Genomic DNA, 57,671 nt, shown 5'->3' with positions numbered 1-57,671 from the left:
GGGGGTCGCGGGCGCGCTCACGGCGGGGGCCGCCGTGACGGCCGTACGACTGCGCGGGCGGCGTGCCGGCCGGGTGGCCGAACCCCTGTCCATGGACGTCGAGTTGACGGGAGCAGCGAGGTGAGGGTGCGTGCGGTCCCGAGACCGGTCCCGGTGCTGGCGGCACTGACGGCGCTGGCGGCGGTGTTCTCGCTGCTCCTCGTGCCCATGGCGGCAGCCGCCGACGGGCCGGCCGTCAAGGTGTCCGAGTCCCAGGCCGGCACCGGTGGTTCGGTCACCGTCAGCGGCACCGGCTGGCGGCCGCACACCCTGCTGATGATGCTGGTCTGCGGCCAGTCCAGCCCGTCCCGGGGCGTGATCGGCGGCACCAACTCCTGTGCCAACGCCGACGGGCGGGCGGTCACCACCGACGCGAACGGCGGCTTCAGCAAGCAGCTCCCGGTCGCCGAACCGCCGGTTCCCTGCCCCTGCGTGGTGCACGTGGCCACCGTGACCGGCAGCAGCGCCGACGCGGACGTCGCCTTCCAGGTCGCCGGACACCCCGTCAAGGCGCTGCCCGCCGAGTCCACCGGCGGCCGCCTCTCGATGCTCACCGACACCCGCCTGGACGGCTCCTCGGGCCTGCTGACCTGGTTCGGCGCACCCCCGTCCCGCACCCTCGTCTTCACCATCGGCAACGCGGGCACCTCCACCCTGAAGGACCCCGTCTTCCAGGTCGGCACCGCGCACGGCGTGTTCGCCCCCCAGTGGGACGAGCAGCAGTGGCACGGCACCCTCGCACCCGGCAAGAAGGCGCAGGTCAAGTTGCCCGTCGAACTCTCCGCCGGGGCGCACGGCGACTACACCGTCTCCCTCAGGTACGACGCCAAGGTCCTCGCCGAACAGCCCTGGGGCGTCGGCCGCCCCTGGGGCGTGACCCTCTTCTGGCTCCTGCTCTGCGTGGTCGTACCGGCGGCCGTCTTCCGCATCGGCATGGCGGTGGTGGATCGGGTACGGCCACCCCGCGCCGGCGGCATCCGGCACCGGGGAGTGCCCCGCCCGGTCTTCCGCGTGCCGCACCTGCACGCCCCGGAGCCCGCGCCCTCGACGACCCCCACCACCTCGACCCTGCCGTGGTTCACCCCGGACTCCGATCCGGGCACGACGGCCGGCCGGCTCTCCGCACCGCACGACGACAGCTCCACGAGTCCCACGACTCCGACCACGAAAGGACCGACGTGATCATGCGAAGGAGAGTGACACCGGTACCGGCCAGAGTGGGCGCGGCGGCGGCCGCCCTGGTCCTCGCCGGGGCGGGCGCCCTGCTCGGCGCGGCCGCGGGGACCGCCCAGGCGGCCGAGGTGTCGTACGCCACCCACTGCGTACCGCCCGCCGGGGTCGCCGACCCGATCGACGGGACCACCAAGGTCGAGATCACCGCGCCCGCCACGGCGAAGGTCGGCGACACCGTCGACATCACCTGGAAGTTCGTGCAGGCCGCGTCCAAGAACCCGGACATCATCGACCTGCCCGCGAACACGGTCCAGCCGTCCGGCACGGTCAAGGCGGCCGGCGTCCAGACCGCCGACATCGCCATGCAGGGGCCGCGCGAGAACCCGGCGATCCCCAAGGGCGGCGACATGGTGCTGTCCGACATGACGGGCTCGCTGAAACTGACGTCGCCCGGCGAGGTGACGCTCACGCCGGACGCGTACACCGTCAACGCGTACGGGACGAACACCGTGTGCACCCCGACGGGCACGGTGGAGAAGGCGGCCACGATCGAGGTGACCGGCAGCGGTTCGAGCAACTCGGCGAGCCCGACCGACACCAGCTCGGCCTCGGCGTCCCCGTCCGGCTCGGCATCCCCCTCCGACTCGGCGTCGGCGTCCGCCTCCGACGGCACGGGCAGCGACCAGACCGACTTCACGGGCAAGGAGGTCGACATCCCCTACGCCTGCAAGACCCCCATCGGCGACAAGAGCGCGACCTCGCCGGTGCAGATCAACGCCAAGAAGGACGGCGGCAGCTTCGACCTCACCGTGCAGTTCAACGGGTCGGTGATGGACAGCCCCGCCGACATCCCGGCGGACTCCGTGAAGCCGTCGATGGAGGTGGTCCTGGGCGGCGCCGACAAGGGCACGGTCCATGTGGAGGGCCCCACCAACTCCTCCGCGATCAAGTCCGGCGACCCGATCGAGATCCCGGACCTGACGGGCACGTACAAGCCGGGGGCGAGCGGTGAGTCGACCCTGTCGCCGGGCGTCCTGACGGTCGAGGCACTGGGCACGACCACGACGTGCACCCCGACGAAGACGGCGGTCTCGCTGACCCTGGACACGACCGAGCAGGCGAGCGGCGCGTCGGGTTCGTCGACGTCGGGCGGCTCGTCGAGCAGTTCGAGCAGCAGCGGCGGCCTGGCGGAGACAGGTGACAGCAGCAACGGCGCACTGAAGGCGCTGGGCCTGGTGGCAGGAACGACGATCCTGCTGGGAGGCGCTGTGTTCACGTTCATGCCTCGAAAGAGGATGCGTTGATCGCCCTGCTTTTAGGGGCGCGGGGCTGTATCTGATGTGCGGCTCCGCCGCGTGGGCGCGACCAGCCACACACAACGGATAGCCGAAAACGCAAGAGGGCCACCAGGATCCCAAAATCCCGGTGGCCCTCTGTCGAAGACGCTAGTGAACGTCCCCCATAAGCTCCCGAACCTTCTTCCGGTACATCCACACCGCCGCACCGGCGAGCACCGCCAGCGCCGCCTGGCACGCCACGATCCCCGTCTTGTTCAGGTCGACACCCGCGATGGACAGCAGACCGGTCGTCGCGTCACCCGCGGTGACCGCCAGGAACCACACACCCATCATCTGGGACGCGTACTTCGCCGGCGCCATCTTGGTCGTCACGGACAGACCCACCGGGGAGAGCATCAGCTCACCCACGGTCTGCACGAAGTAGATCCCGACCAGCCACATCGCGGCGGCCTTGTGACCGCCGTCGGCGATCGACAGCGGCGCGAGGAACAGGAAGAACGACGCACCGATCAGCACCAGACCACCGGCGAACTTCACGGCCGTGCTCGGCTCCTTGCCGCGCCGCGCCATCGCCAGCCACGCCCAGGCGAAGACCGGCGCGAACGCCATGATCATGACCGGGTTGACGGACTGGTACCAGGAGACCGGGAAGTTCCAGCCGAAGATGGTGTTCTTGGCGGACGCGTCGGCGAACAGGGAGACGGTCGAACCGCCCTGGTCGTAGATCATCCAGAAGACGGCCGCGGCCACGAAGAACCAGATGTACGCGCTCATCTTGGACTGCTCGGCGCGGTCCAGGTCCTTGTCGCGCTTGATGCGGGCGATGACGACGACCGGGATCAGCAGACCGGCGATCGTGATCGGGACCAGCAGCCAGTTCAGCGTGTAGACGCCGGAGACACCCACGACGACGTAGAAGACCGCGGCGACGGCGGCCCAGAAGCCGGCCTTCGTCAGCGTCGCCTTCTTCTCCGCGGCGGACAGCGGCGTCGGGACGATGTCCGAGCGCGAGCTCAGGTGGCGGGTGCCGAGCAGGAACTGGGCGAGACCCAGCGCCATGCCGACCGCGGCGAGCGCGAAGCCCAGGTGCCAGTTGTAGTTCTCGCCGACCGTGCCGATGACCAGCGGCGCGGCGAACGCGCCCACGTTGATGCCGATGTAGAAGAGCGTGAAGCCACCGTCACGGCGCGGGTCGTCCGGGCCCTCGTACAGGTGGCCGACCATCGTGGAGATGTTGGCCTTCAGCAGACCGGAACCTATGGCGACCAGCCCGAGGCCCGCGAAGAAGGTGCCGGCGCTGGGCAGCGCCAGCGTCAGGTGGCCGAGCATGATGATCGTGCCCGCGACGGCGACCGTCTTGCGGGGGCCGAGGACACGGTCGGCGAACCAGCCGCCCGGCAGGGCGAGCAGGTACACGAGCGACAGGTACACGGAGTAGATCGCCGTCGCCGTGGCCGCGGTCATGTGCAGGCCGCCGGGAGCGACCAGGTACAGCGGGAGCAGGGCCTTCATGCCGTAGTAGGAGAATCGCTCCCACATCTCGGTCATGAAGAGAGTGGCCAGTCCGCGGGGGTGGCCGAAGAAGGTCTTCTCGGAACCGGGGGTGCCCGGTCGGACCGAGTCCTTCGTCAGGCTGGACGCCATGGGTCGTTCCTTGCTGGTCGGGACGCGCGGTGGGGCTGTGCGCGCCCGTGGGGGGAGCGGCCGGCACCGGCGGGTCGGACCGCCCACCCCACGCCCAGGGAGAGTCCGCTCCGGATCACGGAGCGGCGGACGGCGACCACCGGGATCCACGCCCCGTGACGCTGTGTCGCGTCCGGAGCCCGGCCAGAGGTCATTCCTTTCAAGGCTGGCGGGCCAGCCCGCACACAAAAGAGACCTTCAGCGTCAAGATGCCCACCAAAGGTCCCCGGGTGTACTACAGGCGTTCACGTCACTGTACGTCAGGACACTGCCGGATATGGAAGGACTTGAGACACGGATCACAGGTGTCGGGGGAACCTCGCACCCGGTTTCGAAGGTCCCTTCTACGATCGCACCTCACGCACACAGGTTCGTACCACTGTGCCCCAAGGTAAGAATCCCTGGTGCCGATCACACTCCAGTACTGCGCGTAATCGGACTACCATCACCCCATGACCCGTGTACTGCTCGCCGAGGACGACGCGTCCATCTCGGAGCCGCTGGCCCGCGCACTGCGCCGGGAAGGTTACGAGGTCGAGGTGCGCGAGGACGGACCCACCGCGCTCGACGCCGGAATGCAGGGCGGCATCGACCTGGTCGTGCTGGACCTCGGGCTGCCCGGCATGGACGGCCTGGAGGTGGCGCGCCGACTGCGTGCCGAGGGCCACGCCGTGCCGATCCTCATCCTGACCGCGCGGGCCGACGAGGTGGACACCGTCGTCGGCCTCGACGCGGGCGCCGACGACTACGTCACCAAGCCGTTCCGCCTCGCCGAACTGCTCGCCCGGGTGCGGGCCCTGCTGCGGCGCGGTGCCGCGGAGCCGGCGCAGCCCCCGGCCACCCACGGGGTGCGGATCGACGTCGAGTCGCACCGGGCGTGGATGGGCGACGAGGAACTCCAGCTCACGGCCAAGGAGTTCGACCTGCTGCGGGTGCTGGTGCGGGACGCGGGGCGGGTCGTCACGCGGGACCAGCTGATGCGGGAGGTCTGGGACACCACGTGGTGGTCGTCGACCAAGACGCTCGACATGCACATCTCGTGGCTGCGCAAGAAGCTCGGCGACGATGCGGCGAACCCGCGGTACATCGCTACCGTGCGTGGTGTCGGGTTCCGTTTCGAAAAGAGCTAGGTCGGCTACGCGCGTCGCGCCGTGGTGGCTCGGGTAGGTGCGCGACCTGCCGTCGTGTGTGGCTGGTCGCGCCCACGCGGCGGAGCCGCACATGTCAGCGCCCCGCGCCCCTGAAGGGGCGCTGAAGTCGCCGTTTCTCGGAGAGTGCCGTGCGTCGTCGTCTGATTCAGTCCACCCTCGCCGTCGTACTCGTCGTCATTGCCGTGTTCGGCGTCTCCTTGGTGATCGTCGAGAGTCGCACCATCAGCAACAGCGCCCAGGAACGCGTCGACTCCGAGGCGCTCCGTCTCGCCAGCATCGTCGACAGCCGGATCCTCGGGGACGAGGACGTCACCGCCGAGATACTGCGGAGCCAGGTCGGCAGGGACCAGTACGCCGTCATCCTGATCCCGGGCAAGGCGCCGATCGAGCTCGGTGTGAAGCCCGAGGGCGATGTCATCCACTACACGGCCGACGGTGAGGAAGGCGAGACGGTCACCGTCCAGGAGCCGCGGTCGACCGTGACCCGGGAGGTCGGCCGTACGCTGCTGATCATCGGCGCGGTCGCGCTGCTCGCCGTGATCGCCGCCGTGCTGCTCGCCATCCGGCAGGCCAACCGGCTGGCCTCCCCGCTCACCGACCTCGCGGAGACCGCCGAGCGGCTGGGTTCCGGTGATCCGCGCCCGCGGCACAAGCGGTACGGCGTGCCCGAGCTGGACCGGGTCGCCGATGTGCTGGACTCCTCCGCCGAGCGGATCGGGCGGATGCTCACCGCCGAGCGGCGCCTCGCCGCCGACGCCTCCCACCAGCTGCGCACGCCCCTGACCGCGCTGTCCATGCGGCTCGAGGAGATCACCCTCACCGACGACCCGGACACCGTGAAGGAGGAGGCGAACGTGGCGCTCACGCAGGTGGAGCGGCTCACGGACGTCGTGGAGCGGCTGCTGACGAACTCCCGGGACCCGCGCACCGGCTCCGCCGTCTCCTTCGACCTGGACGAGGTCATCCAGCAGCAGCTCGCCGAGTGGCGGCCCGCCTACCGCGGCGTGGGCCGGGCGATCGTCAGTTCCGGCAAGCGGCACCTGCGCGCGGTCGGCACGCCGGGCGCGGTGGCGCAGGTGCTGGCCGCGCTGATCGAGAACTCCCTGATGCACGGGGGCGGCACCGTCGCCCTGCGGACCAGGGTGACCGGCAACCAGGCGGTGGTCGAGGTGACCGACGAGGGCGCCGGCGTCCCCGCCGACCTCGGCAACCGCATCTTCGAGCGGACCATCAGCGGCCGGAACTCCACCGGGATCGGGCTGGCCGTCGCGCGTGACCTCGCGGAGGCCGACGGGGGCCGGCTGGAACTGCTCCAGGCCCAGCCGCCGGTGTTCGGCCTGTTCCTGTCCCGCACCCCGCCGCCGCACAAGCCGGACGACGACCTGCCGATGGTCCGCTAGGACCTGCCCGGGATGGCCCGGGGCGCCCTACCGAACCCGCTGCGTGGGCTTCCCGGTGTCGGCGGCCCGCTCCAGGATGGCCTCCGCGTCGGCGACCGCCTCGCGCGCCGGCAGCGCCTTGAACACCCACGTGCGGTACGACCAGAAACGGAACAGCGTCGCCACGCCGATGCCGACGAACTTGAAGACGTTGCTCTGCAGCGGGCTGTCCCAGCCGAAGCCGTAGGTGGCCAGGTACAGCAGACCGTTCTCGATCACCAGGCCGACCGCGCTGAACAGCAGGAACAGGGTGAGTTCCTTGGTACGGCCGCTCTTCTCGCGGTCCCGGTACGTCCAGTAGCGGAAGCCGAGGTAATTGAAGATGATCGCGACGACCGTCGCTATGACGCTCGCCCGCACCACCGGCAGGTCGGTGACGTGCCGGACCAGGTTGAAGACGCCGAGATTGACGAGAATGCCGGCCCCGCCGACCGCGCCGAATTTGGCGACCTCGCGTACGAGCCGTTGCAGCCCCGAGGAACCACGTTCCATGGTTGTAAGGGCTCCCGTCCGTAGGTATTGCGACCCAGCCACTCTAACGACCCAGTATCTCCGATGCCTGTGGATGGCGACACAGGTCGGGAAAGGCTTGGGAAGAGCTCCGGAAAGGCGCGGGAAAAGCGGGGCAAGAGGCGCTGAAGCGGCGGGTAAGAGCCCAGGTCACGGCGGCGGAAACCGGCCACCCCGGCGCGGCCGATACCCTAGGGGCGTGACGTTCCCGGTAGTCGGCATGGTCGGCGGGGGTCAGCTCGCGCGTATGACGCACGAGGCAGGCATCCCGTTGGGCATCAGGTTCAAGCTCCTCAGTGACACCCCGCAGGATTCCGCGGCCCAGGTGGTGAGCGATGTCGTCATCGGCGACTACCGCGACCTGGAGACGCTGCGTGCGTTCGCGCGCGGCTGCGACGTGATCACCTTCGACCACGAGCACGTGCCGACCGAGCACCTGCGGGCCCTGGAGGCGGACGGCATCCCCGTGCGCCCCGGCCCGGACGCGCTGGTGCACGCCCAGGACAAGGGTGTGATGCGGGCGAAGCTCACGGAGATCGGCGTGCCCTGCCCGCGGCACCGGATCGTGACCGACCAGGAGGACGTGGTCCGGTTCGCGGCCGAGGGCGACGGCTTCCCCGTCGTCCTGAAGACCGTGCGCGGCGGCTACGACGGCAAGGGCGTGTGGGTCGTCGAGACCGCCGAGGAGGCCACCGACCCCTTCCGGGCCGGCGTGCCCGTCCTCGCCGAGGAGAAGGTCGACTACGTCCGCGAGCTCGCCGCCAACGTCGTACGCTCCCCGCACGGCCAGGCCGTCGCCTACCCGGTGGTCGAGTCCCAGCAGGTCAACGGCGTCTGCGACACCGTGATCGCGCCCGCCCCCGACCTCGACGAGTCCCTCGCCCTGCAGGCCGAGGAGATGGCCCTGCGGATCGCCAAGGAACTCGGCGTGGTCGGCCACCTGGCCGTCGAGCTGTTCCAGACCCGCGACGGCCGCATCCTCGTCAACGAACTGGCGATGCGCCCGCACAACTCCGGTCACTGGAGCCAGGACGGCGCGATCACCAGCCAGTTCGCCAACCATGTCCGGGCCGTTCTCGACCTGCCCCTGGGCGACCCGCGGCCCCGCGCCAGGTGGACGGTCATGGTCAACGTCCTGGGCGGCGACTACCCGGACATGTACTCCGCGTACCTGCACTGCATGGCCCGCGACCCCAAACTGAAGATCCACATGTACGGCAAGGACGTGAAGCCCGGCCGCAAGGTCGGTCACGTCAACACCTACGGCGACGACCTGGACGACGTTCTCGAGCGCGCACGTCACGCTGCCGGCTACCTGAGAGGCACGATCACCGAATGAGCCCCCTTGTTGGCATCGTCATGGGTTCGGACTCCGACTGGCCCGTCATGGAGGCCGCCGCCAAGGCCCTCGACGAGTTCGAGATCGCGTACGAGGTGGACGTCGTCTCCGCGCACCGCATGCCGCGCGAGATGGTGACGTACGGCGAGCAGGCCGCCGAGCGCGGCCTGAAGGTGATCATCGCGGGTGCGGGCGGCGCCGCCCACCTCCCGGGCATGCTCGCCTCCGTCACCCCCCTCCCGGTCATCGGCGTGCCCGTCCCGCTGAAGTACCTCGACGGCATGGACAGCCTCCTGTCCATCGTGCAGATGCCGGCCGGCGTCCCGGTCGCCACGGTCTCCGTCGCCGGCGCCCGCAACGCGGGTCTGCTGGCCGCCCGCATCCTCGCCGCCCACGACGAGGACCTGCTGCAGAAGATGCGCGAATTCCAGCAGGACCTCAACGACCAGGCCACCGAGAAGGGCAAGCGGCTGCGGGCCAAGGTCGAGGGGCCGAGCGGCTTCGGCTTCGGCAAGTAGGACTCCGGGAAGTAACACGCAATGACGTCCCTCGATGAAGCCCGGTCCCTGCTGCGCGAGTTCCCGGTCGTCGACGGCCACAACGACCTGCCGTACGCACTGCGCGAGCAGGTCCGCTACGACCTCGACGCCCGTGACATCGCCACCCACCAGAACACGCACCTGCACACCGACATCCCGCGGCTGCGGGAGGGCGGGGTCGGTGCGCAGTACTGGTCGGTGTACGTCCGCTCGGACCTGCCGGGCGCGGTCCCGGCGACCCTCGAACAGATCGACTGCGTACGGCAGCTGATCGCCCGTTACCCGGCCGACCTGCGGGCCGCGCTGACCGCCGCCGACATGGAGGCGGCGCGCGCCGAAGGCCGTATCGCCTCCCTGATGGGCGCGGAGGGCGGCCACTCCATCGACAACTCGCTGGGCACCCTGCGCGGTCTGTACGAGCTGGGCGTGCGCTACATGACGCTCACCCACAACGACAACAACGACTGGGCGGACTCGGCGACCGACGAGCCGAACGTGGGCGGTCTGTCGGCCTTCGGCCGCGAGGTCGTGCGCGAGATGAACCGGCTGGGCATGCTGGTCGACCTCTCCCACGTGGCGGCCACGACCATGCGCGCCGCCCTCGACACCACCGCCGCCCCGGTGATCTTCTCCCACTCCTCCTCCCGGGCCGTCTGCGACCACCCCCGCAACATCCCGGACGACGTCCTCGAACGCCTCTCCGGCAACGGCGGCATGGCGATGGTGACGTTCGTACCGAAGTTCGTGCTCCAGGCGGCGGTCGACTGGACGGCGGCGGCCGACGACAACATGCGCGCCCACGGCTTCCACCACCTCGACACCACCGAGGCGGCGATGAAGGTCCACCGGGCCTTCGAGGAGACCACCCCGCGCCCGATCGCCACCACCGCCACGGTCGCCGACCACCTCGACCACATGCGCGAGGTCGCCGGCGTCGACCACCTCGGCATCGGCGGCGACTACGACGGCACGGCCTTCACCCCCGACGGCCTGAACGACGTCTCCGGCTACCCCAACCTCGTCGCCGAGCTGCTGGACCGCGGCTGGTCCAGGTCCGACCTGGCGAAGCTGACCTGGCAGAACGCGGTCCGGGTGCTGGGCGCGGCGGAGGACGTGGCCCGCGGCCTTCAGGAGACGCGGGGGCCGTCCCACGCGACCATCTCCGAGCTCGACGGCTGAACGGAGGAGGGCGGCCCTCGAGTGCCGCGCGGAGAACGTGGGCGTTCGGGGCGTACCCCCGAACGCCCCATCCACCAGGAACCCTCCCGGGCGGCCGTGCGACGGTGAGCTACAGCCCCATCACGACGTAGCTCACGACGACGTACGGAGCCCTTCATGGCCGACCTCCAGCACGACATCCACACCACGACCGAGGTCGGCAGGGAGGACGTCTTCCCGGACGACCCGTTCCCCGTGCAGTCCGGTACCGCGTTCCTGGAACGGGCCCACGCGCTGCTGGAGGCGCATCCGGTCGCGGACGGCTACAGCGGGCTGCCCCGGGCGCTCGGGGCGCTGCCCTGGTACGACCTGGAGCTGGGCGAGACGGCCGTGGACACGGACGTGCCCCGGCTGCGCGAGGGGCACGTGGGCGCGCTGTTCTGGTCGCTGGACCTGCCGGCGCGGGAGTGGGGCGAGCGGGCCGTGGGGGCCACCCTGGAGCAGCTGGACCTGGTGCGCCGGGTGGTCGAGATGCACCCGGAGGGGCTCCGCCTGGTGCGCACCGCCGGGCAGGTCATCGACGCCCGCAACTGCGGCCGGGTCGCCGTCGTCCTCGGCCCTGCCTCCGCCGCCGCCCTCGGCGACTCCCTCGGCATCCTGCGGGTCCTGCAGTCCCTGGGCCTGCGCGTGCTCTCCCTGGCCGGTGCCGCCTGGGCGGGGGAGGAGGGGCTGACCCGGTTCGGCGAGGAGGTGGTCCGGGAGATGAACCGGCTCGGGGTGCTCGCCGACCTGTCCGGCGCCCCGGAGGCCACTCTCGCCCGGACGCTGGCGCTCTCCAAGACCCCGGTCCTGTGCACCCGCTCCGCCGCCGCGGCCCTGCGCCCGCACCCCGCCAACCTCTCCGACGAGCTGCTCGGGCAGCTGGGGGAGCACAAGGGCGTGTGCATGGTGCCGCTGGCCGCCGAGCAGAGCGGGCCGACCGTCCCGGACGTCGCCGACCACCTCGACCACGTCCGCGTGGTCGCGGGCCCCGAGTGCGTCGCCCTGTCCGGCACCTACGACTCCGGCGCCGCCCACCCCCGCGACCTCGACGACACCTCCGGCTACCCCCACCTGATCGCCGAGCTGCTCCGGCGCGGCTGGTCGGAGACCGAACTGTCGCTGTTGACCTGGGGAAACGTCCAGCGGGCCCTGCGCAGCGCCGACTTCACCGCCCGCGCGACCCAGCGCCGCAGGGAACCGACCCCGCCCCGCCCGGCCGACACCGAGGTCTGATCAGTCGATCCGGCACAGACAGAACGGATGGCCGGCCGGATCGGCGTACACCCGGAAGTCCTCCTCGACCGGGTCCTCCTCCCGCCGCAGCAGCCGCGCCCCGAGGGCCAGCACCTTCTTCTCCGCCACGTCGACGTCCTCCCAGGCCGGCCCCGCGTCGAAGTCGAGATGGAACTGCTGGGAGTCGTGGTCGGCGCGCGGCCACTCGGGCGGGGTGTACCCCTCCGCCAGCTGGAAGCACAGCCGCAGCCCGTCCGGCAGCCTCAGCACGACCCAGTCCTCCTCCTCGACCACCAGGGAACCGCCGGCGACAGCCGCGTAGAAGGCGGCCAGCGCGTGCGGGTCGGGACAGTCGATCACCACGTTGCGCAAGCGGGCGATGGACGCCATGAGCACTCCTCCTCTGTCTCCGTCTTCACCTTCTGCTGCTTCTTCTGCTCTTCCCTCAGCAGGCGCAGAGACAGAACGGATGCCCCGCAGGGTCGGCGTACACCCGGAAGGTGCGCTCCCGGTCCGCCGCGTCCAGCGGCTTCGCGCCCAGCTCCAGGACTCCCTGCTCGGCCGCGTCCAGGTCGTCCACCACCAGGTCCAGGTGGAACTGCTGCGAGCCGTCGGGCGCCGGCCACTGCGGCGCCACGAATCCGGGCGCCCTCTGGAACGCCAGCGCCTGCCCGCCGGGCACCGTCAGGTCCACCCAGTCCCCGTCCCCCTCGACACTGCCGCCCAGCACGCCGGCGTAGAAACCGGCCAGCGCGGACGGGTCGGGGCAGTCCAGGACGACGACACCGAGCTTGGCGAGAGCCATGACTTCCTCCTTGCAGTGGGAGCTACCTCTAGGACTTCCTCACCAAGTGGGAGGTTCCTCAGTCGTCGCCGGCACCCACCGATCGACCTCCCGCCCTGGGCGGCGTTCGGCACCGCAGCGGGCGATGTCTTCGTATTCCTGGTCGGGACTTCACCAATGGATCAGCACGCCCGATCCGAAGGGCGCCGTTCTGTCAGGAGTGGGGTTCCTGTTAATACGGCCGGTCTCGATGACCCGGCGGCGTGTTGGCTTCGATGACCCTGGGCTTCGTGTGGTTATATCGGCGCGGCGAATCTGCTATTCCGCCCCCCCGGCCCCCCGATGGGCATTCGTGGCAGGAAGGTGAAGTCACGGCCATTCGGGCGGGTTGGAAATTCGATGCCGGATGATGGCAGACATCTGTTCCACAGCGAGGGAATCATGACGGACGGCAACGAGAACGGGCCTGCGGGCGGACCTCGACAAGCCCTGAACAGGCGACGCCTTCTCCAGGGGACGGCGGGCACCTTCGGTGCCGCTCTGGCCTCTGTCGGCATCTACAAGATGATCGATGGGATGGTGGAACCGCCGGACCGCCCGACCGCCTCGGAGGGCCCGCCCGTGCAGGAGCAATATATCCTGCAGAACGAGCAGGTGGCCATGGTCGATGAATCGGCCGTGCACAGCAGCAGCGGTACGATCGCGGTCCGGGTGCCGGCCCTGCACGATCACGTCATTACCGCGAAGCTGAAGGTTCCGGCGAATGCCAAGGCGTTGCAGGAGGCGCAGCACCAGCTCGAGTCCGCGATCGTGGCTCTGGAACGCGAATATCCGCCCACTCCCACGGGCGTGGGCGTCACGGTGGCCTGGGGAATTCCGTATTTCCACCACTACGTCCCCACCCTGGGCAAGGGGTCGGGCTTTTTCAAGGCGGGAACACGTTACCCGTCCTATCTGCCGGTCGACCTGATGACCTCCAAGACGGAGGGCCGTACTGTCTATGCGGTGCAGGACGCCAGGACGTTCCCCAGCGACCAGCCTCCGCCCGGCTTCGGGCCGGTCCGCCTGGAACAGAATGACGTGGCGGTGCTGCTCCGCAGTGACACACTCGCCAATATCACGGCGGCCTCCAACGCGATCTTCGGAACCGGAAGCAACCAGGCGGGCAGCCTGTTCAAGGTGACGAGTATCCGCCAGGGTTTCTCCGGAGGCGGTTTCTTCGGGAAACAGGGCCTGCCGAGCAAGCTGGCGCTGGCGGCAAACATCCCCGGTGCGCAATCGATTCCTCGGCAGGCGCAAGGTTTCCTCGGCTTCGCCACCACCCTGGTGTCGAACATGGGACCTGACAACATCGCCAATCTTGAGACCCTGCCCGGTTTCACCGATCAGTGGCCCAACGGCTACTTCAAACAGGGCACCACCATGCATCTCTCGCACCTGTTCCAAAACCTGGAGGCCTGGTACGAAAAGAGCTACCCGCGGTACTCGGACCGCGTCCAGGCGATGCTCCTACCGGGCCTGAAGCCCGCCCCCGCGCCGGGTACGTACGCCCTCCAACCGCCGGGGCCGACCGTGGCCCAAGTGGCGGAAGGGGTCAAGCGGTACCACGCCTACGGCCACACCGGGAGCATGTCGGAGGTGGACAGCACCACAAAGCAGGAAACCAGCAACTACGGGAAGTCATATCCCTCGGGGACCACCATCCCGGTGCGCGGCGACTTCGATACGCTGGACAATCCGTTCCACTACACGTCCGATCCGACAGGAGACCACTACAGCCCGAAGCCGGCGGCCGGGCTGCACTTCATTCAGTTCCAGCCGACGATCGGAATCTTCAATATCGTTCGGCTCGCCATGGACGGCCACTATCCCGGCATGACGCTCCCCGTCTCACCGCGCAGCATCCACGCCGGCGTCAACTCGGTCCTGAACACGACTCACCGGCAGAACTACCTGGTTCCACCGCGTCGCCATCGCTCCTTCCCGCTCGCCGAGTTCCTGACCTGACGCGAGCGGCCCTCGCGAGCGGCCCTCCGGCGGACCGGAACGGGGCGTGCGCACTAGGGATGGGTGTATTCGACCGCCGCAGGTTCCGCGAAGGCGTCCAGTTCTGGCAGGTTCACCACGATGGGATCGACGCCGGAGCGCACCACGACCCAGACCGTCTCCGCCTCCGGGGAGGCGTTGATCTCCTGATGGCTGACGTGCCCGGGGATGAACACGAAGTCCCCGGGGCCCGCCTCGGCCACGTTCTCCAGCTTTTCGCCCCATCGGAAGCGGGACGTGCCGCTGATGATGTAGAGGATCGTCTCCTGGTCGCCGTGATGGTGGGCGCCGGTGGCGGCGCCGGGCTTGACAGTGCTGCGGAAAGCCGAGAGGTGAAGCGCGCCGGGATTTCGACTGTCGAAGGCGGCCTCTCGGACCAGGCCGGGGGTCTGCGGCGTATCACCGTCGAGCTGGTCCGCATGGACAACCCGGACTTGAGCACCGGAACGCGTTTCGGTCATGAGTTCTCGCCTCCAACATCTGCTTGATTTGGAGATCAGGCGGTCCTCACGCAACGTGTCCTATTATCAGCCTCAGAATAACAGTGGAGGCTGAAAGCGGCGAATGTGCCGGTCTGGCTCAGTTCAGGGTCTTGAGGTGGTTCGCCGGGACGTGGACCTGTCCCCCGCCCGCGCCTCGGTTCACCGGATATGCACGTGCCGCGTGGTGCAGAATGCAACAAGACACCGGTTCGGCCGACTGAGCCTCGGCCGAACCGGTGTCGTCTGTTGATCTTGGGCGGATGCGGTGCGATCCAGCGCCCCGCACTGGAGCGCCCCTTAGGAACTGCGCGACCAGCCCCCACAAACCCGCAGCCTCACGCGGTCGGACGCCCCATCGCGCGATACGTCCACCCGGCCCGCCGCCAGATCTCAGGATCCAGCGCATTACGCCCGTCGAGGATCACCTTCTCCGTGGCCGCTTCTCCCAGCGCCGCCGGATCCAGCTCCCGGAACTCCCGCCATTCCGTCAGATGCAGCACGACATGCGCCCCCCGCACGGCCTCCAGTGCGGCCTCCGCGTAGCCGAGCGTCGGGAACAGCCGCCGCGCGTTGGCCATCCCCTTCGGGTCGTACACGGTCACCTGGCCGCCCTGCAGATGGATCTGCCCGGCGACGTTCAGCGCCGGCGAGTCCCGGACGTCGTCCGAGTCCGGCTTGAACGTCGCGCCGAGCACCGCGACCCGCTTCCCGAGGAAGGACCCGCCGCCGAGCGCGTCCCGGGCCATCTCGACCATCTGCCCCCGGCGCCGCATGTTGATGGAGTCGATCTCGCGCAGGAAGGTCAGCGCCTGGTCGGCGCCCAGCTCACCCGCACGGGCCATGAAGGCGCGGATGTCTTTCGGCAGGCAGCCGCCGCCGAACCCGATCCCGGCGCGCAGGAACTTCTTCCCGATCCGGTCGTCGTGCCCGATCGCCTCGGCGAGCTTGGCCACATCGCCGTCCGCGGCCTCGCACACCTCGGCCATGGCGTTGATGAAGGAGATCTTGGTCGCCAGGAAGGAGTTCGCGGCCGTCTTCACCAGCTCGGCGGTCGGGAAGTCGGTCACCACGAACGGCGTGTCCTCGCCCACCGGCGTCGCGTACACCTCGCGCAGCAGCTTCTCGGCCCGCTCGCTGCGCACGCCGACCACGATCCGGTCGGGGTGCAGGGTGTCCTGGACGGCGAAGCCCTCCCGCAGGAACTCCGGGTTCCAGGCCAGCTCGGCGTCGGCGCCCGCGGGCGCGTGCTCGGCGAGATAGGCGGCCAGCCGCTCCGCCGAACCGACCGGCACGGTCGACTTGCCGACGACGAGCGCGGGCCCGGTGAGATGCGGCGCCAGCGACGCGATCGCGGAGTCGACGTACGACATGTCGCAGGCGTACTCGCCGTGCTTCTGCGGGGTGTTCACACAGACGAAGTGGACGTCACCGAAGGCCCCCACCTCGGCCCAGTCGGTGGTGAAGCGCAGCCGCCCGGAGGAGCCCTCGAAGCCCGCCACGTGCCGGCGCAGCAGCTCGTCGAGACCCGGCTCGTACATCGGGGTCTCGCCGCGCTCCAGCATCGCGATCTTCTCGGGTACGACGTCGAGCCCGAGCACCTCGAAGCCGAGCTCCGCCATGGCCGCGGCATGCGTGGCGCCGAGATAGCCGGTGCCGATCACAGTGATCTTGAGGCTCATGGAATGCTCCAGCTCGGGGATGTTGGTGCTGCTGCGGGGCCGAGCATAACCGGGCCCCCTTTCGGGCAACTTTCCCGCTGTCGCGTACCTCACGTCACCGTTCCGTGGGCCGCGCTCTAAACTTTGAGTTACTTAACAGTAATTAGCGTCAGCACCACTGCGTCTGGAGTGAGAGACCTTGGCCGGATCGGCTGACTTCGACCTGTACCGCCCGTCCGAGGAGCACGACATGCTCCGGGACGTCGTCCGCGCGCTGGTCGAGGCGAAGATCGCCCCGTACGCCGCCGCGGTCGACGAGGAGGCCCGCTTCCCGCAGGAGGCGCTCGACGCCCTGGTCGCCAACGACCTGCAGGCCGTGCACGTCCCCGAGGAGTACGGCGGGGCCGGTGCCGACGCGCTCGCCACGGTCATCGTGATCGAGGAGGTCGCCCGGGCCTGTGTCTCCTCCTCCCTCATCCCGGCCGTGAACAAGCTGGGCTCGCTCCCGGTGATCCTCTCCGGCTCCGAGGACCTGAAGAAGAAGTACCTCACGCCGCTGGCCAAGGGCGACGCGATGTTCTCGTACTGCCTCTCCGAGCCGGAGGCGGGCTCCGACGCGGCCGGCATGAAGACGAAGGCGGTCCGCGACGGCGACCACTACGTCCTCAACGGCGTGAAGCGCTGGATCACCAACGCGGGCGTCTCCGACTACTACACGGTGATGGCCGTGACGGACCCCGAGAAGCGCTCCAAGGGCATCTCGGCCTTCGTGGTCGAGAAGGCGGACGAGGGCGTCTCCTTCGGCGCCCCGGAGAAGAAGCTCGGCATCAAGGGCTCGCCGACCCGCGAGGTCTACTTCGACAACGTCCGCATCCCCGCCGACCGCATGATCGGCGCCGAGGGCACCGGCTTCGCCACCGCGATGAAGACCCTGGACCACACCCGCATCACCATCGCCGCCCAGGCCCTCGGCGTCGCCCAGGGCGCCCTCGACTACGCCAAGGGCTACGTCCAGGAGCGCAAGCAGTTCGGCAAGCCGATCGCCGACTTCCAGGGCATCCAGTTCATGCTCGCCGACATGGCCATGAAGATCGCCGCCGCCCGCGCCCTCACCTACCAGGCCGCGGCCGCCTCCGAGCGCGGCGACGCCGACCTCACCTTCCTGGGCGCGGCGGCGAAGTGCTTCGCCTCCGACGTCGCCATGGAGGTCACCACGGACGCCGTCCAGCTGCTCGGCGGCTACGGCTACACCCGCGACTACCCCGTCGAGCGCATGATGCGCGACGCGAAGATCACCCAGATCTACGAGGGCACCAACCAGGTCCAGCGGATCGTGATGGCGAGGAACCTGCCGTAGCAGGGTTTTCACAGGCCGGCGAACCGGCCACCCGGATGCGCGGTCTGCCTGGACCGCGCATCCGGGTGCTCGTCGTACCCTCGGGTCTGCCCTTCGGTCTGCTCTCGGGTCCTACCTGCCGCCGTACACGGCCAGTTCGCTGATCGCCATCTGGCCGCCGGTCTGGCCGCCGGCGTTGGGCCGGTCGGCGATGATCCGGACGTAGCGGGCACTGACCGGTGTGTCCAGGCGGACGCCGGTCGTGCCGCCGGCGCTGTCCGTGCGGTGGGCGACCGTCCAGAACGTCGAGCCGTCGAGGGAGACGTCGATGTGGAAGGCGGTCGCGTACTTGTCGGTGGGCATCAGGACGGACACCACGTCGACCGACTGCGCCTGCTGGAGGTCGACCTGCAGCGTCCACCGGTAGCGGTTGGTGGCCTGCGCGAAGGTCGACGGGTTGCCGTCGTCGCCGAGCGCGGGCGTGGAGTTCGGCTGCATGTCGGCCTGGGTTCCGTCGATGAACAGCGCCTGGGCCGGGGCGTTCAGCGCGGTGTTGCTGCTGCCCGAGGCGGCCGGGGCGTACGCCCCGAACTCGCTGATCGCCATCTGGTCGCCGCGCTGGCCGGAGTCGTTCGGCTTGTCGGCGACGACCCGCAGGTAACGGGCGGTCACCGGTGAGGAGAAGGCGACGGGGACGGTTCCCCAGCCGCTGTTGTTCACGGTGCCGACGGTGGTCCAGCTGGTGCCGTCGGTCGAGGCGTCCACGTGGAAGTCGGTGGCGAAGTGGGCCTGGGGCATGCCGACCGTGACGTATCCGAGGCGCTGCGACTGCTGGAGATCGACCACGAGCTGCCAGCGGAACTGCCCGCTGGCCTGGATGTACGTGGCGGGGTCGCCGTCGGTGGCGTAGGTGAGCTGGGACTCCGGCTGGAGCTGGGCGGTGCTGCCGTCGACGAACTGGGCCACGGCCGGCTTGTGCGCCGCGAGGTTGGCCGGGGCCGTCCCGGCCGGCGGCGCCGCGATGCCCGCGTACGCCGCTTCGAGGCCCGCGCCCGCCAGCAGGGACGCCGGTACGCCCACGCCGGCCGCGGTGACCTGGGTGTTGCCGCTGACGTTGGCGTTGGCGGGGTTGCCGCAGACCCAGTTGGGCGTGATGTTCTCGAAGTAGTTGCCGGTGAAGGAGAAGTCGCCGTAGGGAGTGGTGGTCCCCTCCTTGCAGCCGCCCATGGAGGAATTGTTGTTGTTGTAGGCGGCGTTGCCGGTCATCGTCACGTACTGACTGCCGCCGTCGGTGTAGATCGCGAACCCGCCGCCCCCGGCGCCTTCGTCATGCACGACGTTGCCGCTGATGACCAGGCCGTCGGCGAGCGAGGTGCCCTCCTGGCCCAGGACGTAGATGCCGCCGCCGTCGCTGCGCTGCTGCATGTAGTCGTAGACGAGGTTGTTGGTGATCCTGTTGCCCGTGGTCCTGGTGGCGGTGCGCCCCCAGCCCCAGTTCGAGCTGATCCCGCTGTAGGGGACGTTGTTGACCTGGTTGTGCGTGATGGTGTCGTTGCGGGTGTAGCCCTGGAAGATGCCGACACCGCCGGTGTACTCGACGGCGACGTTGTGTATCCAGTTGTCGGCGACGGTGTTCCCGGAGGGCATGACGGACACGTCGGCCGGGGTGGCGTCGGTGCCGTTGCCGATCTCGATCCCGTTGGAGGAGATGTCGGTGAAGACGTTCCCGGTGATCGAGGAGTTGGCGACGCCCTGGCCCAACTGGAGCCCCGCGGCGCCGAGATGCGTGAACGTGTTGCCGGTGAGCTGCAGCCCGTCGGTGTAGCGGAAGTTCACGTTGCCCGGGGTCATCATCCAGTTGCCGTACGGGCAGGTGCCCGGGTCGGTGGTGGAGAAGCGGTCGCACGAGCCCTGGTACTGCCAGGCGTTCGCACCGGTGAGGCGCATGTTGGCCTGCACCTCGGAGAAGCCGTCGGTCGTGTTCGGGCTGGTCCAGGCCCCGTACTCGACGGTGATGCCGCTGATGGAGAGGCCGCGCAGCGGGTTCGCCGCGGTGCCGCTGCCCTGGATCAGGTTCTGCAGGTGCGGTATCTCGGCGTCGGCGGTGCTCATCTGCTGGCCGGGGCGAGGCAGGTAGTAGAGGGTGTGGGCCGGCTTGTCGAGGTAGAACTCACCCGGTCTGTCGAGCAGTTCCTTCGCGTTCTCGACGGAGGTCGGAAGGTCCGCGTTCACGCCGTACTGCTTCTTCGTGGAGTTGTCGAAGCACGGCTGGTCCATCGTCACCGTGGTCCCCGACACCGACGCGACGCCGCAGCGCATCTGCGTCCACTCGACGCCGTACACGAACTCGACGTCGGAGATGTTCCCCCAGCCGGCCAGCGTCGTGTTGGAGGTGGTGTAGCCGGTGGCGGTACGGGTGAAGGTGGTCGCCACCGTGCCGGACGCGCGGTTGGCGCGGACCCCGTCGACGTAGAGCTGCCGGGTGTCGGTGCCCGCCGGGACCGACGCGCTCCACACCCCACCCGCCCCCTGGGTCCAGCCGGTCACCTGCTGCCCGCCGCTGAGCACCGGGTGGGCGCCGGGCGCCGCCTGGTAGCTGACGGTGTGACCGCCGGTCGCGGAGTCCCCCACCGCCGAGTCGAAGAAGAGCGGGGCGTCCAGCTGGTATTTCCCGCCGGCCAGCACGACATCGATGTCAGAGGTCATCGTGCCCGTCGCCGCCCGGACCTTGCTCTGCGCCGTCAGCAGCCCGCACGGCGCCGTGGCCGAGCAGGTGGATCCCGTGCCGTTCGGCGCCACGGAGTAGACGACGGGGTCGGTCGCGGCCGAGACGGGAGCCGCGCCGACGGCGACCGCGGCGCCGGCGAGGAGGGTGGTCAGTAGGCGGACGGCCATCCGGAATGAGGCCGGGCGCTGGAAACGTCGCTGCATGGATGCTCCGAGGCGTCGTTGGCGGGTGCGCGATCCACGTCGTATGTCCCCGAGAGGGAAATGAATAAGGTTCATAACCTCTTGGCTGACACGGCGAGTCACTATGACAGTGATGTGTCGTGGAGGGAAGACCTCTATCAAATCCCCGTCAGGAACGGCACTCACGCACCCCAACAGCTCATAACCGGGCAACAGTTGCCATAACTGCACCGGGGAGACGTCGATGTATGTGCCTGATCAGGGAAGATGAATATGACTCTTCCTGTGACCTGCGCAGCCGTGCCGAACCGGCCCGCGCCGGGCGGTCGCCGGTGTCGAGCTCCTCGAACCCGGGCCGGTCCCCGGCGGCGGTCACCCGCTTCGGAGCAGCGGGCAGGAGGCGGTGGCCCGGGTGGCGCTACCGGGCGGTCGGGCTTAGGAACGGAAACGTACGGGGCCTGCTGCGGGCCCTCTCCCTTCCCCTTGGAGGAGCCATGACCCAGACCGGACCCATGACGGCCATGTCCAAGCAGATGCAGGAGTGCGTCAACATGTGCATGGCCACCCACACGATGTGCGAGGAGACCCTGAGCTCCTGCATGTCGATGGAGGGCGGCCAGGCCCACATGCGCATCATGCGCGCGCTCATGGACTGCTCCGAGGCGACCCGAATGTGCGCCGACATGATGATGCGGCGCTCGCCGCTCTCGCCCGAGATGTGCGCGATGTGCGCCAAGGCCTGTGACATGTGCGCCGAGGCGTGTATGTCCATGCCCGACGACCCTCAGATGAAGCGCTGCGCGGAGGCGTGTCGCCGCTGCGCCGAGATGTGCCGCTCGATGGCGACCATGCCCATGTGACGCTCGTCGCGACCGAGTACGCCGATGGGGAAGGGCGCCGGGCCCTTCCCCACGTGGTGCCGCTCGCCGCCGCTACGGCCTAGTTGCCGCTGACGGTGACCTTCTCGTCGTTCTTCAGCTCGTCGACCAGGGTCTTCACCTTGGCCTTGTCCCAGACGAGGTTGCCGCCGGTGGAGCCGGAGACCGGCATGTTCATCGAGGTGCCGTCGCCGCCGTTGACGTCCTTCATCGCGAAGAACATCGACGCCAGGTCCCACAGGCTCATGTCCTTGTCGACGGTGAGGGAGTCGAGGCCCGCGCCGAGGGTGGGGTAGAGCTTGAAGGGGTTCAGGATCGTCGACGGGGTGGCCACCTGGTGGGCCAGGGCGGCCAGGAACTTCTGCTGGTTCTTCGTGCGCTGCAGGTCGGACGTGGCGAAGGCGTGCCGGGTACGGACGAAGGCCAGGGCCTCCTCGCCGTTCAGGGTCTGCTTGCCCGCCTTGAAGTTCGCGCCCGAGTAGCTGTCCTTGAAGCCCTTGTCGATGGTGATCGTGACGCCGCCGACCGCGTCCACGATGTCCGCGAAGCCGGCGAAGCCGATCTCCACGTAGTGGTCTATGTGCAGACCGGTGTTGTACTCGACCGTGCGGACGAGGAGGGTCGGGCCGTCCTCGGCGTAGGCCGCGTTCAGCTTCGTGTGGCGGCCGGTGCCCTGGTAGACCTTGCCGGACGTCGACCCCTGGTAGGAGGGGATCTCCACGTCCGAGTCACGGGGCAGCGAGATCAGGGTGTCGCCGTTGTCTCCGACGTGCAGGATCATCATCGAGTCGGTGCGCTGGCCCTCGGCCGACCCCGTGTGCAGCTTCTTCTTCTCCTCGGCCGACATGCCCTTGCGGCTGTCGGAGCCGACGATCAGGTAGTTGGTGCCCTTGCCCGCCGCCGGCCGGTCGATCACCTTGGACAGGTCGACGTCCCGGTGCAGCTTGGAGTCGGCCCAGAAGTAGGTCGCGACGGATGTGACGACGAGCACGCTCACGACGACTATCGCCGTCCACTTGATCCGCTTGCGCCAGTTGGGAGCCGGCCGCGGTTCGCGCTCACGCGTGCCGGAGGGACCGCCGCCCCCCGGGCCGCCGCCGTAGACCTGGCCGGTGTTGTAGCCGCTGTCGTAGCCGTCGTACCCGCCACCGTCGTCGTACCCGCTGTTGTACGACGGCTGCTGCGGGACGCCGGCGTACCCACCGCCGCCCTGCTGCGGGGCGCCGTACGGCGGCGCCGACGGCTCTCCGCGCCGTACCTGGCGCATGACGCGGGCGCCCTCAGGCTGCGCGCCTGCACTACCGCGTCCGTATTGGTTGCCGCGGTTGCCGTCCGACCGTCCCTCGGGCCATTCGTTCATGGGCCCCAGTGTGCAGGCAGCCACTGCGCTTCTTACAAGGGTCGTCGGAAAATCAGGGCACCGCTGTTGCGAACCCGACACAAATTCCGCGATTGTCACCTCGGCATAAGGTGGGGGCCATGACAGACCAGGCCCCCGAGGCGGAATCCGATATACCCGGCAAGCCGACGTCCGCGTCCCGGACCACGCTGAGCCACATCATGACCCACAGCGACACCAACCTCCTCGGGACGGTGCACGGCGGTGTGATCATGAAGCTCGTGGACGACGCGGCGGGCGCGGTCGCCGGGCGCCACTCGGGCGGTCCCGCCGTCACCGCGTCCATGGACGAGATGGCGTTCCTGGAACCGGTCCGTGTCGGCGACCTCGTCCACGTCAAGGCCCAGGTCAACTGGACCGGCCGGACGTCGATGGAGGTGGGGGTCCGGGTCCTCGCCGAACGCTGGAACGAGTCGACCCCCGCCACCCAGGTCGGCTCGGCCTACCTGGTCTTCGCGGCGGTCGACGCCGACGGCAAGCCGCGCCGGGTACCGCCGGTGATCACGGAGACGGACCGGGACCGCCGGCGCTATCAGGAGGCCCAGATCAGGCGCACGCACCGGCTGGCGAGGCGGCGGGAGATCAGGGAGCTGCGCGAGCGCAGGGTGGCGGAGGGGTACGTGGACTAGCTCGGTGCGTCGTCGGCTGCGGGCGCGTCGTGGCTGGTCGCGCAGTTCCCCGCGCCCCTAAAAGCAGGGCGCCGTCCAACCCCGTGCTTTCAGGGGCGCGGGGAACTGCGCGAACAACCGCCACCGGCCCGCAGCCGAAGTACGACCCTCAGCAGACCTTCTCGTCCCCCCGGATGACGGAAGCCTCTCCCTGCGGCGCAGGCTCGTCCACCCGCACCTTCCGCACGGCCCCCTTGAAGTCCGCCCCCACGGTCACCCGCAGCACCGGCCCGAGCCCCGGCACGGCCCGCAGCTCGCTGCCCGGCAGGGCCGCCGCCAGGGACCGGGCCGAGCGGTCCCACCGTGGATCGAAGGAGACCACCGTCCGCTTCACGTCGCGGTGCGCGGCCGTCACCGGCCGGTGGTTCGTCGCGAAGCCCGTCGCCGCAAGCGCCGCGTCCATCCGCCGCGCCACCCCCGCCGTACCCGTGCCGTTCTCCACCTGGACCCGGATCGTGGCCGGCGCCACCTCCACCGTCGCCGGCGGCGGCCCCTGCGGCTTCGGCGCGGCCGCGGGCGCATGCGCCGGTGCGGGCGGTGCGGGCGGTGCGAGCGGCTGGTCGTCGCGCAGGGACCGGAACAGCCGGTCCGACCCGGCCCGGTCCCACTTCAGCGTCGAGCCGATGCCCTTCACGGGGTACGCCAGCTGCCCGATGGGGACGGTCGTGAACTCGGAGGAGGACGGGGAGAAGTTGCGCATCGCCCGGCCGAGGTCCAGCAGTTCGTCCGTGCCGAAGCCGGTGTCGGCGCGCACCGACCCCAGTACCGCCCGCGTCACGTCCCGGAACCGGATCGGGTTGAGCAGCACCCCGCTCGACGTCGCCCGTTCGATCAGCGACGCCAGGAACCGCTGCTGCCGCTTCATCCGGCCCAGGTCGCTCGCCGCGTCGAGGTGCCGGGCGCGGACGTACTGCAGGGCCTGGCCGCCGCCCAGGGTGTGCGTGCCGGGGGAGAGGTTCAGGCCGGTGTAGGAGTCCTTCAACGGCAGGGCGGTGCAGACCCGGACCCCGCCGAGCACGTCGACGGTCCGCATGAACGTGATGAAGTCGACCTCCAGGTAGTGGTCGATCTTCAGATGGGTCATGTCCTCGACCGTGCGGACGGTCAGCTGCGGGCCGCCCTCCGCGTAGGCCGCGTTCAGCTTGATGGGGTGGGCCGGGTAGGTGCGGTGCGTCGTCTCGTCCACATGCGCCGGGACCTCGGCGTACGAGTCGCGCGGCAGGCTGACCACCGTCGCCCGCTCCCGGTCCGCCGAGATGTGCACGATCATGATCGTGTCGGTGCAGTGGCAGGGCGCCCCGCCCAGCCGGTACTTCCGCCGCTCTCGCTCGGTGATCTTGTCGCGGCCGTCGGTGCCGACCAGCAGCACGTTCATGCCGTGGCCGGCGGCGGGACGGTTCTTCATGTCCTTGAAGGGGTCGACCCGGGCGATGTCCGCGTCCAGGCCGGCCATCACCGAGTGCCCGATCCCGGCCGACGCCAGCACCACCACCGAGAGCGTGGTCACCGCCCGCATGGCCCAGCGCGGCCGCCGGGGCCTTGCGGGTCGTACCGGCGGCCGCGGGGCCTGACGGGTGGGCTGCGGTCGGCGCTGCGGCGGGGCGGGCCGGGCGGGGGACCGGGGCGGGCTGGCGGACAAAGGACACCTCCGGACGAGGCCGTACGTGGGATCCGTGAGCACCGTAGGCCGATACGACCTTCAGCCCGCTCCACCGCCGATGCGGCGCGCACCGCTGTCCCCCGTTCGCGGTAACGTGAGCCCCCTATGAACGCCAAGCCCGACGTGCGGCACCCCGCAGTTTCTGTGATCATGCCCGTCCTCGACGAGGAGCGGCATCTCCGCGGGGCCGTCCAAGCGATCCTCGCGCAGGAGTACGCCGGCGAGCTGGAGGTCGTCATCGCCCTCGGTCCGTCCACGGACCGCACGGACGAGATCGCCGCCGAGCTTGTGTCCGAAGATTCCCGCGTGCACACCGTCCCGAACCCGACCGGGCGTACCCCGGCCGCGCTGAACGCCGCGATCAAGGCCTCCAGACATCCGATCGTGGTCCGCGTCGACGGCCACGGCATGCTCTCGCCGAACTACATCGTCACCGCGGTACGGCTCCTGGCGGAGACCGGCGCGATGAACGTCGGCGGCATCATGCACGCCGAGGGCGAGACCGACTGGGAGCACGCGGTCGCGGCGGCCATGACCTCGAAGATCGGTGTCGGGAACGCCGCCTTCCACACGGGCGGCGAGGCCGGCCCCGCCGAGACGGTGTACCTGGGCGTCTTCCGGCGCGAGGCCCTGGAGCAACAGGGCGGCTACAACGAGGAGTTCATCCGCGCCCAGGACTGGGAGCTGAACTTCCGGATCCGGGAGGCCGGCGGACTGATCTGGTTCTCGCCGGAGCTGAAGGTGTCGTACCGGCCGCGGCCGAGCGTGAAGGCGCTCGCCAAGCAGTACAAGGACTACGGCCGTTGGCGGCACGTCGTCGCCCGCTACCACGAGGGCTCCATCAACCTGCGCTACCTCGCCCCGCCGACGGCGCTGTGCGCGATAGCCGCGGGGGTCGTCGTCGGGGCGCTGGTCACCCCGTTCGCCTTCGTGGTCCCGGGCGGCTACCTCGCGGCGATCGTCGCCGGGTCCCTCCCGGCCGGCAAGGGGCTGCCGCTCAGGGCCCGGCTGCAGATCCCCGTCGCCCTCGCCACCATGCACATGTCGTGGGGGTACGGCTTCCTGACCAGCCCCAGGTCGCTGGCGAAGCGGGTCATCGCGTCCCGTCGCCCCGCGGTGCTCAGCCCCTCCACGAACTGAGCACCGGCCCCCGGGGCGTCACCAGGTGTAGTCCGGGTCGACGTGCATGCACGCCTTGGTGTCCGAGGCGTTGAGGGCGTTCGCCGACGCCGGGGTGGTGTCATCGTCGTCGGCGGTGTACTTGGTGCCCGAGCGCCAGTCGGCGCCGACGACCAGTGTGACCCCGTCGACGTCGGTGGACTTCTTCACCTGGTCGGTGGGGATACCCAGGGCCTTCGCGACCCGCTGGGCGTCGCCCGCCAGGTCCGCGCTCGGATAGCGCACCAGCGTCTCGTCCTCGCTCAGCAGCGCCGACGTGTCGGCCGCCGCCTTCGTGAAGCCCTTGCCGACGAGGAGTTCGGTGACGGCGGCGGCCCGGCCGGTGACGGCGGTCTCCGTGCTGCTCTTCGTGCCGTTCTGGACCTGTACGGCGATCTTGTCGTCGGCCGCCGCCTTGTCGGTGACCTTCGTCGTGGTGGTGGTCGTCTTCTTCTTGTCCTTGCCGTCCAGCGCGACGTCCTCGCGGACCAGCCGCCACAGCTTGGCCGCGTCGGTGGGCTTGGGCAGGACGCGGTTGCCGTCGGAGGAGTACACGAACGGCATCGTCGTCATGGTGATGCGGTTCGTGGGGACCTTCTTCAGCTCCTTGCTGAGGTCGTAGAGCTTGGTGACCGAGCCGAGGCCGGTGTCGACCGTGAGCGCCTTGGTGGCGGTCTCGGCGAGCCCCAGGAGCTTGTCGGGGTTGCTGAGGGTGGCGTTGGAGCGCAGCTGGCGGACCATCGAGTTCATGTACATGTGCTGGGCCTTGGTCCGGGCTATGTCGCTGCCGTCCTCGAAGCCGTAGCGGGTGCGCAGCCACTGCAGGGCCTGCTTGCCCTTGACGGAGGTGGTGCCCTTCTTCAGCTTCAGGCCGGAGCCGTGACCGGTGGAGGTGTGCGAGTAGATGTTGGCGTCCACGCACACCGGCACCCCGCCGATCGCGTCCGCCATGGACACCACGCCCGAGAAGTCGACCATCATGAAGTGGTCGATGTGGATGTCGGTGAGCTTCTCCCAGGTGGCCACCGTGCAGCCGGGTCCGCCGCGTTCCAGGGAGGCGTTGGTCATCGTGTCGTCGGTGGCCGCGTAGACCTTGCCGGTCTTGGCGTCGGTGCACTTGGGTATGTCCACGAGCGTGTCGCGGGGCATGGACACCACCGACATGTTGGTGCGGTCGGCCGACACATGCAGCAGCATCTGGACGTCGGCGCGGGCGGCGGTGCCGATGTCCGCGGCCCCGCCCAGCTTCACGTTCTCGGCGGAGTCCCGGGCGTCGGAGCCGATCAGCAGGATGTTCAGCGGGGTCTGACCGGCCGCGTTCGCCTTGGTCTCGGTGGCGCGGTCCTTGGAGTCCCCGATGTTCAGGGACTCCTTCTTGATGTTGCCGTTGAGGTGCTCGTAGTACAGGTATCCGGCGGTGGCGGTGCCGGCCAGGGCCAGCGCCAGGACCGAGGCGGACCAGCGCACGATCCGGCGTCTGCGGCGCCTGCGGTCACCGTCCTCCGTGCCGCGTCTGCTCCGCCGGCCCCCGCCGTCCTGGGGCGTGAGAGACATGGTGTCCTCGACCGCGGACACCACGCCGGACACCTCCCCCCGCACACTGCTGCGCACCACCTGGCCCACCCTCCCGCTCGCACCTGCCACCACACCCGGAACTCCCGGGCACCTGGGCACGGCGGCAGTGTCATGCAGTGGTTTAGGAGTTACCTGTGCCTACCTGTGCGGACCTGTGTGTGAAGAGACCGTGCCGCCTGTAGCGATCCTGTACGGAACCCGGTACGGGACCCCGCACCGGACCGGCGGCACGGCCCGCTACCAGCGGTAGGGCGCGTACACGTCCATGCACTGCTTGGTGTCCGAACCGTTGATCGCGTCGGCGTTGTCCGGCAGGTCACCGGCCTTCGGCGCGGACTGCTTCGGGTACGCCGTCCCCTCCCGCCAGTCGGCGCCGACGACGAGCGTGACACCCGACACATCGGTGGTCTGCTGCACCTGGCCCGTCGGGATGCCCAGCGCCTTGGCGACCGCCTGCGCGTCGCCCTCCAGGTCCGCGCTCGGATACTGGACCACCGTCTTCTCCACCGACTCCGCGGCCCCCGAGGTGTCCGCCGCCGCCCTGGTGTAGCCCTGGGCGCCCAGTTCCTGGGCGAGCGACCGCGCCCGGCCGCCGACCGCGGCCTCGGTGGCGGTACCGGTGGCGTTCCGCACCAGCACGCCGAGGCTGCCCGCGGAGACGGACGGCTCCTTGGCCGGCTCGGCGCTCGCCGTGGTCTTCTTCTTGCTCTCCTTGGCGCCGCCGTTCTTGTCGAACGCCACGTCGTCGCGGAGCATCTGCCACATCTTGTCGGCGTTGGCGCCGTCCGGCAGGAGGTGGTCCTTGTTCTGCGGGTCCTGGACGTTCGGCATCGTGAGCGAGGTGATGCGGTCCGTCGGCACCGACTTGAGCTGCATGCCCAGGTCGTAGAGCTCCTTCGGGGTGCCGATCTCCTCGGAGACCGTCAGCGACTTGGTCGCCGCCTCGGCCAGGTCCATCAGCCTGCCGGTGTCGGTGAAGACGTTCTGCCCCTTCAACGTGCGGATCATCGAGTTGAGGTACATGTGCTGGGCCTTGGCCCGCAGCGGGTCACTGCCCCAGGCGTGCCGGGTGCGCAGCCACTGCAGGGCCTGCGCGCCCTGCACCTTGTGCGTGCCGGCCGTCATCTTCAGCCCGGAGCCGCCGGACACCGCGGCCGTCGGCCGGTCCCACACGTTCTGCTTCACACAGACGTCGACGCCGCCGATGGCGTCCGCCATCTTCACCACGCCGGCGAAGTCGATCGTGATCCAGTGGTCGATGTAGACCCCGGTGAGGTTCTCCCAGGTGGCCAGCGTGCAGCCGGCACCGCCCCGGGCCAGCGACTCGTTGATGATGGTGTTGGTCGCCGGGTACACCTTGCCGGTCTTCGGGTCCGTGCACTTGGGGATGTCGACGCGGGTGTCCCGGGGGATGCTCACCATCGCCGCGCTCTTCCGGTCCGCCGACAGGTGGATCAGCATCTGCACGTCGCCGAGCGGCGGGCTGCCCCGGTCGTACTTGGCCCCGCCGAGCTTCACGTTCTCGTCGGAGTTACGGCTGTCGGAGCCGATCAGCAGGATGTTCAGCGGCGTCTGACCGGCCGCGTTGGCCGCGGTCTTCCGTGCCTTGGCGTCGCCGATGTCGCGCTCGCCCTTCTGGATGTTGCCGTTCAGGTGCTGGTAGTAGAGGTAACCGGCACCGGCCGTACCGAGGATCACCACCGACAGCACGGTCGCCGACCAGCGCAGCACCCGCCGGCCGCGTCTCCGCCGGCCGCCGTGCGAGCCGGCCTCGGGGCGTCCGCCGCCGGTGCCGCCCGGCGCGTCGGGTGCCGTCGGTGCCTTGCGTGCCTTCGGTGCGAGCGACATCGTGTCCTCGACCGCAGGCACCTCCCCCCGCACATCGCTCTGCGTCAACTCCCCGCCCTCCCCACCCTGCGCCCTGCGCGCACAGGCCCGCCGCCACGCCCCCCGTCGGACGTCACACGGACCACACGGGTCCGCCCCGCGCCCGGTTAGACGCGTGACGGACCCATAGGGTTACCTACTTATTCGCTGTTACTTGGCGGTCATGCGAGGTAACTCTTCGTCGCGACGCCCTACTTGGCGCAGGTCACCTTGTCCGCCGTCGTCTTGCTGTCCACGTCCGGCGCCTTTGTCGGAGTGGTGAGGGAGACCCCCGCCCCCTGGTAGTCCTTGCCCAGCGTCAGAGTGATCGCGGGCAGGCCCTGGGAGTTGATCACGCTCTTGCCGGGCTTCATCGCGGAGCCGGACAGCCCCATGAGGCTGGCCAGTTCACGCGCCTGATCGGCCTGGTTGGGGGCGTACTCCAGGGTGGTCTTGCTGAGCTTCGCGTCCGCGTTGCCGGCGTTCTCCGACTTGACGACGCCCTCCTGGTTCTGCAGCCAGCTGAGGGCCTCCTGGGCGCTGCCGTCGGGGGCCCCGCCGTTGAGGATCCGCACCCGCACCTCGGAGGCCGCGGACTTGCTGCCCTCCAGGCGGGCGGCGGCCGCGTCCTTGCTGGCCTGCGCCTGCTTCTTCTTGACGGCCGTGAACGAGACGTCGCCCTTGATCGCCTGGAAGACCGCGGGGGCCTTCGTCTCGTTGAGCACGACGGTCGCCTTCACCTTCTCCGCCGGGTTGTCCAGCACCGGGATGGTGGTGAAGGTCAGGTTCTTCGGGTTGAGCTTGCCGAGCTCCAGACCGAGGTCCTTCAGCTTGCCGATGCTGTCCAGCTGGGAGTCGACGGTGAGCGCCTTGGTGCCGACCTCGGCCAGCTTCACCAGCTTGGTCGGGCTGGTGAGCGTCGAGTTGGAGCTGAGCTTGCGCATCAGGGCGCTCAGGAACTGCTGTTGGAGCTGGATCCGGCTCAGGTCACCGCCGAAGCCGACCGAGTGCCGGGTGCGCACGAACGCCAGCGCGGTCTCGCCGGAGATGTTGTGGGTGCCCTTGGACAGCTTCAGGTGCGAGTCCGAGTCGTCGATGTCCTTGGCGAGACACACCTCGACCCCGCCGACCGCGTCGGTCAGCGTCTTGACCGCGTTGAAGTCGGCCACCATGAAGTTGTCGGCCTGGATCCCGGTCAGCTCGGTCACCGTGCGCACGGTGCAGCTGGCGGTACGGCCGTCCTGGCCGAGGCTGGTGTTGAAGCGGACGTTCTCGGTGCCCGCGATGACCTTCTCGGTCCCGTCCTCCTGCTGCGTCTGGCAGTCGGGTACGTCGACGATCAGGTCCCGCGGAATGCTCAGCGCGGTGGCGTTCGAGCGGTCCTTGGCGATGTGCAGCAGGATCGTGGTGTCGGCGTGCCCGACGCTGCCGGCGTCGCCGTAGCCCTCGTTGCCCGAGCCCGTCCGCTTGTCGGTTCCGATGATCAGCAGGTTGATCGCCTTGTCCTTGCTGAAGCCACCGGTGCTCGCGCCGTCGTCGGAGACGGACGTGATGTTGTCGTTGAGGTGCTTGATGTAGAGGTAGCCGGCGGCCGAGGCGGCGACCAGCACGAAGGCCATCGTCCCGCCGGTCCACAGCAGGACCTTCTTGGCCTTCGACTTCTTCTTCACCGGCTGCCGCCGGGAGCGCCGTCCCGCCGGTGGCTCGGGCTCGGTGCGCCGTCTGCGCTGCCCCGGAATCTCCGGGCTCGCGGTCTCCCGGGTACCGCCCGCGCCGGCGCCCGGCGAGGCAGGTCTGCGCGGTCCGGGCACCGGCGACTGCGGTGCGGAAGGCGTCAGTCGCAGTTCGTATTCACCGGTGTTCGGATTGAGCACCCACTGGTCTGCGGGATCGATGTTGTCCGCCCGCCCACGGCCTTGCGCGTCCACGGTTGTCCGAATCCTCCGTCGGGGCCACGCGGCGCCTTCCCCCCACCAAGGCGCTCGGTCACGTTTCGCGGTGCGCGACCCCAGGACGGACCTCGCGGCCGGGTGCACCGGAGCGCTCACACTATCCGCCCAGTTCAGCGTCGAGTGACGCCAGTGACAAATTCGTCTTCCCTACAACCGGGCAATCCATCTCATTTAACTGACAACGAACGGCACGGAAGTTCGCCGCCTTGGCACGTGCTTTACGCGCAACTGTCCTCGGCGGCGGTGTTACCGCGAAACGCGGACGCCGAGGAGTCCGCGGCGGAGGAGGCGCTCTTCTTGACGACCTTCACCGGCCGGTCGGCCCGCAGCAGCGCGAACAGCGCGTCCGCCCTGCCCGCCACCAGCTGGTCCCGGTTGGAGTCGTACACGTACGGCTCCCGCGGCACGGTGAGGAACTGCACCTGGTCGGTGGGGATGTCCCGCAGCCCGCGAACCAGCTGGTACAGCCCCCGCAGACTGGCCAGTTCCGGATCGGTGGTGAGCGCGGAGGTCGCCGCGTCCAGCAGCGGGTAGAGCTTCGCCGGATTCAGCAGTACGTCACTGCTCTGCACCTTGTTGACGAGCGCCCCCAGAAACTGCTGCTGGCGGTCCATCCGCCCGGTGTCGCTGCCGTCCCCGAGCGACTTGCGCACCCGTACGTACCCCAGCGCCTGCTCCCCGTCGAGGGTGACCCGCCCGGCGGGCAGCCGCAGCTTCGCCGCCTTGTCGTCGATCGGCTTCTTCAGGCACACCTGCACCCCGTCGATCGCGTCGACCATGTCCTTGAACCCGCTGAAGTCGACGACGACGTGATGATCGATCCGGATGTCCGTGAGCTTCTCGACGGTACGGATGGTGCAGGCCGAACCCCCCACCTCGAAGGCCGAGTTGAACAGCGTGAACGAGGGCTCGCTGCGCCGCCCGTCGCCGCGCAGACAGCCGGGCACGTGCACCATCAGGTCCCGGGGCAGCGAGACGGCGGTGGCGCTGCGCCGGTCGCGGGCGAGATGCAGCAGGATGGCCGTGTCGGAGCGTTCGGTGCCCGAGTCCTTGCCGTAGCGGCCGTTGCCGTCCCCGGCGCGGGTGTCCGACCCGATGAGGAGGATGTTCTGCGCGCCCCGCACCAGCGCGGTGGGCCGCTCCCGCTCGTACCGGGCGAGCTCGGCCTCGGCCGCCTCGTCGGCGGTGATGTTGTGACTGAGCTTGGCGTACAGGGCCCAGCCGCCGCCGACGGCCCCGAAGAGAACCACACCGACCCCCAGGGCCGCCCCCCGCACCCAACGCCGACGCCGCCGCCGGGCAAGCCCGTACCCGGTGGCGGATGCCCCTACGACGTCGGTCACTCCTCAACAGTGCCCGGGGTGGAGGGTGCAGGCGGCGGTAACTAGTCCACGCGGGTGACTGGTCCCACCTTCTTGGGGGCGCGGGACTGTGTCGATTTGCGGCTCCGCCGCGTGGGCGCGAACGGCCCCCACCGGCCCGCAGCCGAAAAGCGACCTCAGCGAGCGGAAGCAGTAACCCGCTCACTCTCGATCCGCTTCGCGACCCCTTCCTCACCCAGCTCATCCAGATGCCGGCACAGCACCACCGACCCCCCGACCGCGAGCGGCGCGTACAACCCCGCGCTCAGCCCCTCCCACGTGTCGTACCCCAGCCCCGACAGCAACCGCGACCCCGGCCCGGTCAGATCCAGCCCCGCCGCGTCCCCGAGCGCCCGCTCCACGACCTCGGCGCCGCTCATCTCCGCCCCCGCGACGATCAGCGCGGGCTCCTCCGGATCCACCGGCGAGAACGGCACGAACCGGTCCCCCTGACTCGGCACCTCGACGGCGTAGTCGACGAACCCCTCCGGCGTCCGCGGAAACCGCCCACCCAGCGGCCGCAGCGCGAGAGCGACCCGTTCGCCCCGGCACGCCCGCGCCGCCTCCAGCGCGTCCGGCCCGCTGACGACCACGTCGGCCGCCGCCGGCTCCCCGGCCACGTCGGCGATCACGCCCACCGACGAACAGGCCAGCAACCACACCGCCGTCTGCCAGTGCGCCGGCAGCAGCAGAGCGACCCGGTCACCCGGCCCCGCCGCAAGATCGGTCTGCAACAGATTCGCCGTCTTCGCCACCCAATTGGCGAAGGTGGCCACGGACAATTCGACGCGCTCGCCCGTCGCGTCGTCGTAGAAGGTCACCAGGGGGCGTCCGGGATCCGCGGCGAGCGCGGAACGCAGCAGGTCGGCAGGGGTGCGATCGGTGGCGTTCACCCGCGCAAGCGTACGCCGAGCCCGGTGCCCGCACCGGCCGGCGGGGCCACCGGTTCGGCGTAGCGGGCCCCGACGGACCGTCAATTCCCCAATGGACACGTTTGTCTTACTATGTTCAATATCAGGGGCATGCGTGGATTCCTGACTTGCTCGATCGGCGTCACCTGCGCGGCGGCCCTCACTCTCCCGCCGGCCGTGCTGAACGTGCCGTCCGCGGCCGCCGCACCCGCGGACCGGGCCACGACCACCGCCCGCCCCGCCACGACGGCCCTCTCCGGCAGCACCCAGTCGCTGCCCCTCACCCCCCGCACCCGCGAGCGCGTCCTCGGGCAGGCCCCCGAACAGGGCGCGTACAGCACCGACGTACGGCACTTCTCGCTCCTCGGTGTCAGCTGGGACGACCCCCGAACCGAACTGCACGGCCGGGTCCAGGTACGCACCCGGTCCGCCGCCACCGGCCACTGGTCGGGCTGGCAGGACGTCGACACGCACAACGCCGACCACGGCGCCGACCCGGACACGGCGGAGGCCTCCGCCGGCCGGGCGCACGGCGCCACCGCGCCCCTGTGGGTGGGCGACTCGGACGGAGTGGACGTACGCGTGCGCACCGAAGCCGGCCCCGGCCCCGGCATCGGACGCGACCTGCTCCCGGCCGGCCTGCGCCTCGAACTCGTCGACCCCGGCGACGAGGCCCCGTCCGAGGGCCCGCCCGCCGACAGTCCGCGCACCGACACCGAGGCCGACTCGGCGGCCACGGTCAACGCCGACCTCGTGTCCTTCGCCGCCACCGAGATCCCCGCGCTGAGCCGGGAGGACACCGAACGCGAATTCCGCGAGCTGAACGCCGCCGCCGCCCCGCTCGCCAAGCCGTACATCGGACCGCGCCCGAGGATCGTCACCCGCCGCGGCTGGGGCGCCGACGAGTCGCTGCGCGAGAAGGGGTTCGTCTACACGGGGAAGGTCAAGGCGGCCTTCGTCCACCACACCGCATCCGGCAACGGTTACCGCTGCTCCGAGGCCCCGTCCGTCATCCGCAGTATCTACCGCTACCACGTGGTGAGCATGGGCTGGCGGGACATCGGCTACAACTTCCTCGTCGACAAGTGCGGAGCCATCTACGAGGGCCGCGCCGGGGGAGCGGCGAAGGCCGTCAGGGGCGCCCACACCCTCGGGTTCAACAACAACAGCATGGGTATCGCGGTGATCGGCACATTCGGCTCCCACAAGCCGCCCGCGGCCGCCGTGACCGCCGTCGCCAAGCTCACCGCCTGGAAACTCGGGCTCTTCGGGGCCAATCCGAAGGGAAAGACATATCTGAAGTCCGGGGGTGGCAATCTCTACCCAAAGGGGAAGAACGTACGACTGAACGTGATCTCCGGCCACAGGGACGGGTACGCCACCGAATGCCCAGGCGCCAAGCTCTACGCCAAGCTCGGCTCGGCCCGGACCAGCTCCGCGCACCTTCAGGGACGCTGAGTACGGGGCCGGCGGTCAACGCCGTCGGGGGCAGTCGGGGGAAAACCGCACACCCATGCCGCGTGGCACCGCGCGGCCGTCGAGGGCGCCGTCGCACGGTCTGCATACACTGGCCGGCCGACAGAGAGTTCGGCCGGTCCCGGCAGGAAGCAGAGACGACAGGTGACAGAAGCGATCCTCCTGGTCGGCGGCAAAGGCACCCGGCTGCGCCCGCTCACGGTCCACACGCCCAAGCCGATGGTCCCGGCGGCCGGCGTGCCGTTCCTGACGCACCAGCTGGCCAGAGCCAGAGCGGCGGGCGTGGAGCACATCGTCCTCGCGACGAGCTACCTGGCGGAGGTCTTCGAACCGTACTTCGGCGACGGCGCGGCGCTCGGCCTGCACATCGAGTACGTCACCGAGGAGGAGCCCCTCGGCACCGGCGGCGCGATCCGCAACGTGGCCCCCCGGCTGCACTCCGGCCCCGACGACCCGGTCCTGATCTTCAACGGCGACATCCTGACCGGGCTGGACATCCGCGCCCTGGTGGCCACGCACGAGTCGACGTCCGCGGACGTCTCTCTCCACCTCACGAAGGTGACGGACCCGCGCGCGTACGGCCTCGTCCCCACCGACGGGACGGGCCGCGTCCTCGCCTTCCTGGAGAAGCCGCAGACGCCCGAGGAGATCGTCACCGACCAGATCAACGCGGGGGCGTACGTCTTCCGCCGCTCGGTCATCGACACGATCCCGGCGGGCCGCCCGGTGTCGGTGGAGCGGGAGACCTTCCCGGAACTCCTCGCGGCCGGCGCCCACCTCCAGGGCATGGTCGACTCCACGTACTGGCTCGACCTCGGCACGCCCGCGGCCTTCGTCCGCGGCTCGGCGGACCTCGTCCTGGGCCGCGCCCCGTCCCCGGCGGTCCCCGGCCGCTGCGGCGACCGCCTCATCCTCCCCACCGCCCGGGTCGCGGCGGACGCGAAGCTGACGGGCGGCACGGTGGTGGGCGAGGGCGCGTTCGTGGCGGAGGGCGCGCGGGTCTTCGGCTCGACGATCCTCCCGGGCGCCGTGATCGAACCCGGCGCCGTCATCACCGACTCCCTCATCGGCAACCGCGCCCGCGTCGGCGAACGCTCGGTCCTCACCGGCACGGTGATCGGCGACGGCGCGGTCATCGGCGCCGACAACGAACTGCGGGACGGCGCGAGGGTGTGGTGCGACGCGATGATCCCGGCGGGGGCGGTGCGGTTCTCCTCGGACCAGTAGGGGTGGTGGCGGTGGCGGGCTGACCGCGGGCGCGTGGGGGCTGATCACGCAGTCCCCCGCGCCCCTTACGGGGCGCTTCACAGCTACCCAGCTGCGGGCAGGCGTGCCGCAGGGCGGCACGGGTGGGCGCTGGGGGTCCCCCCCTCTGGGGGAGGCACCCTGCAAGCGCCGGTAAGCGTCCCCCCGCCCCCACCCGCTCACAACCGGCCGATATCCCCCCGCGGCATCCGCGGCGCCCTCCTCGCCGGCGTATGCCCACTCAGCAGAATCAACCGAGCCGCCCGATGCCGCTGCCCCGCATAAGGCTCAAGCAGCCGCAGCATCACCTCGTCGTCGGCATGCCGGTCCCCGGCCAGCGCAAACCCGACGATCCCCGGCAGGTGCAGGTCCCCGACCGTCACCGCATCGGCCGCCCCATGACTGCGCTGCACGGTCTCCGCCGACGTCCACGGCCCCACCCCCGGCACCACCTCCAGCCGCGCCTGCGCCGCCTCCGCCGCCATCCCCACGGCCTGCTCCAGCCGCGCGGCGACCCGCACCGCCCGCAGGATCGTCGAGGCCCGCTTGTCGTCGACCCCGGCCTTGTGCCACTCCCAGGAAGGAATCAGCGCCCAGGTACGCGGTGCCGGCATCACCCACATCGGCCGCTCGCCCACCCCCGCGGGGCCCGGCGCGCGCTCCCCGAACCTGCGCACCAGCAACCGCCAGGCCCGGTACGCCTCGTCGGTGGTGACCTTCTGCTCCAGGACCGACGGGATCAACGACTCCAGCACCAGCCCGGTCCGCGTCAGCCGCAACCCCGGCCGCCGGTGCCGGGCCGCCGCCACGACCCGGTGCCGGGGCACGAACACGGACGGGTCATCGGCCGCACCGAGCATCTCCGGCAACTGCTCCAGCAGCCACTCGGCCCCCGGCCCCCAGGCCTCCCCGCGCACCTCACCGCCGTACCCGGCGACCCGCAGCGTCCCCGGCCCGGCAGGGGTGAGACTGGCCCGCCACACGGACCCGTCCCGGGTGGCCCGAAAGGTCGGATCCCCGGGCCCCCGCCGCAGCGGCCCCAGCACGAGCCCCAGATCAAGAACTCCGTCGGGCTTCCAGAGCCGAACCCGTGCCGGCGCGGCAGCCTGCCGAGGCACCCCGGCAGGCACGACAACCTGCCCACCCCGCACCGTCGTACGCGTGGGCTTAGGAGCAAACCGACCAGCCACTCAAAGAATCCTAGGCCTCAAGCGCCCCTGATAAGGGGCGCGGGGCTGTGTCTGATGCGGCTCCGCCGCGTGGGCGCCAGCCCCCACGAACCCGCACTCGCCCACGAAACCGATCCCCCCGAACCGAAGGCGCAAAGCAACTCACCGCACCTCGATAAAGTCCCCGACCTCCCTCGGCGCCCTCTCCCGCGGCTCCTCCGCGGCCTTCCCCACCGCAACCGCCCCCATCGGATCCCACCCCTTGGGCAGCTCCAACACCTCCCGCACCACATCCCGGCAGAACATCGTCGACGAGACCCACGCCGACCCCAGCTGCTCCCCGGCCAGCGCGACCAGGAAGTTCTGCACCGCGGCCCCCGCCGCGACCACGAACATCTCCCGCTCGGCCGCGTCCCGCCGCGCGTCCCCGTACGTGTGCGACCCGTCCATCACGAGACAGGGCACGACCAGGTACGGCGCGTTCCGCAGCACGTCCCCCCGCCGCACCCGCTTGGCGATGGACTCCTCCGACTTGCCGTCCTTGCGCAGGTCGGCGATCCACGCGTCGCGCATCGCGTCCAGCAGCCGGACGCGCGCCTCGGCCGACTCCAGCAGCACGAACCGCCACGGCGTCGTGTGATGCGGCGCCGGCGCGGTCACGGCCGCGGCGACCGCCCGCCGTACCGCCCCGGGGTCGACGGGGTCGTCGGTGAACGCCCGCACCGTCCGCCGCAGCGTCACCGCCTCCCGGACCGCCTCGGACGTCCCGAGCCGGAACATGTCGCTGCCCGCGTCCCGGACCAGCGCCCGCGCGCCGTCCCCGTCGTCGTCGGTGTCCGCCACGGCATGCGCGAGGCCCCGTACCACGGCGACCGGCATCCCTGTCGCCTTGCCCTTCACCAGATCGCCGGCGGCGGCCAGTTCGTCGGCCGTGGCGACGACCGTAGCGACCAGCGGATTGCCGTGGGCGTCCACGCCCCCGCGCAGATCGTCCAGCACCTCCACGCCGGCGGCGCCGATGGTGACGTCCGTGAGCCCCGAGCGCCAGGGTCGCCCGAAGGTGTCCGTGACGACGACGCCGACGTTGACGCCCAGCGCGTCCCGCAGGCCCGCGCGGACGGCACGGGCCGAGGCGTCGGGATCCTCGGGCAGCAACAGCACCGTCCCGGCGGGGGTGTTGGACGCGTCCACCCCGGCCGCCGCCATGACCAGGCCCTGCCGGTTCTCCACGATCCGCAGGATCCCGCGCCGGGCCACCACCCGCACGGTCTCGGCGTCGATCGCCGCCTCCCGGTCGGTGGCCTCGACGATCCGTCCCTCGGCCTTGGAGACGATCTTGGACGTGACGATCACCACGTCCCCGTCGGCCAGGCCCGGCTCGGCCGCGGCGATCAGCTTTGCCAGGTCGTCGCCCTGCTGGACCTCGGGGATCCCGGGCAGCGCCCACACCCGGTACGCGGGCACCGCGTCGGTCGTGTCGGTCGTATCGGTCGTGTCGGCCGTGCCGGTCGCGTCGATCGCGTCGGTCATGCCCCGCGCACCTCCTCGGCCAGCGCCAGTGCCTCCCGGGCCATCTGCGCGGCCGCGTCCAGGTCGGTCATCATCAGCGGTACGGCCCGGCAGCGGATGCCGGCCGCCTCCACGCGCGCGACGCCGCCCGCGTCCACGGAGTCGACGAGCCAGCCGTCCAGCAGCCCGGAGCCGTAGTGCTCGGCGACCGCCGCCGCCGTCGACTCCACGCCCACCGCCGCGAGCACCTTGTCGGCCATCCCGCGCACCGGCGCGTCCCCGACGATGGGGGAGAGGCCCACCACCGGCACCCCGGCGTCCGCGATGGCCTCCCGGATGCCGGGCACCGCGAGGATCGTGCCGACGGAGACCACCGGGTTGGACGGCGGGAAGAGGATCACGTCCGCCTCGGCGATGGCCTCCAGGACGCCGGGCGCCGGCTTGGACTGCTCGGCGCCGACCGGGACGACCGCCTCGGCGGGGACGCCCGCCCGCAGCCGTACCCAGTACTCCTGGAAGTGCACCGCCCTGCGCTCGCCGTCGAGCTCGACGGCCACGTGGGTCTCGACCCGGTCGTCGGTCATCGGGATCAGCTTCACGCCCGGCTTCCAGCGGTCGCACAGCGCCTCGGTCACCGCGCTCAGCGGATATCCGGCGCCCAGCATCTGGGTGCGCACGATGTGCGTCGCGAAGTCCCGGTCGCCGAGCCCGAACCAGTCCGGCCCCACCCCGTAGGCGGCGAGCTCCTCCTTGAGGTGGAAGGTCTCGTCGGCCCGCCCCCAGCCCTGCTCCTCGTCGATGCCGCCACCGAGCGTGTACATCACCGTGTCGAGGTCCGGGCAGACCTTCAGCCCGAAGAGGTGGATGTCGTCCCCGGTGTTACCGATGACGGTCACGTCGGCGTCCGGCACGGCCTGCTTCAGACCGCGCAGGAACCGGGCACCGCCGATGCCGCCTGCCAGAACCACAATGCGCATGCGCCAAGTCTTGCAGGCGGGTCCGACAACGCGTCACGCAGTCACGGGACGGGCCTCGCAAGCCGCGGCGGCCGCCGTGTGCATGGGCATCTCGGTCAGGCCCGGGTAGTAGACGTGCAGGCTCACCGCGGGCTCCAGCGCGTCGTTCACGACCTCGTGTGCGTACCCCGGCGCGAACACCCGTTGTGCGCCGGCGCCCAGCGCGCGCGTGCCGCGCTCGGTGCGTTCGGTGAGCGTGCCCTCCAGGACGGTCAGCACGCCGGAGGAGCGGCCGTGGTCGTGCAGTCCGCTGCCCTGGCCGGGCACCCAGGACAGCAGCCACACCTCGTAGCCGGGGCCGGTGCGCAGCCGGTGGTACCAGCGGCTCGTCGCGTCGTACTGGACGAGGTGCGCCCACTGCGCGCGGTCGGCGGCGATCGCACGGGCGAGGCCGACGAACTCGGCCACGGTGACCGGGTGCTCGCGCGGGGGCTGCAGCAGGTGCGTGACTTCGAGGATGTCGCCGGCGATCTGGAGGTCGTTGTCGCTGTTCATGGGGGTGCGGTGGTTCCTCAGTGAAGAAGGTCAGCGGGGAACGAAATGCGAAGACCGAGTCCGGGGGACTCGGTCTGCAGCCGGAGCGGGAGCGGTCCGGGACCGCCACGGCTCAACAGCTGCAACAGCAACAGCTACAGCGAGCGCGGGCAGCACCGTGGGACCCGGCGGTGCGGGTCGAGGTGAGTGCCAAGTTCGCGAGCATGCCCACAAGGACATCGGTTCACACCCCCCGTGTCAACTCGACGCCCGGTATGTGGGACACGGTTCACCTCATCCGGTTCACCTGGCTGCCGAAAGGTTTGTTCAGCCGGCACCCGGGACACATGGCGCACAACCGGCCACGCGAGCCACTTCGGAACGCGATCGAACATCTGGGCGTCCTTCTCCGTACAAGCTCTGTATGGGGTCGGAGGCCTCGGACGGGGCCTCGTCTGCATGTCAAGGTTTATGCCGATTTGAACACTTTCCGCACGGCCTTGGTTCCGCAGAGTGAATAACGGGCCCAATAGCAGATCTCGGCTTGACTCGCCCGGAGCAGCACACTTGTAATTTCACTCGTGTCGTTCAGCCGAAATCGGTAACGGCCGGGCACGGGGACGTGAAAGACAGACGAGGGGCGCACATGACCGAGCTGGTGCAGCAACTGCTGGTCGACGACGCGGACGAGGAACTCGGCTGGCAGGAGCGCGCGCTGTGCGCCCAGACCGACCCCGAGTCCTTCTTCCCCGAGAAGGGCGGCTCCACCAGAGAGGCCAAGAAGGTCTGCCTCGCCTGCGAGGTGCGCTCCGAGTGCCTCGAGTACGCCCTCGCCAACGACGAGCGGTTCGGTATCTGGGGCGGACTCTCCGAGCGGGAGCGCCGCCGGCTCAAGAAGGCCGCCGTCTGACCCGGGAGGGCTGCCGTCCGAAGCGGACGTTCACCCGACGCACACATCTGAGCTGCGCGAACGGCCCGTCGCCGGTGGGTTATCCACAGGCGGCGGGCCGTCGACATGCCCAGCCGATAGTGTGGGCGCTCGTCCGAGACGCCTCGCCGCCACCAGCGGGCGCAGGAGTCCACCGCAGTCCATCGAACCGGGGCCCGTACCTCGATGTCCGTGCACAGCCACACGGCAGCCGAAGCAACCGCTGCCACACCAGAGTTTCCGCGTCATGTGGTGACCGCGGTGCTCGTCTCCCACGACGGCGCCCGCTGGCTGCCCGACGCGCTCGCCGGGCTGCTCGGCCAGGAGCGCCCCGTCCAGTACGCGGTCGCGGCCGACACCGGCAGCGCGGACGACTCCGCCCAGCAGCTCACCGCGTCCCTCGGCGACGCCAACGTCCTGCACCTCGCCCGCCGCACCGGCTTCGGCCAGGCCGTCGAGGAGGCGAGCCGCACCGCGCCCGTCCTCACCCCGGACGACCTGCCGTACCTGAAGCGGCCCAGCGGCTGGGACCCGGTCACCCGCCAGTGGCGCGACGACGCCTACGACCTGCCCGAGCTGCCGTACGGCGAGCCGGTCCAGTGGCTGTGGCTGCTGCACGACGACTGCGCCCCGGAACCCGACGCCCTGGCCCAGCTGCTCCGGGTCGTCGACAACGAGATGGAGCTGGGCCGCGACGACGTGGCGGTCGTCGGCCCCAAGCTGCGCGGCTGGTACGACCGCCGGCAGCTCCTGGAGGTCGGCGTCACCATCGCCAACTCCGGCCGCCGCTGGACCGGCCTGGACCGCCGTGAGCAGGACCAGGGCCAGCACGACCACGTGCGGCCCGTGCTCTCCGTCTCCACCGCCGGCATGCTGATCCGCCGCGACGTCTTCGAGGAGCTCGGCGGCTTCGACCGCCGGCTGCCCCTGATGCGCGACGACGTCGACCTGTGCTGGCGCGCGCACAACGCCGGCCACCGCGTCCTGGTCGCCCCGGAGGCCGTCGTACGGCACGCCGAGGCCGCCTCCCGCGAGCGCCGCACCGTCGACTGCGCCGGCCGCACCGCCACCTCCCCGCACAAGGTCGACAAAGCCGGCGCCATCTACACCCTGCTGGTCAACGCCCGTACGGCCGTGCTGCCCTGGATCCTGCTCCGCCTGGTCCTCGGCACCCTGCTGCGCACCGTCGCCTACCTCGTCGGCAAGGTCCCCGGACAGGCCCTCGACGAGATCCGCGGCCTGCTGGGCACCCTGCTGCGGCCCGAGCGGATCATCGCGGGGCGGCGCAGGCGCGGCCGCTCCCAGCTCGACAAGGGCGAGCTGCGCCCCCTGTTCCCGCCGCCCGGCGCCACCGTCCGGGCCACCGTCGAACAGGTCGCGGGCAACCTCTTCGGCGCCGACGACGAGATCTCCGCGGCCGGCCGGCACGGCGGCGCGGTCGAGTCCGGTCCCGGCGGCGACGACGCCGACTTCCTGGAGATCGAGCAGTTCGCCCGCCTCAAGCGCATCGCCCGCAAACCGGGTCCGGTGCTCTTCCTGGTGCTGCTGCTGATCTCGCTGGCCGCCTGCCGCGCCCTGCTCGGCTCCGGCGCCCTCGCGGGCGGCGCCCTGCTGCCCGCTCCGGGCAGCGCGAGCGAGCTGTGGTCGCGCTACCTGGACGCCTGGCACGCGGTCGGCGCCGGCGGCACCCCCGCCGCACCGCCGTACCTCGCGATCGTCGCGTCGTTCGCCTCTCTGCTGTTCGGCTCCACCGGGCTCGCGGTCACCGTGCTGCTGGTCGCCTCGGTGCCGCTGGCCGGGTTCACCGCCTACTTCGCCTCCCGCCCGCTGGTCACCTCGCGCCTGCTGCGCGCCTGGGCGGCCATCGCCTACGCCTTCCTGCCCGCCGCCACCGGCGCCCTCGCGGGCGGCCGCATCGGCACCGCCGTCCTCGCGATCCTGCTGCCGCTGATCGCCCGCGCCGGCATCGCGGCCAGCGGCCTCGCGAACTCCTCCGGAGCGCGCGGCAGCTGGCGTGCCACCTGGGCGTACGCGCTGCTGCTGACCGTCACCACCGCGTTCACGCCGATCGTCTGGCCGATCGTCCTGGTCCTCGGCCTCGCCGTGCTCGTCGTGCGCCGCTCCGACCTGGTCGCCTCCGGCCTGCGGCTGCTGGTCCAGCTCGGCACCCCACTGCTGGTCCTCGCCCCCTGGTCGCTGACCCTGCTGCCGTTCGGCTTCTTCAAGGAGGCCGGCCTTGAGTACGGCTCCTCGGCCGCCTCCGCCCTCGACCTGCTCGGCGCCAGCCCGGGCGGCCCCGGCACCGTCGACGGGCTCCTGCTCATCGGCGTCGTCCTGGCCGCGCTCGCCGCCCTGCTGCGCTCGGAGCGCCAGTCGGCGGTCCGCACCGCCTGGGCGGTCGCCCTGGTCGGCCTGGTCTTCGCGGTCCTGTCCAACAAGTCCACCTGGGCCGGCCCCGCGACCCTCGTCTACGGCATCGCGATCCTGTCCGCAGCCGCGCTCGGCGCCGACGGGGCACGCTCGCGGGTCGCCGAGCAGAGCTTCGGCTGGCGCCAGCCGGTGGCCGCCCTGATCGCCTTCGCCGCCGCCGCGGGCCCGCTGCTGCTCGCCGCCGGCTGGATGATCGCGGGCGCCGACGGCCCGGTCGAACGCCGCGACCCCACCCAGGTGCCCGCCTTCGTCGCCGAGGACAGCAGCACCACCGACCAGGTCCGCACCCTCGTCCTCGACAGCGACAGCACCGCGCGCGTGACGTACATGCTGGTACGCGGCTCCGGCGCCCGCATGGGCGACGCCGAGGTGGCCGCCGCCGACGGCGAGAACGCCCAGCTCGACAAGGTCGTCGCCAACCTGGTCGCCGGCTCCGGCGCCGACCAGGCCGACCAACTCGGCGGGTTCGCGGTGCGCTACGTCCTGGTCCACAAGGGCGCGCCGCGTGACATCACGCGCGTGCTCGACGCCACGCCCGGCCTGTCCCGGCTCAGCCAGCAGAACGGCAGCGCCCTGTGGCGCGTCGACCAGCAGGTCTCCCGCGCGACCATCGTGTCGGCGAACGGCTCCGGCACACCCGCCTCCGTGGCCGCCGGACCCGTCGACATCCACACCACCGTCCCGACCGGCACCGACGGCCGCATCCTGCGCCTGGCCGACTCGGCCTCCCCGGGCTGGACGGCCACCCTGGACGGCAAGCCGCTCACCCGCACCACCGTCGACGGCTGGGCCCAGGGCTTCGAACTCCCCTCCTCCGGCGGGAAGCTGGACGTCACCTACGACACCCCGTTCACCCACACCGTCTGGCTGTGGGTCCAGGGTGCGCTCGCCGTCGTCCTGGTCGTCCTCGCCCTGCCCGGCCGCCGCCGTGACGTCGACGACGACCTCCCCGAGGAGCAGCCGATCCCCGCCCAGGCCACCGAGGGCGAGGGCCGCCGCGCCCGCCGCCTGCGCGCCCAGGCGGAGGCGGAGGAGGAGTTCCCGGAGTCCCAGGAGACCTCGGAGGACACCGACTTCCCGTCGACGGCTCCGCAGTCCCCGCAGTCCCCGCAGGAGGAGACCCCGGCCGCGGTCCCGCACCAGCAGTCGTACGACGAGTGGGATCCGGCGTCGTATCCGCAGGCCGACGGCTACGACACCGGTTACGCCGACCAGTACCAGGGCGCCGACGCCGGCACCGGCCAGTACCAGACCGGCGGCTACGACCAGCAGACCTACGACCCCTACCAGACCGGTCAGTACGACCCGTACGCCTACGGCGGTCAGCAGGGGCAGGCGGCGTACGACCCGACGTACCAGCAGGGCTACGAGCCGGCCTACGACCCCGCCTATGACCCGGCCGCCCAGCAGCACCACGGCACCGGCGGCGAGCACCACGACGGGAGCCAGCAGTGAACCGCACCACCCTGTCCCTGCTCGCCGGTACGGCGGCCCTCGCGGCGGTCACCGGGTTCGCCGAGCTCAACGCGCCGGCCACCACGCCCGCGCACACCGCCGAGGCGGCCGCCCAGCTGCCGGTGGAGCGCTCCACGCTGCTGTGCCCGGCGCCCAGCCTGTCCGACATCGCGGACACCTCGTACACGTCGTTCACACCCGTCACCAAGGGCACCACGAGCGACGGCAAGGCCGGACTCCAGGCCGCCACCGAGCAGTCGGCGGACGGGACGGGCGGCGGCAAGAAGAAGGCCGCCAAGCCCGTCCTCACCCCCAAGACGCCCGGCACACCGGCCACCGGCGACACCTCCGGTGCCGACGGGCCCGCCTACGTCGGTACCGCCGAGGGCAAGTACGCCCCCGGCTGGACGGTCCAGGAGACCACCGAGGTCGCCGCGGGCACCGGGCGCGGCCTCCAGGGGGTCAACTGCACGGCGGCCGACACCGACTTCTGGTTCCCCGGCGCCAGCACCGCCGCGAGCCGCACGGACTACGTGCACCTCACCAACCCCGACGACGGTGCCGCGGTGGTCGACATCGAGCTGTACGGCAAGGACGGCCAGCTCAAGTCCTCGGTGGGGGAGGGCATCACGGTCCAGCCGCACGCCAGTGAGCCGGTCCTGCTGTCCACGCTCACCGACGAGCGCCAGACCGACCTGACCGTGCACGTGAGCGTGCGCAGCGGCCGGGTCGGCGCGAGCGTGCAGGCCCTGGACGACAAGTCCGGCGGCGACTGGCTGGCCGCCTCCGCCGATCCGGCGGGCAGCCTGGTGCTGCCGGGCATCCCCAAGGACGCCACCGACGTCCGGCTGATCGCCTTCACCACCGGCGACAGCGACGCGGACCTGAAGGTGCGCCTCGCCTCCCCGGACGGCACGATCACCCCGGCCGGCAACGAGACGCTGCACGTGAAGGCGGGCATGACCACCGCGACCGACCTCGGCGACGTCACGCGCGGCGAGGCGGGCTCGCTCATCCTCACGCCCTCCGACCAGTCCGTCCCGGTGGTGGCCGCGCTGCGCGTCACCCGCGGCAAGGGCGGCAACCAGGAGACCGCGTACATCCCGGCGACCGCACCGGTCGGCACGCGCGCGACGTCCGCCGACAACAGCGGCAAGGGCACCACCCTCTCCCTGACCGCGCCCACCGGAACCGCCCAGGTCAAGGTCACGGCGTCGGCGGGCAGCGGCGGCGGCACGGCGGTGTCCAAGACGTTCACGATCAAGTCCGGCACCACTCAGAACGTCGACGCCCCGGTCCCGTCCGGTCTGAAGGGCACCTACGCCCTGACCGTGGAGACGGTCTCCGGGGGCCCGGTCTACGGCGCCCGCACCCTGGCGGCCACCGAGGGCGGCGTCCCGGGCTTCACGATCCAGACCCTCCCGGACGACCGCGGCACGGTGGCCGTACCGGAGGCGGACCAGGACGTGGCGGTGCTGCAGAAGTAGGCAGGCGGCGCGCGGTCGCCGGGGGCTCAGTCCTCGCCGTACCGGGGATCGACGGTCTCCGGGGTGAGGCCGAGCAGCTCGGCGACCTGCTCCACGACGACCTCGTGCACCAGCGCGGCCCGCTCGTCGCGCCCCTTGGTGCGGATCTCGACCGGCCGCCGGTAGACGACCACGCGTGCCCGGCGTCCCTCGCGCGCGGGAATGATGCCGCCCAGCGGCACCGCCTCGTCGCCCCAGCTCTCGCCGTGCCGGTCCTGGAGCCGGGGCACTTCGAGCACCAGAAAATCGATGTCGGCGAGCTGCGGCCAGCGCCGCTCCAGGCGCTCCACGGAGTCCTGGACCAGGTCCGCGAACACGTCGGCGCGGCTCGCGGCCAGCGGCACCTGAGGCGGTGCGATCGGCCCGCGCATGCCCCGACCGTGGCGATCGCGTCGACGAGGCCCGGGGCCGGCGGCACGGGGCGGTACACGGTTGTCCATCACTGGTGAAGCGTAGTCCTCGCGGGCTCCGGCCGCGCCGCTCCACGCACCGACACCGCCCGGGACGGCATGTCACAGGATGACCATTCCGGCCAAGGTTGGGCTCGTTTCCGTATCTCCACGAGACCGGCGAACTCAAGGCAATTGACGGTGTTTGTACCGACTCGTGACCGCATGAGGTGCTGGCCGTGCCGCTGGACGATCCCTTCCGTGCAGGTCAGAAGGGCGTGTCGGGAGGGGGGTGTGGGGCGTTTCACAGTACGACACGGTGGAGTGACCTGGGGGAGAGTCGTCGCGGCCCGCTCAAGAGTGCGGTACCGTCCAACGTCGTGAGCCCTGTACGTCGCTGTTCGCGAACTGCCTGCGGCCGACCCGCCGTCGCGACGCTGACGTACGTCTACGCCGACTCGACCGCGGTCCTCGGCCCGCTCGCCACCTACGCCGAACCCCACTGCTACGACCTGTGCGCCGAGCACTCCGAGCGCCTCACCGCCCCGCGCGGCTGGGAGGTCGTCCGCCTCGTCGACGGCTCCGCTCCCGCGCGTCCGAGCGGGGACGACCTGGAGGCGCTGGCGAACGCGGTGCGCGAGGCGGCCCGCCCCCAGGAGCGGGCGGCCGGGGCGGGCGGCGGCGGCCGCGGCGCGGACCCGATGGAGGTCGCACGGCGCGGCCATCTGCGGGTGCTGCGGTCTCCGGACAACTGAGCTCTCCCCGGGCCTCCCTTTCACGCCATCGCTTTCCACGCGGGTGACGCGGGTGCATTCCGCGGTGCACGCCCATTGACGCGCGCTTGTCGCGGACACGACCATTTCGGGTAGCCGTCGGCGGGAAATCGCTTTCCGCATGCCGGAATCCGGGGAGGCGCCCGTGTACGTCCAGGAACTGGAACCCGTCGCCGACTCGCTCGGCCTGTCCGCCCTCGTCGCCGCCCTGCCGCTGCTGATCGTCCTGGTCCTGCTCGGCGGGGTCCGCATGAAGGCTCACCTGGCGGGACTGAGCGGCCTTCTCGCCGCCGCACTCGTCGCGAGGCTCGCCTACCGCATGCCGCTGGACCAGACCCTCTCCAGCGCCGTCCAAGGCGCCGCGTTCGGCCTGTTCCCCATCCTGTGGATCGTCGTCAACGCCCTGTGGGTGTACCGCATGACGGTCCGCACCCGCCACTTCGACGTCCTGCGCCGCTCGTTCGGGCGACTCTCCGACGACCCGCGCATCCAGGCCCTCGTGGTCGCCTTCTGCTTCGGCGCCCTCCTGGAGGCGCTCGCCGGCTTCGGCGCCCCGGTCGCGATCTGCTCGGTGATGCTCGTCGCCCTCGGCTTCGACCCGGTCCGCGCGGCCGTCGTCTCCCTGGTGGCCAACACCGCGCCGGTGGCCTTCGGCGCGATGGGCACCCCGGTGGTGACGCTGGCTCAGGTCACCGGTCTGCCCCTGGACTCGGTCGCCTCCGTCGTCGGCCGCCAGACCCCGCTCCTCGCCCTGGTGGTGCCCCTGGTGCTGGTCGGCCTGGTCGACGGCGTACGCGGGCTCCGCGAGACCTGGGTGCCGGCCCTGATGTGCGGAGTCGCCTTCGCCGCCGCCCAGTTCGCCGTCTCCAACTACGTCTCCGCCCAACTCGCCGACATCTGCGCCGCCCTGGCCGGCGCGGCCGCCCTGCTCGCCGTACCGCACGCGCGCGTGCCCGCGGCCGAGGAGGTCCGCGCGGCCGTCCTCACGGGCGCCCGCAGCACGGACCTGGACGAGCGCGACGAACGGCCTCAAGTCCTGCGCGCCTACACCCCGTACGCCCTGATCATCGCGGTCTTCTCGATCGCCCAGATCCCGCCGGTCAAGGACTGGCTGGCGAAGGCGAACCGCGTCTACGACTGGCCTTTCCTGGACGTCGTCAACCCGAAGGGCGAACCGGTCGGAGGGAATCTCTTCACCTGGCCGGTCGTCTCCACGGGCGGCACGCTGGTCCTGTTCGCCGGCATCGCCACGGCGGCCGTCCTGCGCGTGCACGCGCGCGTGGCGGTCGCGGAATGGGCTGCGACCGTACGCGAGTTGCGGTTCGCGATCCTCACCGTGACGTCCGTCCTCGCCCTCGCCTACGTCATGAACCTCTCCGGACAGGCGGCGACGATCGGCCACTTCGTGGCGGCGGCAGGCGCGGGTCTGGCCTTCCTCTCCCCGGTCCTCGGCTGGTTCGGCGTCGCCGTCTCCGGCTCCGACACCTCGGCCAACGCGCTCTTCGGAGCCCTCCAGGTGAGCGCCGCCCACGAGTCGGGCCTCTCGCCGGAACTCCTGGCGGCCGCCAACAGCTCCGGTGGTGTGCTCGGCAAGATGGTCTCCCCGCAGAACCTCACGATCGCCTGCGCGGCGGTGGGCCTGGCGGGCCGCGAGGGCGACCTGCTGCGCAGGGTGCTGCCGTGGAGCCTCGGGCTGCTGCTGGTGATGTGCCTGATCGTGGTGGCGCAGAGCGGGCCGGTGCTGGGTTGGATGCTGCCGTGAGCCGGGGCGGGGCGGGGCGGGCGAGCGGATCCGGCCGTGACCGCCGGCCGCGTCGCGGGTGTGCACCTGGTTCCGTTGCGCGCACCTGATTCCATCCGAGCACGGCGCGCTGTGCCGGGCCGCGCTCGACCACGGCCGCCCACAGTCGACCGCGCTCGACCGCGCTCGACTGGGTCGGATCGCCGCAGATCACAGCCAGGAGCCCGCGACGTGTCCGCTGGGGGATCCGACGTCGGGGCCTCACCTGGGCCAGGTAGTTTGGGGCGACCGAGAGTATTCCAGGAGGGTTGGCCGGTGGCTGTTGCTGATCTGTCGCAGATCGTGAAGGCGTACGACGTGCGCGGAGTGGTTCCGGATCAGTGGGACGAGACGCTCGCCGAACTGTTCGGCGCCGCGTTCGTCCAGGTGACCGGTGCTGCCGCGATCGTCGTCGGCCACGACATGCGGCCCTCCTCGCCCGCTCTGTCCCGCGCCTTCGGGCGCGGTGCGGCGGCCCGGGGTGTCGACGTCACCGAAATCGGCCTGTGCTCGACCGACCAGCTGTACTACGCCTCGGGCGCCCTCGGCCTGCCCGGCGCGATGTTCACGGCCTCGCACAACCCCGCGCAGTACAACGGCATCAAGATGTGCCGCGCGGGAGCCGCGCCGGTGGGCCAGGACACGGGTCTGGCGGAGATCCGGGAGCTGACCGAGCGCTGGTTGCGGGAGGGCGCCCCCGAGCCGGCCGCCACGCCGGGAACCGTCACCACGCGCGAGACGTTGTCGGACTACGCGGCCTACCTGCGCTCACTCGTGGACCTGACCTCCATCCGCCCGCTGAAGGTCGTGGTCGACGCGGGCAACGGCATGGGCGGCCACACGGTCCCGACGGTCTTCGAGGGCCTGCCGCTGACCCTGGTCCCGATGTACTTCGAGCTGGACGGCACCTTCCCGAACCACGAGGCCAACCCGCTCGACCCCGCCAACATCGTGGATCTCCAGCAGCGCGTGCGCGCCGAGTCGGCCGACCTCGGTCTGGCCTTCGACGGCGACGCGGACCGCTGCTTCGTGGTGGACGAGCGCGGTGAGCCGGTCTCCCCGTCGGCGATCACGGCCCTGGTGGCCGCACGGGAGCTGGCGAAGAACGGCGGCACGGGCACGGTCATCCACAACCTGATCACGTCCTGGACCGTCCCCGAGGTGGTCCGGGAGAACGGCGGCACCCCCGTTCGCACGCGCGTCGGCCACTCCTTCATCAAGGCCGAGATGGCGACGTCCGGCGCGATCTTCGGCGGCGAGCACTCGGCCCACTACTACTTCAAGGACTTCTGGAACGCCGACACGGGCATGCTGGCGGCCCTGCACGTCCTCGCCGCCCTCGGCGGCCAGTCCGCCCCCCTCTCCTCCCTGGTCGACCAGTACGACCGCTACACCGGCTCCGGCGAGATCAACTCCACGGTCGCCGACCAGCAGGCCAGCCTCGCCGCGATCCGCGCGGCCTACGGCGACCGCGACGACGTCACCCTCGACGACCTCGACGGCCTCACCGTCACCGCCGCCGACTGGTGGTTCAACGTCCGCCCCTCCAACACGGAACCACTGCTCCGCCTGAACACGGAGGCAAGGGACGAGGCGACGATGACGAAGGTGCGCGACGAGGTACTGGCGATCATCAGGGCCTGACCCCGACTCCTCGCCCGCCACATCTGTCGGCGGTTTGAGTCGTCTGGTGCTGCGGGGACCTGTCGGCGATTCGAGTTACCTGGCCGCGGGGACCTGCCGGCGGTTGGAGTCGCCTGGTGCCGCACGGACTCGTCGGCGGTCCGAGTCGCTTGGCGCTACGGGGACCTGCCGACCATCCGAGCCGCGTGGCGCTGCGGGGACTTGCCGGCGGTCCGAGCCGCGTGGCGCTGCGGGGACTTGCCGGCGGTCCGAGTTGCGTGGCGCTGCGGGGATCTTTCGGTGGTCCGAGTTGCCTCGCGCCGCGGGGACCTGCCGACCATCCGAGCCGCCCCGCGCCCCGGGCACCCGTCGGCCTCCGAGGCGCCCGGTGCCCCGGGCGCCTCTCAGCCGGTCGAGTCGCCTTGCCCCGCCCTCGCTTCTCTAGCGACCGAGTCGGGTGGTGGGTGGGCAAAGGTCTCGGGGGTCCAGGGGGCGGAGCCCCCTGGGCGGTCACCCCGGCGGGGGGTCACCGGCTCTCGGCGGTCAGCCCAACCCACCCCACCGGCGGTAACCTGACCGCACGCGAACATCCACCCCCGAAGGGAACCCTCATGCCGCTCGAAGCCGGCCTCCTGGAGATCCTCGCCTGCCCGGCCTGCCACGCCACCCTCAAGGAGCAGGACGCCGAGCTGATCTGCACCGGCCAGGACTGCGGCCTGGCGTACCCCGTCCGCGACGGCATCCCCGTCCTCCTCGTCGACGAGGCCCGCCGCCCGGCGTAAGCAGCAGGTTCCACCACCGCGAAACATCAGGACCCCGGCAACCGGAGGCCGCTCCATGCTCGACGAATCGCTGCTCGACACCCCGGAGGGCCTCGCCGAGGCCGACCGCCGAGGTCTGCTGCGCGGCGCGGCCGAGGCCGGCGCCCGCGTCCGTACGGCCGCCCGGCACGCCACCGAGGCCGGTGTCCAGGAGCTGAAACCGGACGGCCGCCCGCGCGCCGTCCTGATCGCCGGCCCCGGCGTCGCCGCCACCCACGCCGCCGACCTCCTCGGCACGCTGGCCGGCCCCGGCAGCCCCGTCACCCGCCTGGCCCCCACCGGCGTCGCCCCGGCCGCCGGCGCCCTGCGCTGGGAGCTCCCCGGCTGGGCCGGCTCCGTCGACCTGCTGCTGATCGCCACCCCGGACGGCACCGAACCCAGCCTCTCCCTCCTCGCCGACCAGGCCTACCGACGCGGCTGCTCGGTCGCCGCCGTGGCCCCCGCCGACACCCCGCTCGCCGAGGCGGTGGCCGGCGCCCACGGCCTGTTCATGCCGATGGCGACGGCCCCGTACGACCAGGGCGAGCCGCTCGCCGGCTCCTCCCCGGGCGTCCTGTGGGCGCTGCTCACCCCGCTGCTCGTGCTCCTCGACCGCATCGGCCTGCTCGCCGCCCCGCCGGACGCGCTGGAGAAGGTCGCCGACCGCCTCGACCGCATCGCCGAACGCTGCGGCCCGGCCATCGTGACCTACAGCAACCCGGCCAAGACCCTCGCCGCGGAACTCGCCGACGCGCTCCCGGTGGTCTGGACGGAGGGCGACTCGGCAGGCCCGGCCGGCCGCCGCTTCGCCGCTGCCCTCGCCGAGCTGGCCGGCCGCCCCGCCCTGGTCGCCGAACTCCCCGAAGCCCTGGCCGCCCACACCGCCCTGCTCGCGGGCCCGCTCGCCGCCAGCGCCGACCCCGACGACTTCTTCCGCGACCGCGTGGACGAGTCGCCCGCGCTGCACGCGCGCGTGGTGCTGCTCCGCGACCGCCCCATCGGGGGCCTCACCGCCGCACCCGCCGCCCGCGACCTCGCCCTCGGTCACGACACCCCCATCAGCGAGCTGGAGCCCGAGGCGGGCGACGAGCTGGAGACCCTGGCGGAACTGATCGCCGTCACGGATTTCGCCGCCGTTTACCTGGCGCTCGCTTCGGGGGCCTGAAGTGGACACCGACACCGGGCCCGCCGCACGAAGGACGACCTGAGGGCCGTACCGAAGGCGAACCGGTAGGGGAACACACGGTGAACACGGCCGTCGTACGCCGCCGTACACCGTCGTGCGACCCGTGCGGCGCACCATGCACCATGTGCCTCCGTGTCCCGCGCCCCCGTGCAACCCCCGTTCGCCCCCGCCCGCAGAGAGAACCGGCAGAGAGAAGTCATGGACCTCCTCGACAACACCGTCCGCCCCTACGCCTGGGGTTCCCCGACCGCCATCCCGGAGCTGCTCGGGGTGGAGCCGAGCGGCGAGCCGCAGGCGGAGATGTGGATGGGCGCGCACCCGGGCGCCCCTTCGCGCACCGCGCGCGGCACGCTCGTCGAGGTCATCGACGCGGACCCGAAGGCCGAACTGGGTGAGGAGGCCGTGGCCAAGTTCGGCCCGCGGCTGCCCTTCCTGCTCAAGATCCTCGCCGCCGGCGCCCCCCTCTCCCTCCAGGTGCACCCCAACCTCGAGCAGGCCAGGGAGGGGTACGAGGACGAGGAGCGGCGCGGCATCCCGGTCGACGCCCCGGAACGCAACTACAAGGACGCCAACCACAAGCCCGAACTGATCTGCGCGCTCACCGAGTTCGACGGCCTGTGCGGCTTCCGTGACCCGGAGCGGACGGCCGAACTCCTCGACGGCCTCGGTGTCGACTCCCTCAAGCCGTACGTCGACCTGCTGCGCGCCCATCCCGAGGAAGCGGCCCTGCGCGCGGTCCTCACCGCGATCCTGACCGCCGACCGCGAGGAGATGGCCCGCACGGTCGCCGAGACCGCCGCCGCCTGCACCCGCCTCGGCGGCGACCACGCGCCCTACGCCGACCTCGCCCACCACTTCCCGGGCGACCCCGGCGTGATCGCCGCGATGCTCCTCAACCACGTCCGCCTGCAGCCCGGCGAGGCCCTCTTCCTCGGCGCCGGCATCCCGCACGCCTACCTCAACGGCCTCGGCGTCGAGATCATGGCCAACTCCGACAATGTCCTGCGCTGCGGCCTGACCCCCAAGCACGTCGACGTCCCCGAACTCCTGCGCGTCGTCCGCTTCGAGGCGGGCGACGCCGGTGTGCTGCGTCCCGAGGCGGCCCCGGACGGCGAGGAGGTCTACGAGACGCCGATCGACGAGTTCCGGCTCTCCCGGTACGTCCTGCCCGAGGGCACCGCGGCCCACGACCTGACCCTGCCCACCCCGCAGATCCTGCTCTGCACGGCCGGTGCGGTAGGCGTCGGCGAGTACGACCTGGCCCCCGGCCGGTCGGTGTTCGTCCCGGCGGGTGAGAAGGCGGAGGTGTGGGGCGCGGGCACGGTGTTCCGCGCCACGGTGATCGTCTGAGAGGTCCGCGTCTCTCGCGGGGTCTGATTGTCCTACCGGGGGTGTGGATACCTGATGAGCCGCTCCCGGACAGGGCTGCAAGAATGGCCCACCGGCAAAGCACGGGCAAAGACGAGTACCGGCAAGGACGGGTACACGCCCGGACGGCGTAGACGGACGACGGCGAGAACGAGAAGGGACACCGCGAACACATGAGCGCGTCAGGCGGCACCAGGGCGATCGTGGCGGCACTCGGCGCCAACCTCGCGATCGCGGTATCGAAGTTCGTGGCGTTCGCGTTCAGCGGCTCCTCGTCGATGCTCGCCGAGGGCGTCCACTCGCTCGCCGACTCCGGCAACCAGTTCCTGCTGCTCATCGGCGGCAAGAAGGCCCAGCGCGAGGCGACCCCGCAGCACCCCTTCGGCTACGGCCGCGAGCGGTACATCTACGCCTTCCTCGTCTCGATCGTCCTCTTCTCCGTCGGTGGCATGTTCGCCATCTACGAGGGCTACGAGAAGATCAGCCACCCGCACGAGGTGGAGCACTGGTACTGGCCGGTGGGCGTCCTCCTCTTCGCGATCATCGCCGAGGGCTTCTCCTTCCGGACGGCCATCAAGGAGTCCAACGAACTGCGCGGCAAGCTGTCCTGGTCGCAGTTCATCCGCCGCGCCAAGGCCCCCGAACTGCCGGTCGTCCTCCTCGAGGACTTCGGCGCACTCATCGGTCTGGTCCTCGCCCTCCTCGGCGTCGGCCTCGCCCTGATCACCGGCGACGGCGTCTGGGACGGCATCGGCACGGTCTGCATCGGCGTCCTGCTCGTCCTGATCGCCCTCGTCCTGGCCGCCGAGACCAAGTCCCTCCTGCTCGGCGAGGCCGCCGGCGTCGAGGAGGTCAAGAAGATCGAGGCCGCGATCGTCGACGGCGACACCGTCACCGGCATCATCCACATGCGCACGCTCCACCTCGGCCCCGAGGAACTCCTCGTCGCCGCCAAGATCGCCGTCCAGCACGACGACACGGCCGCCGAGGTCGCCAGGGCCATCAACGCCGCCGAGGCCCGCATCCGCACCGCGGTCCCCATCGCCCGCGTGATCTACCTGGAACCCGACATCTACAGCGAGGCGGAGGCCGCCAAGGGCCCCGACCCGGAAGCCACCCCGGGCGGCCCGACCCCCCACCCCGCCGGTCACTGACCCCCTCGAACGGCGTGATCTGTTCGGAGGCGGACTGGGGGCGGCCCGCTCCTCCGGTGTAGCTTGGGACGGAGCCAGACGTCGCTGCTGATGGCGGTCGGGCGGTCCCACACGGATCGTCCGAGGGAGAGAGGGCCTCCGACGGACTGCGCTGCGCGTACGTGGGCATGCCTGTGTCCTTTTCTCGGGCACCCCTGTCCGCGGCCGCGCAGACCAGCCCTACCCACCCTCGACCCAACCCGAGGAGCAGCTCGCAATGACGACTGTCGACAACCGACAGGACTTCAAGGTCGCCGACCTCTCCCTGGCCGCGTTCGGCCGCAAGGAGATCACTCTCGCCGAGCACGAGATGCCCGGCCTGATGTCGATCCGCAAGGAGTACGCCGAGACCCAGCCGCTGGCCGGCGCCCGCGTCACCGGCTCCCTGCACATGACCGTGCAGACCGCCGTCCTGATCGAGACCCTGGTCGCCCTGGGCGCGCAGGTCCGCTGGGCGTCCTGCAACATCTTCTCCACCCAGGACCACGCGGCCGCCGCCATCGCCGTCGGCCCGAACGGCACGCCCGACAACCCGCAGGGCATCCCGGTCTTCGCCTGGAAGGGTGAGACCCTGGAGGAGTACTGGTGGTGCACCGAGCAGGCGCTGACCTGGCCGGACAGCCCCACCGGCGGCCCCAACATGATCCTCGACGACGGCGGTGACGCCACCCTCCTCGTCCACAAGGGCGTTGAGTACGAGAAGGACGGCAAGGTCCCCTCGGTCGACACCGCCGAGTCCGACGAGCACCGCGTCATCCTCGAACTCCTGCACCGCACCATCACGGACGGCTCGCAGAAGTGGACCCAGCTCGCCTCCGAGATCCGCGGTGTGACCGAGGAGACCACGACCGGTGTCCACCGCCTGTACGAGATGCAGCGTGACGGCGTTCTGCTGTTCCCGGCGATCAACGTCAACGACGCCGTCACGAAGTCGAAGTTCGACAACAAGTACGGCTGCCGGCACTCGCTGATCGACGGTATCAACCGTGCCACCGACGTCCTGATCGGCGGCAAGACCGCGGTCGTGTGCGGCTACGGCGACGTGGGCAAGGGCTGTGCGGAGTCCCTGCGCGGACAGGGCGC

General features: G+C 70.9%; 46 protein-coding genes (1 of these 46 running past the window's edge). 27 read left to right on the top strand and 19 right to left on the bottom strand.

From position 1 onward, the window contains the following. From ABT137_RS40445 to ABT137_RS40435, 3 genes are all read left to right on the top strand, one after another. A protein-coding gene (locus ABT137_RS40445; RefSeq protein ID WP_351716841.1) for a COG1470 family protein crosses the window boundary here: on the top strand, positions 1–124 show its 3' end. The gene continues 761 nt to the left of window position 1, outside the view; 124 of the gene's 885 nt are visible here — the last part of the coding sequence; its start codon lies beyond the left edge, outside the window; it ends in the stop codon at positions 122–124. An 83-nt stretch (positions 125–207) separates the two neighbouring features. Beyond that, the gene (locus ABT137_RS40440) at positions 208–1,221 is read left to right on the top strand and encodes a hypothetical protein (RefSeq protein ID WP_351716905.1); all 1,014 of its coding nucleotides are present in this window, start codon (positions 208–210) and stop codon (positions 1,219–1,221) included. A gap of 2 nt (positions 1,222–1,223) precedes the next feature. Continuing rightward, a complete protein-coding gene (locus ABT137_RS40435; RefSeq protein WP_351716839.1) occupies positions 1,224–2,516 on the top strand; it encodes a hypothetical protein in 1,293 nt (430 codons plus the stop codon). Between the two features lie 141 nt (positions 2,517–2,657). On the opposite strand, the gene ABT137_RS40430 is transcribed toward ABT137_RS40435, so the two are convergent. After that, on the bottom strand, positions 2,658–4,154 hold the full coding sequence (locus ABT137_RS40430) for an oligopeptide:H+ symporter (RefSeq protein ID WP_351716837.1): 1,497 nt from the start codon (positions 4,152–4,154) through the stop codon (positions 2,658–2,660). Positions 4,155–4,645: 491 nt separating this feature from the next. On the opposite strand from ABT137_RS40430, the gene ABT137_RS40425 reads away from it, so the two are divergent. Together ABT137_RS40425 and ABT137_RS40420 are read left to right on the top strand one after the other, a co-directional pair. After that, a complete protein-coding gene (locus ABT137_RS40425; protein ID WP_007382513.1) occupies positions 4,646–5,323 on the top strand; it encodes a response regulator transcription factor in 678 nt (225 codons plus the stop codon). 149 nt (positions 5,324–5,472) lie between these two features. Then, complete coding sequence (locus tag ABT137_RS40420) at positions 5,473–6,744, top strand: sensor histidine kinase (RefSeq protein WP_351716834.1); 1,272 nt, start codon at positions 5,473–5,475, stop codon at positions 6,742–6,744. Between the two features lie 27 nt (positions 6,745–6,771). On the opposite strand, the gene ABT137_RS40415 is transcribed toward ABT137_RS40420, so the two are convergent. Next, complete coding sequence (locus ABT137_RS40415) at positions 6,772–7,275, bottom strand: GtrA family protein (protein WP_351716833.1); 504 nt, start codon at positions 7,273–7,275, stop codon at positions 6,772–6,774. A 217-nt stretch (positions 7,276–7,492) separates the two neighbouring features. Here ABT137_RS40415 and ABT137_RS40410 point away from each other — a divergent pair, with 217 nt between their 5' ends. The 4 genes from ABT137_RS40410 to ABT137_RS40395 all read left to right on the top strand — a co-directional run bounded on the left by ABT137_RS40410 (position 7,493) and on the right by ABT137_RS40395 (position 11,604). Further along, positions 7,493–8,632 carry a 5-(carboxyamino)imidazole ribonucleotide synthase gene (locus ABT137_RS40410; RefSeq protein WP_351716831.1) on the top strand — a complete coding sequence of 380 codons (1,140 nt, stop codon included), beginning with the start codon at positions 7,493–7,495 and terminating at the stop codon, positions 8,630–8,632. Then, complete coding sequence (purE, locus tag ABT137_RS40405; RefSeq protein WP_351716829.1) at positions 8,629–9,150, top strand: 5-(carboxyamino)imidazole ribonucleotide mutase; 522 nt, start codon at positions 8,629–8,631, stop codon at positions 9,148–9,150. The genes ABT137_RS40410 and purE overlap by 4 nt, the downstream gene beginning before the upstream one ends. A 21-nt stretch (positions 9,151–9,171) precedes the next feature. Beyond that, positions 9,172–10,350, top strand: a complete 1,179-nt coding sequence (locus ABT137_RS40400) for a dipeptidase (protein WP_351716828.1) — start codon at positions 9,172–9,174, stop codon at positions 10,348–10,350. Between the two features lie 156 nt (positions 10,351–10,506). Next, the gene (locus ABT137_RS40395; RefSeq protein ID WP_351716826.1) at positions 10,507–11,604 is read left to right on the top strand and encodes a dipeptidase; all 1,098 of its coding nucleotides are present in this window, start codon (positions 10,507–10,509) and stop codon (positions 11,602–11,604) included. Here the strand turns inward: ABT137_RS40395 and ABT137_RS40390 are convergent, their stop codons facing one another. Together ABT137_RS40390 and ABT137_RS40385 are read right to left on the bottom strand one after the other, a co-directional pair. After that, positions 11,605–11,994, bottom strand: coding sequence for a VOC family protein (locus ABT137_RS40390; RefSeq protein ID WP_351716825.1), 390 nt, complete (start codon positions 11,992–11,994; stop codon positions 11,605–11,607). Positions 11,995–12,049: 55 nt separating this feature from the next. Then, complete coding sequence (locus ABT137_RS40385) at positions 12,050–12,409, bottom strand: VOC family protein (protein ID WP_351716823.1); 360 nt, start codon at positions 12,407–12,409, stop codon at positions 12,050–12,052. 420 nt (positions 12,410–12,829) lie between these two features. On the opposite strand from ABT137_RS40385, the gene ABT137_RS40380 reads away from it, so the two are divergent. Next, positions 12,830–14,395, top strand: coding sequence for a DUF7405 family protein (locus tag ABT137_RS40380; RefSeq protein WP_351716822.1), 1,566 nt, complete (start codon positions 12,830–12,832; stop codon positions 14,393–14,395). A 53-nt stretch (positions 14,396–14,448) separates the two neighbouring features. On the opposite strand, the gene ABT137_RS40375 is transcribed toward ABT137_RS40380, so the two are convergent. Further along, complete coding sequence (locus tag ABT137_RS40375) at positions 14,449–14,895, bottom strand: cupin domain-containing protein (protein ID WP_351716821.1); 447 nt, start codon at positions 14,893–14,895, stop codon at positions 14,449–14,451. A 356-nt stretch (positions 14,896–15,251) separates the two neighbouring features. Beyond that, positions 15,252–16,595 carry a UDP-glucose dehydrogenase family protein gene (locus tag ABT137_RS40370; RefSeq protein WP_351716819.1) on the bottom strand — a complete coding sequence of 448 codons (1,344 nt, stop codon included), beginning with the start codon at positions 16,593–16,595 and terminating at the stop codon, positions 15,252–15,254. 178 nt (positions 16,596–16,773) lie between these two features. Between ABT137_RS40370 and ABT137_RS40365 the strand changes: the two genes are divergently transcribed. Next, complete coding sequence (locus tag ABT137_RS40365; RefSeq protein ID WP_351716817.1) at positions 16,774–17,931, top strand: acyl-CoA dehydrogenase; 1,158 nt, start codon at positions 16,774–16,776, stop codon at positions 17,929–17,931. A gap of 111 nt (positions 17,932–18,042) precedes the next feature. Here ABT137_RS40365 and ABT137_RS40360 read toward each other — a convergent pair whose 3' ends face one another. Next, on the bottom strand, positions 18,043–20,841 hold the full coding sequence (locus ABT137_RS40360) for a discoidin domain-containing protein (protein WP_351716815.1): 2,799 nt from the start codon (positions 20,839–20,841) through the stop codon (positions 18,043–18,045). Positions 20,842–21,314: 473 nt separating this feature from the next. Between ABT137_RS40360 and ABT137_RS40355 the strand changes: the two genes are divergently transcribed. Then, positions 21,315–21,680: a four-helix bundle copper-binding protein gene (locus tag ABT137_RS40355; RefSeq protein WP_351716813.1), complete on the top strand. Its 366-nt coding sequence runs from the start codon at positions 21,315–21,317 to the stop codon at positions 21,678–21,680. Positions 21,681–21,759: 79 nt separating this feature from the next. Here ABT137_RS40355 and ABT137_RS40350 read toward each other — a convergent pair whose 3' ends face one another. After that, positions 21,760–23,058: an LCP family protein gene (locus ABT137_RS40350; RefSeq protein WP_351716811.1), complete on the bottom strand. Its 1,299-nt coding sequence runs from the start codon at positions 23,056–23,058 to the stop codon at positions 21,760–21,762. A gap of 119 nt (positions 23,059–23,177) precedes the next feature. On the opposite strand from ABT137_RS40350, the gene ABT137_RS40345 reads away from it, so the two are divergent. After that, positions 23,178–23,726 carry an acyl-CoA thioesterase gene (locus ABT137_RS40345; protein ID WP_351716810.1) on the top strand — a complete coding sequence of 183 codons (549 nt, stop codon included), beginning with the start codon at positions 23,178–23,180 and terminating at the stop codon, positions 23,724–23,726. Positions 23,727–23,874: 148 nt separating this feature from the next. On the opposite strand, the gene ABT137_RS40340 is transcribed toward ABT137_RS40345, so the two are convergent. Continuing rightward, complete coding sequence (locus tag ABT137_RS40340) at positions 23,875–25,404, bottom strand: LCP family protein (RefSeq protein ID WP_502984654.1); 1,530 nt, start codon at positions 25,402–25,404, stop codon at positions 23,875–23,877. A 126-nt stretch (positions 25,405–25,530) separates the two neighbouring features. Here ABT137_RS40340 and ABT137_RS40335 point away from each other — a divergent pair, with 126 nt between their 5' ends. Continuing rightward, complete coding sequence (locus ABT137_RS40335) at positions 25,531–26,565, top strand: glycosyltransferase family 2 protein (RefSeq protein ID WP_351716808.1); 1,035 nt, start codon at positions 25,531–25,533, stop codon at positions 26,563–26,565. Positions 26,566–26,583: 18 nt separating this feature from the next. On the opposite strand, the gene ABT137_RS40330 is transcribed toward ABT137_RS40335, so the two are convergent. From ABT137_RS40330 to ABT137_RS40310, 5 genes are all read right to left on the bottom strand, one after another. Beyond that, the gene (locus tag ABT137_RS40330) at positions 26,584–28,137 is read right to left on the bottom strand and encodes an LCP family protein (protein ID WP_351716903.1); all 1,554 of its coding nucleotides are present in this window, start codon (positions 28,135–28,137) and stop codon (positions 26,584–26,586) included. Positions 28,138–28,395: 258 nt separating this feature from the next. After that, the gene (locus ABT137_RS40325; protein WP_351716901.1) at positions 28,396–30,006 is read right to left on the bottom strand and encodes an LCP family protein; all 1,611 of its coding nucleotides are present in this window, start codon (positions 30,004–30,006) and stop codon (positions 28,396–28,398) included. A 230-nt stretch (positions 30,007–30,236) separates the two neighbouring features. Beyond that, complete coding sequence (locus ABT137_RS40320) at positions 30,237–31,952, bottom strand: LCP family protein (RefSeq protein ID WP_351716806.1); 1,716 nt, start codon at positions 31,950–31,952, stop codon at positions 30,237–30,239. 242 nt (positions 31,953–32,194) lie between these two features. Next, the gene (locus ABT137_RS40315) at positions 32,195–33,319 is read right to left on the bottom strand and encodes an LCP family protein (RefSeq protein WP_351716804.1); all 1,125 of its coding nucleotides are present in this window, start codon (positions 33,317–33,319) and stop codon (positions 32,195–32,197) included. A gap of 155 nt (positions 33,320–33,474) precedes the next feature. Further along, positions 33,475–34,230 carry a TIGR03089 family protein gene (locus tag ABT137_RS40310; RefSeq protein WP_351716802.1) on the bottom strand — a complete coding sequence of 252 codons (756 nt, stop codon included), beginning with the start codon at positions 34,228–34,230 and terminating at the stop codon, positions 33,475–33,477. A 111-nt stretch (positions 34,231–34,341) separates the two neighbouring features. Between ABT137_RS40310 and ABT137_RS40305 the strand changes: the two genes are divergently transcribed. After that, positions 34,342–35,706 (top strand): peptidoglycan recognition protein family protein, encoded by a 1,365-nt coding sequence (locus ABT137_RS40305; protein WP_351716800.1) that lies wholly within the window; start codon positions 34,342–34,344, stop codon positions 35,704–35,706. Positions 35,707–35,868: 162 nt separating this feature from the next. Beyond that, on the top strand, positions 35,869–36,951 hold the full coding sequence (gene manB / locus ABT137_RS40300) for a mannose-1-phosphate guanylyltransferase (protein ID WP_351716799.1): 1,083 nt from the start codon (positions 35,869–35,871) through the stop codon (positions 36,949–36,951). Positions 36,952–37,148: 197 nt separating this feature from the next. Here manB and ABT137_RS40295 read toward each other — a convergent pair whose 3' ends face one another. The 4 genes from ABT137_RS40295 to ABT137_RS40280 form a co-directional block, all read right to left on the bottom strand. Next, a complete protein-coding gene (locus ABT137_RS40295) occupies positions 37,149–38,159 on the bottom strand; it encodes a DNA-3-methyladenine glycosylase family protein (protein WP_351716797.1) in 1,011 nt (336 codons plus the stop codon). 141 nt (positions 38,160–38,300) lie between these two features. Further along, positions 38,301–39,668: a coenzyme F420-0:L-glutamate ligase gene (locus ABT137_RS40290; RefSeq protein ID WP_351716795.1), complete on the bottom strand. Its 1,368-nt coding sequence runs from the start codon at positions 39,666–39,668 to the stop codon at positions 38,301–38,303. Beyond that, the gene (gene cofD / locus ABT137_RS40285; RefSeq protein WP_351716794.1) at positions 39,665–40,624 is read right to left on the bottom strand and encodes a 2-phospho-L-lactate transferase; all 960 of its coding nucleotides are present in this window, start codon (positions 40,622–40,624) and stop codon (positions 39,665–39,667) included. The genes ABT137_RS40290 and cofD overlap by 4 nt, the downstream gene beginning before the upstream one ends. A gap of 33 nt (positions 40,625–40,657) precedes the next feature. Continuing rightward, positions 40,658–41,158, bottom strand: a complete 501-nt coding sequence (locus ABT137_RS40280) for a cysteine dioxygenase (RefSeq protein WP_351716792.1) — start codon at positions 41,156–41,158, stop codon at positions 40,658–40,660. A 625-nt stretch (positions 41,159–41,783) separates the two neighbouring features. Here ABT137_RS40280 and ABT137_RS40275 point away from each other — a divergent pair. From ABT137_RS40275 to ABT137_RS40265, 3 genes are all read left to right on the top strand, one after another. Continuing rightward, positions 41,784–42,047 carry a WhiB family transcriptional regulator gene (locus ABT137_RS40275; RefSeq protein ID WP_003975777.1) on the top strand — a complete coding sequence of 88 codons (264 nt, stop codon included), beginning with the start codon at positions 41,784–41,786 and terminating at the stop codon, positions 42,045–42,047. Between the two features lie 204 nt (positions 42,048–42,251). After that, positions 42,252–45,950 carry a glycosyltransferase gene (locus ABT137_RS40270; protein ID WP_351716790.1) on the top strand — a complete coding sequence of 1,233 codons (3,699 nt, stop codon included), beginning with the start codon at positions 42,252–42,254 and terminating at the stop codon, positions 45,948–45,950. Continuing rightward, positions 45,947–47,437, top strand: a complete 1,491-nt coding sequence (locus tag ABT137_RS40265) for a DUF5719 family protein (RefSeq protein WP_351716788.1) — start codon at positions 45,947–45,949, stop codon at positions 47,435–47,437. The genes ABT137_RS40270 and ABT137_RS40265 overlap by 4 nt, the downstream gene beginning before the upstream one ends. Before the next feature lie 26 nt (positions 47,438–47,463). Here ABT137_RS40265 and ABT137_RS40260 read toward each other — a convergent pair whose 3' ends face one another. Continuing rightward, entirely contained in the window at positions 47,464–47,916 is a 453-nt protein-coding gene (locus ABT137_RS40260) for a metallopeptidase family protein (protein ID WP_351716899.1), read from the bottom strand. 278 nt (positions 47,917–48,194) lie between these two features. Between ABT137_RS40260 and ABT137_RS40255 the strand changes: the two genes are divergently transcribed. The 8 genes from ABT137_RS40255 to ABT137_RS40220 form a co-directional block, all read left to right on the top strand. Next, positions 48,195–48,620 carry a DUF3499 domain-containing protein gene (locus tag ABT137_RS40255; RefSeq protein WP_351716897.1) on the top strand — a complete coding sequence of 142 codons (426 nt, stop codon included), beginning with the start codon at positions 48,195–48,197 and terminating at the stop codon, positions 48,618–48,620. A 163-nt stretch (positions 48,621–48,783) separates the two neighbouring features. Beyond that, positions 48,784–50,400 (top strand): L-lactate permease, encoded by a 1,617-nt coding sequence (locus tag ABT137_RS40250; RefSeq protein ID WP_351716896.1) that lies wholly within the window; start codon positions 48,784–48,786, stop codon positions 50,398–50,400. Positions 50,401–50,694: 294 nt separating this feature from the next. Further along, positions 50,695–52,062, top strand: coding sequence for a phosphomannomutase/phosphoglucomutase (locus ABT137_RS40245; RefSeq protein ID WP_351716786.1), 1,368 nt, complete (start codon positions 50,695–50,697; stop codon positions 52,060–52,062). Between the two features lie 590 nt (positions 52,063–52,652). Continuing rightward, positions 52,653–52,823, top strand: a complete 171-nt coding sequence (locus ABT137_RS40240) for a Trm112 family protein (protein ID WP_293993735.1) — start codon at positions 52,653–52,655, stop codon at positions 52,821–52,823. Positions 52,824–52,878: 55 nt separating this feature from the next. Further along, entirely contained in the window at positions 52,879–54,006 is a 1,128-nt protein-coding gene (locus tag ABT137_RS40235; RefSeq protein ID WP_351716784.1) for an SIS domain-containing protein, read from the top strand. Positions 54,007–54,225: 219 nt separating this feature from the next. Beyond that, positions 54,226–55,377, top strand: a complete 1,152-nt coding sequence (manA, locus tag ABT137_RS40230) for a mannose-6-phosphate isomerase, class I (RefSeq protein ID WP_351716782.1) — start codon at positions 54,226–54,228, stop codon at positions 55,375–55,377. 191 nt (positions 55,378–55,568) lie between these two features. After that, positions 55,569–56,549, top strand: coding sequence for a cation diffusion facilitator family transporter (locus tag ABT137_RS40225; protein WP_351716780.1), 981 nt, complete (start codon positions 55,569–55,571; stop codon positions 56,547–56,549). A gap of 256 nt (positions 56,550–56,805) precedes the next feature. Further along, positions 56,806–57,671, top strand: an 866-nt coding sequence (locus tag ABT137_RS40220) for an adenosylhomocysteinase (protein WP_351716778.1), incomplete at its 3' end; no start/stop codon positions are given.

The sequence above is a fragment of the Streptomyces sp. NPDC001980 genome, from assembly GCF_040296885.1.
Taxonomy (GTDB): domain Bacteria; phylum Actinomycetota; class Actinomycetes; order Streptomycetales; family Streptomycetaceae; genus Streptomyces.
This window is presented reverse-complemented; position numbering and strand designations above follow the sequence as displayed.

What these genes read in the sequence shown, in the direction of transcription:
- cofD (WP_351716794.1), bottom strand. Translation starts at nt 40,624, where the DNA reads ATGCGCATTGTGGTTCTGGCAGGCGGCATCGGCGGTGCCCGGTTCCTG.
- ABT137_RS40395 (WP_351716826.1), top strand. Translation starts at nt 10,507, where the DNA reads ATGGCCGACCTCCAGCACGACATCCACACCACGACCGAGGTCGGCAGG.
- ABT137_RS40280 (WP_351716792.1), bottom strand. Translation starts at nt 41,158, where the DNA reads ATGAACAGCGACAACGACCTCCAGATCGCCGGCGACATCCTCGAAGTC.
- ABT137_RS40440 (WP_351716905.1), top strand. Translation starts at nt 208, where the DNA reads ATGGCGGCAGCCGCCGACGGGCCGGCCGTCAAGGTGTCCGAGTCCCAG.
- ABT137_RS40330 (WP_351716903.1), bottom strand. Translation starts at nt 28,137, where the DNA reads ATGTCTCTCACGCCCCAGGACGGCGGGGGCCGGCGGAGCAGACGCGGC.
- ABT137_RS40260 (WP_351716899.1), bottom strand. Translation starts at nt 47,916, where the DNA reads ATGGACAACCGTGTACCGCCCCGTGCCGCCGGCCCCGGGCCTCGTCGA.
- ABT137_RS40435 (WP_351716839.1), top strand. Translation starts at nt 1,224, where the DNA reads ATGCGAAGGAGAGTGACACCGGTACCGGCCAGAGTGGGCGCGGCGGCG.
- purE (WP_351716829.1), top strand. Translation starts at nt 8,629, where the DNA reads ATGAGCCCCCTTGTTGGCATCGTCATGGGTTCGGACTCCGACTGGCCC.
- ABT137_RS40370 (WP_351716819.1), bottom strand. Translation starts at nt 16,595, where the DNA reads ATGAGCCTCAAGATCACTGTGATCGGCACCGGCTATCTCGGCGCCACG.
- ABT137_RS40425 (WP_007382513.1), top strand. Translation starts at nt 4,646, where the DNA reads ATGACCCGTGTACTGCTCGCCGAGGACGACGCGTCCATCTCGGAGCCG.
- ABT137_RS40360 (WP_351716815.1), bottom strand. Translation starts at nt 20,841, where the DNA reads ATGCAGCGACGTTTCCAGCGCCCGGCCTCATTCCGGATGGCCGTCCGC.
- ABT137_RS40375 (WP_351716821.1), bottom strand. Translation starts at nt 14,895, where the DNA reads ATGACCGAAACGCGTTCCGGTGCTCAAGTCCGGGTTGTCCATGCGGAC.
- ABT137_RS40400 (WP_351716828.1), top strand. Translation starts at nt 9,172, where the DNA reads ATGACGTCCCTCGATGAAGCCCGGTCCCTGCTGCGCGAGTTCCCGGTC.
- ABT137_RS40335 (WP_351716808.1), top strand. Translation starts at nt 25,531, where the DNA reads ATGAACGCCAAGCCCGACGTGCGGCACCCCGCAGTTTCTGTGATCATG.
- ABT137_RS40305 (WP_351716800.1), top strand. Translation starts at nt 34,342, where the DNA reads ATGTTCAATATCAGGGGCATGCGTGGATTCCTGACTTGCTCGATCGGC.
- ABT137_RS40325 (WP_351716901.1), bottom strand. Translation starts at nt 30,006, where the DNA reads ATGTCGCTCGCACCGAAGGCACGCAAGGCACCGACGGCACCCGACGCG.
- ABT137_RS40270 (WP_351716790.1), top strand. Translation starts at nt 42,252, where the DNA reads ATGTCCGTGCACAGCCACACGGCAGCCGAAGCAACCGCTGCCACACCA.
- ABT137_RS40240 (WP_293993735.1), top strand. Translation starts at nt 52,653, where the DNA reads ATGCCGCTCGAAGCCGGCCTCCTGGAGATCCTCGCCTGCCCGGCCTGC.
- ABT137_RS40290 (WP_351716795.1), bottom strand. Translation starts at nt 39,668, where the DNA reads ATGACCGACGCGATCGACGCGACCGGCACGGCCGACACGACCGATACG.
- ABT137_RS40235 (WP_351716784.1), top strand. Translation starts at nt 52,879, where the DNA reads ATGCTCGACGAATCGCTGCTCGACACCCCGGAGGGCCTCGCCGAGGCC.
- ABT137_RS40345 (WP_351716810.1), top strand. Translation starts at nt 23,178, where the DNA reads ATGACAGACCAGGCCCCCGAGGCGGAATCCGATATACCCGGCAAGCCG.
- ABT137_RS40350 (WP_351716811.1), bottom strand. Translation starts at nt 23,058, where the DNA reads ATGAACGAATGGCCCGAGGGACGGTCGGACGGCAACCGCGGCAACCAA.
- ABT137_RS40415 (WP_351716833.1), bottom strand. Translation starts at nt 7,275, where the DNA reads ATGGAACGTGGTTCCTCGGGGCTGCAACGGCTCGTACGCGAGGTCGCC.
- ABT137_RS40430 (WP_351716837.1), bottom strand. Translation starts at nt 4,154, where the DNA reads ATGGCGTCCAGCCTGACGAAGGACTCGGTCCGACCGGGCACCCCCGGT.
- manA (WP_351716782.1), top strand. Translation starts at nt 54,226, where the DNA reads ATGGACCTCCTCGACAACACCGTCCGCCCCTACGCCTGGGGTTCCCCG.
- ABT137_RS40355 (WP_351716813.1), top strand. Translation starts at nt 21,315, where the DNA reads ATGACCCAGACCGGACCCATGACGGCCATGTCCAAGCAGATGCAGGAG.
- ABT137_RS40385 (WP_351716823.1), bottom strand. Translation starts at nt 12,409, where the DNA reads ATGGCTCTCGCCAAGCTCGGTGTCGTCGTCCTGGACTGCCCCGACCCG.
- ABT137_RS40225 (WP_351716780.1), top strand. Translation starts at nt 55,569, where the DNA reads ATGAGCGCGTCAGGCGGCACCAGGGCGATCGTGGCGGCACTCGGCGCC.
- ABT137_RS40380 (WP_351716822.1), top strand. Translation starts at nt 12,830, where the DNA reads ATGACGGACGGCAACGAGAACGGGCCTGCGGGCGGACCTCGACAAGCC.
- ABT137_RS40390 (WP_351716825.1), bottom strand. Translation starts at nt 11,994, where the DNA reads ATGGCGTCCATCGCCCGCTTGCGCAACGTGGTGATCGACTGTCCCGAC.
- ABT137_RS40275 (WP_003975777.1), top strand. Translation starts at nt 41,784, where the DNA reads ATGACCGAGCTGGTGCAGCAACTGCTGGTCGACGACGCGGACGAGGAA.